Raw genomic sequence first — 56,906 nt, 5'->3', positions numbered from 1 at the left:
TACCCCCCGGGTATGCCCTGTTGGATCGACCTGGGCTCCCCTGACCTGGACGCCGCCACCGCCTTCTACGGAGGGGTGTTCGGCTGGGAGACCCACCCCGACTCCAGCGACGACTACCGGATGATGACCAAGGCCGGCAAGGTGGTCGCCGCCCTGGGGCGGTTGACCGAGGAGGGTGCCCGGTCCGCCTGGATGGTCTACTTCCACACCGACGACGCCGAGGCCACCACGAGCCGGGTCTCCGAGCTGGGTGGGGAGGTGCGTACGCCGCCGGTGGACGGGGGCGAGGCGGGGCGGCTGGCCCAGTTCACCGATCCCCAGGGCGGGCGGTTCGCGGTGTGGCAGGGCACCCGGATGCCGGGCCTGGAGCTGGTGAACGCCCCGGGGTCGATCAACTGGACCGAGTTGATGACCACCGACACGGCCGCTGCCAGCGCGTTCTACACCGCACTGTTGGGACTGGACACCGTGGACACCGCGATGCCGGGTGATTCCTCGATGGTGTACCGGATGATGGGCCCCAAGGGCGCGGTGGAGGACGACATGTTCGGCGGCATGGTGCAGCTGTCGGCCGACGACCTTCCCGAGGGCCGGCCGTACTGGCATCCGGTGTTCTCCACCGAGGACTGCGACGCCACCCTGGCCCGGGTCCGCGAACAGGGTGGCCGGGTCACCATGGGCCCGGAGGACGCCGAGGGCGTGGGCCGGCTGGCGGTCTGCACGGACCGGGCGGGGGCCGAGTTCGTGGTGCTCAGGCCCAGCGAGATGTGAACCGAAGGCCAACCGGCCGGCCGGTACGGCGGGTTGGCGTCCCCGGCGACTCCGGCGCTGCCGGCGGTCACGCGTTCCGGGCCACCGCTTCGGTGGTCCGTCCTGTCACCGCTCGGGGGCGGGGACGGCCGCGCCCGTCCGCAGCTCCTCCTTCAGTGACCGTTGGAAGGCGGTGACCAGGGCCTGTACCAGCGCGGGCTGGATGTACTCGGTCAGTGACCGCATCCGGTCCAGCTCCTCCTCACCGGGTCCGCTGTCCACGAAGGGCTGCCACACCTGCTCGCGGAACAGGCGCTGGAGGTCGCGGGCCAGGGCGCGGGTGTGCTTGAGCACGATCTCCCGGGCGGCCAACGCGGTCTCCAGGGGGATGGGCACCTCCAGCAGCCGCAACCCCAGTTGCAGCATGGAGGAGTTGACCAGGAGGGTGCCGTCCTCCCCGCCCCGGTCGAGTACGCCCATGGCCGCGAGCCGGTCCAGGTCGTGGTCGCTGAGGGGGCGCCCGGCCTGCCGTTCCAGCTTGGACAGCCGGGTCGGCTGCGCGGTCTCCGGTACCCAACTGGCCACCAGCGCCTGGTGCAGCGCCAGGTCCTCGCTGGTGATGTCCTTGGGCAGCTGTTCCAGGTAGCGGTCGATGGCCGACAGCGACAGCCCCTGCCGTTGGAGGGCCTCGATCAGGGAGAGTCGGGCGAGGTGGTCCGGCCCGTAGTGGCCGACCCGGCGAGGGCCGATCAGCGGTGGGGGCAGGAGGCCCTTGGAGGAGTAGAAGCGCAGGGTACGTACGGTGACGCCGGCGCGGGCCGCCAGTTCGTCCACGGTGAGGTACGGGCCCTCGGCCTCCGGCTCGGGGCGCTGGGGTGGGGTCTGCGCCATCGTTGGGGCCTCGCTTCCCTGCTCGCTCGTCACCTGCACCGGTGCACCAGTATCACTGTGACAGCGGTGGGTGCGCCCCGAGGAGTCAGCCGAGGGACATGCCGGTGCGGTAGACGACACCGGCACAGGCGTTGTTCACCACGGTGCTGGCGGCGGCGGGGTCACCGGCGGCGGGGATGTGGGTGACCGAGATGGAGCCACCGGAGTCGTCCTGGGACTCGGGCTGGCCGGTGCCACCGTTGTCCGCCCCGGTGTCGCCGGGGTCGGGGGTGCTGGTGGGGCATCCGCCCTCGTCGGGCACCCAGGCGAACTTGACCACGTAGGACTGTCCGGGGCGCAGGGTCAGCGTGCTGGACGAGCGGGGCAACCCGGCGGCCTCGCTGGAGTCGGACACCCTTATCCGGCTGGCGTCGGCCTGCCCGATGGGGCTGGCGCCCACCTGGCCGGTGCCGTCGACGGTGCAGGACTCGCTGGAGACGTTCACCACCCGGAAGGTGCCGTACACCCGGCCGTTGCCGTCGGGCACGCCGGACTGGCCGGTGCCCTGGCCCAGTTGCTCGCGGCCACAACTGGGGGCCTTGGCGCCGTAGGTGCCGTTGCTGTCGCCGGTGCCGGCGTTGCCGCCCTGGGTGGGGCTGGGCTTGCCGCCGGTGTCGCCGTCCCGGCCGCCGTCGCCCTTGCCGCCGCTGTCGGAGTGCTTCGGTGGTGGGGAGCTGTCGTGGTCGCCCTTGCCGGTCTGGTCGTCGTCCTCCCGGTGGGAGGGGTCGCTGGGCGCGGCGTTGGCGGGGCGGTCGTCGGAGCCGCCGTTCATCACGCCGGCGTGCACCAGGGCCGGTACCGCGGTGCCGCACAGCAGCACGGCCGCGGCGGCGCCCACCAGGGCCTGGCGTTTGCGGGCCCGGCGGGCCGGCACGGCACGGCGTATCTGGGTGAGCGCCTCGGGGGAGGGTTCCAGTCCGCGTACCGAGTCCTGGAACATCCGCCGCAGGTCCAGTTCGGAGGGGGCGGTGTCACTGGTGGCGCTGGCGGCCCGGTCCTGGCGGGGGATGTCCGGCCCGTCGGGGTCGGGTCCGTGCTCCGGGGTCGGTGCGGGGCCGTCGGGGGAGGAGGTGTCGCCGTGCGGGGTCTCGTGCGGCTCGTCCGCCGGCCCCTTGGGGCCGTGACGCTCGTTCATTTGGTTGCCTCCATGGCGACACGGAGCGCGGCGATTCCGCGTGAACCATACGCCTTCACCGAACCGAGGGAGAGACCGAGGGTCTCGGCGACCTGAGCCTCGGTCATGTCCGCGAAGTACCGCAGTACCAGCACCTCGCGCTGGCGCCGTTGCAGGCCGCGCATGGCCCGGATCAACTCGTCGCGTTCCAGCTGCTCGTAGGCGCCCTCCTCGGCGCTGGCCATGTCGGGCATGGGCTTGTTCAGCAGCTTGAGGCCCAGGATGCGGCGGCGCAGCGCGGAGCGGGAGAGGTTGACGACCGTCTGGCGCAGGTAGGCCAGCGTCTTCTCCGGGTCGCGGACGCGTTTGCGGGCGGAGTGCACCCTGATGAACGCCTCCTGGACGACGTCCTCGCAGGAGGCGGTGTCGTCCAGGAGCAGGGCCGCGAGGCCGAGCAGGGAGCGGTAGTGGGCGCGGTAGGTCTCGGTGAGATGGTCGACGGTGGTGCCCGCCACGGGCGCCTCCTCGGTCCCCGCGCGGGACAGGAGGGGTGCCGGTCGGGTCGTCGACCAGGGAGCTATCACGGGCATACCCCCGGCACGCGCGCCGAGCACCGGGGCCCCCAGAATTCCGATTGCCTCTGCCACGCCTGTTGGACACCCGTGGGGGGCGAAGGGTTGTACGAGGGGCGTGAGTTGTCCTCGCCGCCCGGAGGTGTCGGTCCGGTCGACGGACCGTAGGGCACGTACGGCACGTACGGCGTGGTGCCGCCCAGCGAGTGCGCCGAGGACACCGCGGTCGACGGCGTGCTCCATGTCCTCATCAGTACCAGCTTCCTCAGGCCCCAGTCAGTTGCGGCGTCACAGGCCCCCCGGTCATGGAGTGGGAGACGTCACGGCCCCGGGCGCCGGTTCCCGAGTACGAGGGGCGAAATCCTCGGTGAGAGGAGGTGGGGCGGGCAAGCGCGCGGCCCGTTGTGTCCGGCTTCACCCGGGGGAGGGCGGGGTTCCGGTGGCCTCAACGGGCAGACAGCACCGCCCCGTTTCTCCTCGTGGGAGATACGGGGCGGTGTGGGGTGGGGTGGGTCAGCGGCCGGTGCCGCCGTAGACCACGGCCTCGTCGGACTCGCTGTCCAGGCCGAAGGCGGTGTGTACGGCGCGGACCGCCTCGTTGACGTCGTCCTGGCGGGTCACGACCGAGATGCGGATCTCGGAGGTGGAGATCAGCTCGATGTTGACGCCGGCGTCGGAGAGGGCCTCGAAGAAGGTGGCGGTGACTCCGGGGTTGGTCTTCATGCCGGCGCCGACCAGGGAGATCTTGGCGATCTGGTCGTCGTAGCGCATGGAGTCGAAGCCGATGCGGCTCTGCACCTTCTCCAGCGCGGCGACGGCGCGGCGGCCCTCGGACTTGGGGAGGGTGAAGGAGATGTCGGTCAGTCCGGTGGAGGCGGCGGAGACGTTCTGCACCACCATGTCGATGTTGACTTCCTGGTCGGCCACCGCGCGGAAGAGGGTGGCGGCCTCACCGGGCTTGTCCGGCACTCCCACGATCGTCACCTTGGCCTCGGACGTGTCGTGGGCGACCCCCGAGATGATCGCATGTTCCATGCGCTGTTCCCCCTGCGGTTCGTTGCTGACCCAGGTGCCCTGAAGTCCGGAGAAGGACGAGCGTACGTGGATCGGGATGTTGTATCGACGGGCGTACTCGACGCAGCGGTGCAGCAGCACCTTGGAGCCGGAGGCGGCCAGTTCCAGCATGTCCTCGAAGGAGATCCAGTCGATCTTCCTGGCCTTCTTCACGACCCTGGGGTCGGCGGTGAACACGCCGTCGACGTCGGTGTAGATCTCGCAGACGTCGGCGTTCAACGCGGCGGCCAGGGCGACGGCGGTGGTGTCCGAGCCGCCACGGCCGAGGGTGGTGATGTCCTTGCTGTCCTGCGAGACGCCCTGGAAGCCGGCGACGATGGCGATGTTGCCGTCGTCCACGGAGGTCTGGATACGGCCCGGGGTCACGTCGAGGATCCGCGCCTTGTTGTGGGCGGAGTCGGTGATCAGGCCGGCCTGGCTGCCGGTGAACGACTGTGCCTCGTGTCCCAGCGACTTGATCGCCATGGCCAGCAGGGCCATGGAGATCCGCTCTCCGGCGGTCAGCAGCATGTCGAACTCGCGGCCGGAAGCTATCGGAGATACCTCTTTGGCGAGATCGATCAGCTCGTCCGTCGTGTCACCCATCGCCGAGACCACGACAACCACCTGGTTGCCCTTCTTCTTGGCCTCGACGATCCGCTTGGCAACGCGCTTGATGCCCTCGGCATCGGCAACGGATGAGCCGCCGTACTTCTGCACGACAAGGCTCACGTGCGCTCCTCGTAACTTTTGTCTACCGGCCCCACTGTGGTGGGCCGCGCGGTCGGCTCAGTCTAGCGAGCGGAAGCGAATCGCCCCATCTGTACCAGTTGGCGAGACAGTGGCCTTCCGACCCGATCCCACGTCACGGCACGACGGAACACCCTCACCCGCCCGCGACGACACTGCCCGGTTTTGCGGCTCGCACACGGAAACGTAAGGCAGCTCACAGCGGGCCCGCGCACCGGCGGCCACCCGGCGGGCGGCCGGCCGCCCGGCGTCGACTACAGCGCCCGCTCCCATCGTTGACCCACCAACTCCGGCCCGAAATCGCGGTGCCGCTCCTGTTCGACCAGGGCGAATCCCCGGGCCTGGTAGATGCGGCGGGCGGAGCCGAGGACGTCGTTGGTCCACAGCGCGATCCGCGCGGCCCCGGTTTCTCGCGCGAACTCCAGGCAGGTGTCGACCAGCCGGCCGCCCAGTCCGGTGCCGCGCGCCGAGGGGTGCACCAGCAGGAGGCGGAGCTTGGCGGCGGGCGGCTGGACGCCGTCGGGGTCACCGGCCCCCGAGTCCTCGGCCCCGTGGTCTTCGGCCACGCACATCACGCAGCCCACCCGACGGCCGTCGACCTCGGCGATCCAGGCCCGTTCCCGGCCGGGGTCGGGGCACTGGGCGTGGTCGGCCACGATGCGGGCGACCAGGGCCTCGAAGCGGGTGGACCAGCCGTACTCGCGGGCGTACAGCTCTCCGTGGGCCCACACCATCCACCCCAGGTCACCGGGCTGGTCGGCGGGGCGGATCGACGGCCACTCCCGGGGGTGCCCCTGTGCCGGCATCGCGCTCACCTCGCCACTGAAACGACTGTGTCAGTGACCCCATGGTACGGCCCGACGCGGAGAACGGCGAGGGAACCCGAACGGGATGCGGCACCATGCCAGGGCGCACCCGCACGACCGCCGGCCGAAGGCCGACGGCGGCAGCCGAAGGAAGCGGAGCCCCCGCCCATGCCCGAACCGCCCACCTCGCCCCGTAAGGCCGAACTCCTCGACGCCGCCTACCAGTACGCCCTCACCCACGGACTCACCGGCCTCTCCCTGCGCCCCCTGGCCCAGGCCGTCGGCTCCAGCCCCCGGGTGCTGCTGTTCCTGTTCGGCAGCAAGGACGGCCTGGTGCGCGCCCTCCTCACCCGGGCCCGCGCCGAGGAGCTGGACCTGCTGGACGCGGTACGCCGGGAGGAGCCGGCCGACCTGTGCGCGACCGCCCGGCGACTGTGGCAGTGGCTGGCCGCCGCCGAGCACCGGGGGCTGCTCACCCTCTGGGTGGAGGCGTACGCGACCTCGCTGGTCGCACCCGAGGGCCCGTGGGCCGACTTCGCGCGGGAGACGGTCACCGACTGGCTGGACCTGCTGGCCGCGCACCAGCCGGCCACGGTGCGGGGGACCCCGGCCGGAGCGGCCGAGCGGAGCCGGGTGCTGGCCCTGCTGCGGGGCGCCCTGCTGGACCTGCTGGCGACCGGCGACCGGGAGCGGACCACCGCCGCCGTCCACCGGGGCCTGCCGGTCGGCGGCGACGGACACGGCTGACCGGCCCGGCTGGCCCGGCTGGACTGGCGGGACCGGTGGAGCCGACCGGTCACTGGCATGGCCGCGACCGGCCGGTGGGGCGATAGTGGAAACCCGGACTGTCCGAGTCCCGACAAGCGCCCACCCCTTGCCGCTACGCGCGTATCTCGCCTCACATCAGGGGATGGGGGACTCCTCGTGAACCCCACCCCAGTGTTAGCTTTACCCCTAATGTCCGTTTGTCTGTTTCGTCTCCCACCGACGAAACAACGCCTGCCGAGGATGAAGCCCATGACTTCCACCCCAGGAGGAGGGGTCGCCCACATCCAGCGGCCTGCCCTCCCCGGAGGGAAGCCCCAGGCCGAGAGCATCCACCGGATCCTGGGAGCGGAGGACACCGGCGCCCTGCTGCGCGCGGTGCTCCGGGACGGGCTCGCCGGAACGGACATCACCGCCGCCGCCCTCTACCTCAGCGACGACAACGGATGGCTGCGCCAGGCCGCCAGCGAGGGCACCCACCTCGAACTCCTGGACTCCTACCAGGTGATCGCCCCCGACTCGCCCCTCCCCGCCTCGGTCGCCGTCCGCGAACTGCGCACCGTCCACAGCGACGGCGCCGGCCACGGCAGCGTCGAGATCGAGCGGGACGCCCCCGCCGTCGAGTACGTGAGCGTGCCCGCCCACCTCGACGACCAGCGACTGGGCGTCGTCACCTACCACCGCGACCCGGCCGGCCCCCTCGACGAGGACACCGACGGCGTCCTCCGCGCGGTCACCGCCCTGTGCTCGCACCGGCTGGCCTACCTGCTGGCCCGCCACGAGCAACCGGCCGACGCGGGAGCGGGCCAACTCCCCCACACCGTACGGATGTTGGCCCGGCGCGACCGGGCCGCCCGGATGGAGCTGGCGATGGCCGGCACCAACCTGGGCTCCTTCGACTGGGACTTCGACTCCGGCCGCCTGGTCTGGGACGAACAGCTCAGCTGGCTGTTCGGGATTGACCCCGCCCGCTTCGACGAGCGGGTCGCCACCTTCTACACCGCCGTGCACCCGGCCGACCGCGCCGCCCTGGACGAGGCGGTACGCGACAGCCGTACCAGCGGTCGCTTCCACGCCACCTTCCGCATCATGCGCCGCGACAACGGCGAGCTGCGCTGGCTGCGTACCGAGGGCCGGGTGATGTACGACGCCGGCGGCGAGGCACAGGGCATCGTGGGCGTCAGCTACGACCGCACCCAGGAGCACCGGTTCAACCAACGCCGGCAACGGCACCGCGAGTTCGTCCTCCGGGTCACCCGGGGGTTCGCCGCCGCCCAGACCACCCAGGACGTGGTCGACACCATGGCCGAGACCGTACTGCCGGACATGGGCGGCTGGCGGCTGACGCTGTTCGTCCAGCGTCGGCGCGGCCGGGGCATGGACCTGCTGGCCGCCCGGGGGTACGAGCCCGGGCAGGTGCCCCGACTCCACCAGCTCGGCGAACTGTCCGAGACCCTGCCGCTGTTCACCACCATCCGACGGAACGGGCCGGTGTTCATCGAGTCGCGGGAACAGTACGTCCGCTGGTTCCCGGACCCGCTGATGACCCCGCTGGAGGGCGAGAACGCCTGGGTGCTGCTGCCCCTGGACACCGCCGACGGGCTGGTCGGCGCCTGCTCGATGTCGTTCCCCACCCCCCGGCCCTTCTCCCCCGTCGACCGCACCACCTTCCTGGCCATCGCCGGCATACTCGCCCAGGCCCTGGCCCGCGCCCGACTGTTCGACGCCCGCCGGCTCCAGATGACCGAGCTGCAACGGCTGATGCTGCCCCACGGGGTGCCGGAACTCCCCGGGCTGCACCTGTCCGTGCGCTACGTACCCGGCTCCGAGGAACTGGAGGTCGGCGGCGACTGGTATGACGCGCTGCGCCTCGACGACGGCCGCTCCTACGTGGTCATCGGCGACGTACAGGGCCACAACGCGCAGGCCGCCGCCGTCATGGGGCAACTGCGCACCGCCATGCGCGCCCACGCGCGGGAGGGGCAGGACATCGACGGGCTGATGCGCCGGGCCAACCAGGTGCTGTGGGAGCTGGACACCGAGGTCTTCGCCACCTGCTGCATCGTCGAACTGGACCCGGCCCGCGACCGGCTGCGCATGGTAAGGGCCGGACACCCCTACCCCCTGCTCCGTGAACCGGACGGCACCGTACGGGAGTTGCGGGGGCCCGGCGGGGTGCCGCTGGGCTGTTTCCCCGACGACGAGTACCCGGTGCTGCACGACCGACTGCCACCGGGTGCCCTGCTGTTCCTCTACACCGACGGCCTGGTGGAGCGCCCCGACCAGGCCTACGACACCTCGGTCACCGAACTCGTCGACCGCCTCGGCTCCTGGCAACAGGACCCCGAGCGGCACCAGCGGCTGGAACGGCTCTCCGACAGCATCCTGGCCCCCGCCCTGTCACCGCACCAGGAGGACGACATCGCCACCCTGCTGGTGCATCGCCCCGAGGGGTGACCGGTGCCGGGAGCCGGCCTCAGGCCCGGTTCACCTCGGCCAGACGCGCGATCAGGGTGTCGAGGGGCTGGTAGGTCATGCCCAGCAGGGCGATGTGCCGCCAGGCCAGGGTGCCGTCCGGGGCGACGAGGAACACCGAGCGGCGCAGCCCCAGGCCGGGCAGGGCCACCCCGAACTTCCGGGTGACGGTGCGGCCGGTGTCGGCGAGCAGGGGCAGCCGCAGGTCCTGGGACCGGGCGAACCCCTCGTGGCTGTCCACATCCTGTGGGCTGATCCCCCACACCTCGGCGTCCAGCTCGGCGAAGCGCTCCCACCCCGAGGAGTAGGCGCACAGTTGGCGGGTGCAGACGCTGGTGTGGTCCCCCGGGTAGAAGGCCAGCACCAGGCTGCGACCACGCTGGGCGGACAGGGTGTAGTCGGCCCGCTCGAAGGACTCGCCGTTCCAACGGCCGCCGGACAGGGTGAAGTCGGGGACGGGCGCGCCGATCTCGGGGGAGCTGGACACCTGGTTACCTCACTGGGGACGGCGTTGCGGACACGGCCCACCCGCACCTCGCGACCCGGCGGGCCCGGGGAGGGGGGCCGGCACCATCCTCCTCCCCGCCCCTCCGCCCTCCGCCACCCCCTCCGGGTTAGCGGCCCGGAAGGTGACCGATGGGCGGTCGTCGACACCGGGCGGCGGTCGGGCGGCGCGGTCGGGCGGCGCGTCCCCACGGCCTGCGAGCGGGCCCGCCCGCCTGGTTGAGTAACCGGGAGAGGTCACGCAGGATTGCCGTCATGGACCGCCCACTGCTCAACCGCCGCCTGGCCGAGTTCGGCACCACCATCTTCGCCGAGATGTCGGCCCTGGCCCTGCGCACCGGATCGATCAACCTCGGTCAGGGCTTCCCCGACACCGACGGCCCCGAGGAGGTACGCGAGGCCGCGGTGCAGGCACTGCGCGAGGGCAGGGGCAACCAGTACCCGCCGGGGCCCGGCGTCCCCGAACTACGCCGGGCCATCGCCGACCACCAGTCCCGTTTCCACGGGCTGGAGGTCGACCCCGACTCCGAGGTACTGGTCACCGCCGGCGCCACCGAGGCCATCGCCGCCACCCTGCTGGCCCTGGTCGAGCCGGGTGACGAGGTCATCGCCCTGGAGCCGTACTACGACTCGTACGCTGCCTCCATCGCCATGGCCGGCGGCCAGCGCGTACCGGTCACCCTGCGCCCCCACACCGACGACGACGGCACCCGACGGTTCGTGCTCGACCTGGACGAACTCCGCGCGGCCGTCACCGACCGCACCCGGCTGCTGCTGCTCAACAGCCCCCACAACCCGACCGGCACCGTCCTGTCCCGGGACGAGCTGACGGCCATCGCCGAACTCGCCCGCGAGCGCGACCTGTTGGTGGTCACCGACGAGGTCTACGAACACCTGGCCTTCGACGGCACCCACCTGCCCATCGCCTCGCTGCCCGGCATGTGGGAACGCACCGTCACCATCAGCTCGGCCGGCAAGACCTTCGCGTTCACCGGGTGGAAGGTCGGCTGGGTCACCGGCGCCCCCGCGTTGGTGACCGCCGTGCGGTCCGCCAAGCAGTACCTCACCTTCGTCTCGGCCGGCCCCTTCCAGTACGCGGTGGCCGAGGCGCTCGCCCTCCCCGACACGTACTACACCGGGCTGCGGGAGGACCTGCGCGCCAAGCGGGACCTGCTGACCAAGGGCCTGGTGGAAGCCGGGTTCGAGGTCTTCCACTCGGCCGGCACCTACTTCGTCACCGCCGACATCCGCCCCCTGGGCGCCACCGACGGCATCGAGTTCTGCCTCTCCCTGCCCGAACGCTGCGGAGTGGTCGCCGTACCCACCCAGGTCTTCTACGACCACCAGGAAGAGGGCTCCCCCTTCGTTCGCTTCGCCTTCAGCAAGCGCCAGGAGGTCCTGCAACAGGCCGCCGAACGCCTGCGCACCCTGGCCCGGTAGTCCTTCGGGGCCGGGGGCACTCGGCCACTACCGACCGGAGGCGGCGGGCTCCGGGATCAGTCCTCCAGCACCGCCCGGATCACATGGCGGGCGTTGCCGGCCATCGCCGGGTTGCCGTGCCGGTAGTGGGGCAGCGCGATCAGCGCCTGGGAGAGGGTCCGCGCCCGGCCCCGCCTCCAGGTCGCCTCCTCCACGTCGAGCGCCTCCCGGAAGACCTCGCGGCCCTCGGGGGGCAACAGGTTCCAGGCGGGGAACAGGTCGCAGGCCGGGTCGCCCACCCCCAGGCAGCCGAAGTCCAGCACCGCCGACAGCCGGCCGGCGGACACCAGCACATTGCCCGGCATCAGGTCGGCGTGCAGCCACACCGGTGGGCGGTCCCACTCCGGGGCCCGCAACCCGTCCTCCCACACGGCCAGTACGGCCTCGCAGTCGACGCCCTCCTCCGGGATCTCCCGCAACTCCTCCACGGCCGCCCGGGTATCCCGGTCCAGGGCGGTGAGCGGACCGCCACGGTGAGCCGTCGGGGCGTCGGGCAGGGTCAGCGCCCCCATCGCCCGGACGAACCCGGCCAGGTCACGGGCCAGTGCCCGTGGCTGGTCCAGTGCCCCCGCCTCGGGGTGCGCGCCCTCCAGCCACCGGTGCACCGACCACGGCCAGGGGTACTCCCCGCTCGGCCGGCCCTCGCCCAGCACCTCGGGGACGGGCGTGGGCAGTCGGGGCGCGAGGCGCGGCAGCCACCACTGCTCCCGCAGTACGTCGGGCGCCCCGCCCTCCCCCAGGGGCAGCCGTACCACCAGGTCGTCGCCCAGCCGGTACATCGCGTTGACGGTGCCCCCGGAGGGGAACCGTCGCACCGCCAACCCGGCCCATCCGGGGAACTGTTCGGCGACCAGTCGTCGTACGAGGTCCTCGTCCACGAGGGGTGCGGCGTCCTGCTCGGTGGCGGTCATGGCCGACAGTCGACCCCGGCGAAACGGCGGGGTCAAACCCCTATCGCGCTCCGCCACGGGGACGCCGCCCGCACGCCGGCGGGCGTACGGCGGCGGCTCCCACCGCAGGTCTCAGTCGTGTCGGATGCCCAGCGGGGCGGCGATCTCGGCGGCCATCACCGCGCCGGCCTCGGCCTCCAGGGCCTCGTCGTCGTCCTCGGCGTCGCTGTCGGTGTCCAGACCGTCCAGCTCGTGCAGGGGCGTGTCCAGACGTACGTGCGCCACCAACGACTGGAGCGCCCGCAGCGCGGCGCTGGCGGTGGGTCCCCAGTTGGAGAGGTAGGAGAACTGCCACCACCACAGGGCCTCGCTGATCCGCCCCGCGCGGTAGTGGGCCATGCCGTGCCGCAGGTCGGTGATCACGTCCGCCAGGTCGTCCGAGATACGGCAGGCCACCGGCGCCGTACGCGGCACGTAGGGGTCGAACACCTCGGAGTAGACGTCGACCGGGTCCAGCAGGGCCGCCAGTCGCTCCCGCAGCTCGTCCACGTCCGGCTCGGGGCCCACGTCCGGCTCGTACCGCTCGTCCGGCACGATGTCCTCATGCGCGCCCAGTCTGCCGCCGGCCAGCAGCAGTTGGGACACCTCCAGGAGCAGGTACGGCACCGCGCTGCTGGGCTCGTCACCCTTGGCGACCTCGGTCACCGACACGAGGAAGCTCTCGACCTGGTCGCAGATCGAGACAGCGAAGTCGTCGGGACTGTTCTTGATGGTGTTGAGCGTGGCATCAGACATCGAGCAACCTTCTCCCCTCGAAGGCACGCCCCAGCGTGACCTCGTCGGCGTACTCCAGGTCTCCCCCGACGGGGAGACCGCTGGCCAACCGCGTCACCCGCAGGCCCATGGTGGAGACCATGCGGGCCAGGTAGGTGGCCGTGGCCTCCCCCTCCAGGTTGGGGTCGGTGGCCAGGATCAGCTCGGTGACGGAACCGTCAGCGAGCCGGGCGAGCAGTTCCCTGATCCGCAGGTCGTCCGGCCCCACGCCCTCGATGGGGCTGATGGCGCCACCCAGCACGTGGTAACGCCCCCGGAACTCACGGGTGCGCTCGATCGCCACCACGTCCTTGGGTTCCTCGACCACACAGATCACCGCGGGATCGCGACGCGGGTCCAGGCACACCCGGCACCGCTCCTCCTGGGCGACGTTGCCGCACATGGAGCAGAACCGGACCCTCTCCTTGACCTCGGTCAACGCCTGCGCCAGCCGTCGTACGTCGGCCGGCTCCGCCTGGAGCACGTGGAAGGCGATGCGCTGGGCGCTCTTGGGACCGACGCCGGGCAACCTGCCCAGTTCGTCGATGAGGTCCTGAACGACGCCTTCGTACACGGCTTACTTCCCATCCTGGGACCGTCCCCGCGTCCGCGGTGACACTGTCTCGGTTCTGCGTACGGTAGTTGGCTGGCTGTCAGAAGGGGAGGCCCGGCATTCCACCCAACCCCTGGGCCAGCGGGCCCAGCTTCTCCTGCTGCAGCTCCTGCGCGGCGTTGTTGGCGTCGCGCACGGCGGCCAGCACCAGGTCAGCCAGGGTCTCGGTGTCCTCCGGGTCGACGGCCTTGGGGTCGATCACCAGACCCTTCAACTCACCGGATCCGTTGACCGTGGCCTTCACCAGTCCACCACCGGCCGACCCCTCCACCGGGGTCTCCGCCAGCTCCTGCTGGGCCGCGGCGAGGTCCTGCTGCATCTTCTGGGCCTGCTGCAACAGCTGCTGCATGTCGGGCTGACCGCCACCGAGGTTCACGGGCCACTCCTGGCTTGTCGACGTCTTGGACGGGCGTTGTGCTGTCTCCCGCACCCGAACTCCGGCGGGGTCCGGCTCGGCCGGCTCCCGCCCCCGGTTCGGCTACTCGACTGAGCCTACGTGCTGACCGCCTGGGTCGCCCTCCCCCGCGAGTGCGAGATCCGCCCCTCCCACAGGCGTAGGCGCCCCTCCCCCCGAAGAGCGTCGTTCGGGTCCCCCTGGCGAGGGTCGTCAGGACCGGACCATCGAGAGGCTCGCGCACCGTGCCACCACGGCACACGGCACGGGGGCGCCCCGGAGCGGCTCCACCCTGAGTCCGGCTTTCACGGGTGGGTCGGGTGGGCGGGGGGTCGGCTGAGGCGGCGGGACGAGCAGGGGCGAGCGTGGGGTTGAGGTTCACGCTGCCTCGAAAGCGGGAGAACGGGCCGGGTCGCTCCGGGAGTCGTCCACGTACCCCGGGGCGAGCCGAGGGGAACCTCGGGCGCAGGGCCGCCCCGAGCCCGCCGTTTCGAGCCCCTTCCGGGACCGGCACAGCGGCCCGGCCGTCACTCGTGGTGGAACTCCTCGATCACGGTGCCGCCCAGCTCGCGGATGATCAACTCGTGGCCCGCCAGGGCGGAATCCTCCAGGTCCGGGTCGTCCTCCGCCGGCTGGTCGTCCTCCCAGGGCGTCGGCGCCGGCTCCGTCTGCTGCCGCGCCTCCGGCACCGAGGGGCCGGCCGCCTGGGCGGTGGCCAGGGCCTGCCGGGCAGCCGCCGAACCACCCGAACCCCGCTCGGGCGAGGGCTCCCCGCCCCCGCTCTGGGTGGACGGTTCCGAACGGGCCGGGGGCGGGGCGGCCCCGCCGAAGCCGGAGGAGGGCGACGGTGCGGTGGGCGCTCCGCCTCCCCCGGGCGGTGGCCCCGAACCGGGGTCCACGATGGCCTCCACCTGCCACTGGACCTGGAGGGAGGAGCTGAGGGCCTCCTTCAGCACGTCGTCGCTACCACTGTTGACGAAGCTGTCCCGGGCCCCCACGGTGCTGAAGCCCAGTTGCAGGGTGGTGCCGTCGAAGCCCACCACCTGGGCGTTCTGGCTGAGCAGGATCCAGGAGAAACGTCGCCGGCCCTTGACCGCGTCCAGGATCCTCGGCCACATCTGCCGCACCTGGTGCGCGTCGCCCTGCCGCACCGTGCCCGCCGGCTGGGTCGCCGGAGGCGGGGTGGCCGGCGCGGGCTGGGCGGACGGGGGCCGGGGCTCGGTCTGGGGTGCGTGGGGGGCGCCCTCGGAAGGTCGCGCGCCCCCACCGGTCGTCTCCCCCCGCGACCCCGGCCAGGCCCCGGGCCTACGCGCCGGAGCCCCGGTGGAGCCCTCCGCCGAGCCGGCCCCCGAAGCACCCTCGCCCGTGGCGGGCGGGCCACCCGGAGGCGCGGCCCCCGGCCAGGCACCAGGACGGCGCCCCTGCCCCGACGTGGCCCCCTCCTGCGCGGGACCCGCTCCCCCCGACGGGGGAGCACCGCCCGGTACGGACTGGGGCGGGGCCCCACCGGCCTCGGGCTGAGCCGGCTCGGGACCGCTGTCGTAGGGCGGAGGCCCTGGCTCCGCCGCGCTCTCCTCGGGCGGAGGCACCGGGTCGCCCCGCTCGGGCTGGGCCTCGGGGGGATACGCCTCGGACGGCTGCGCCGGTGCACCACCCCGGGCTCCCCCGGCCAGGGCGGCCCGCGCGGCGGCCGGCCCCCCGCCGGGGGGCACCGACTCCTGCGGAGCGGTGGCGGGGTCGGCGGAAGGCGGGGGGCCTCCGGTGGGCACGGCGGCCGGCGGGGGCGCACTGGCGGGGGGTGCCCCCTGGGCGCCGGCGAAGGACGCGGCCTGCCCGGCGACGCCCCGCTCCAGTCGGTCCAGCCTGGCCTGGACGGCCCGCTCGTCGCCGTACGCGGCCGGCAACAGCACCCTCGCGCAGATCAGTTCCAGTTGCAGCCGGGGGGAGGTGGCGCCGCGCATCTCCGTCAGCCCCTGGTTGACCAGGTCGGCCGCGCGGCTCAGCTCGGCCGGGCCCATGGCCGTGGCCTGGCGCTGCATTCCCTCCACCACGTCGGCGGGGGCGTCGATCAGCCCCTTCTCCCGCGCCTCGGGCACGGCGGCCAGGATCACCAGGTCGCGCAGCCGCTCCAGCAGGTCGATGACGAACCGGCGGGGGTCGTGGCCCCCCTCGATCACCTGGTCCACCACCTCGAAGGCCGCCGCGCCGTCGCCGGCCGCGAAGGCGTCCACCACCGCGTCCAGCAACGCCCCATCGGTGTACCCCAGCAACGAGGTGGCCATGGCGTAGCTCACGCCACCCTCGTCCGCGCCGGCCAGCAACTGGTCCATCACCGACATCGAGTCCCGCACCGAACCCGCGCCGGCCCGTACCACCAGCGGCAACACCGCGTCGTCCACGGTGACCGACTCCCGCTCGCACACCTCGCGGAGGTAGTCGCGGAGCGTTCCCGGCGGCACCAGCCGGAACGGATAGTGGTGGGTACGGGAACGGATCGTCCCGATCACCTTCTCCGGCTCGGTGGTCGCGAAGATGAACTTCAGGTGCTCGGGCGGCTCCTCGACCACCTTCAACAGGGCGTTGAAGCCCGCCGAGGTGACCATGTGCGCCTCGTCGATGATGTAGATCTTGTACCGGCTGGAGGCGGGGCCGAAGAAGGCCTTCTCCCGCAACTCCCGCGCGTCGTCCACGCCTCCGTGCGAGGCCGCGTCGATCTCGATCACGTCGAGGGACCCCGGCCCGTTGCGGGCCAGGTCCGTGCAGGACATGCACTCCCCGCAGGGCGAAGGGGTCGGCCCCTGCTCGCAGTTGAGGCAGCGCGCCAGGATCCGGGCGCTGGTCGTCTTGCCGCACCCACGCGGCCCGCTGAAGAGGTACGCGTGGTTGACCCGGTTGTTCCGCAGCGCCTGCTGCAGGGGATCGGTCACGTGCTCCTGCCCGATGACCTCAGCGAAGGTCTCGGGTCGGTACCGGCGATACAAGGCGAGGGACGACACGGGTACGACGATATCGGCCTCCACCGACAACCCGCCCCAAGCACGGCAACGCCCCCCACGCACCCGCCAGAGCCAACCTACCCTTGCTGCCTTCCGGCCCTGGGGGAGTTCAGTCAGATAGCGCCGCGTGAGGGGCTGGGCCAAACCCTACCCGATGCCCCGACCGGGATACGAGTTCGCGAGCACCACCCGAAGTCTTGTATGGTCTGCGGCGGAGGATTCGCCTAGAGGCCTAGGGCGCACGCTTGGAAAGCGTGTTGGGGGCAACCCCTCACGAGTTCGAATCTCGTATCCTCCGCCATTGCCTTCACCGGGCAATACGTCGAAGGGCCCCACCTCACAGTGGGGCCCTTCGACGTTGTCCTCAGCCCTCGTTGTCCTGGTTTTTGTCCACAGCGGGTGTTTCCGGGGCCCCCAGATCGCATCAGCGATCTTCCGGGCGACGTCCTTGAGCATGGCGTCCGGTACGTGGAGGTACCGCGCCCGCATGCTTGCGGAGGTGCCCCGTTCCCACCCCATGATTTGATCAATGACGCGGTCGGGGACACCGAGCAGCATGAGCACGGTGGCAGCTGTGTGCCGGGCGTCGTGCAGCCGAGCGTTCCTAACCCCCGCCTCTTCCAGCAGTCGCTTCCAGTCGTGGTAGTCCGTGTTCGGGCTTAGTGGGCCACCCAGCGGCTTGGTGAAGACGTAGTCCGAATCGGTCCACAGGTCGCCGGCCGTCTTGCGCTCGCGCTCTTGCGTCTCGGCATGTGCACGGAGCATGGCGACCAGCGGGCCCGGCAGGGGCGCGGCGCGTCGACCCGCTCGGGACTTGGTGTTCTTGGTCTCGCGCCGGACCTGCACCTTGCCTGGGCAGTACCCCGCCTTCCGGCCGCACGGTGAGGCTTCCGGGCACCCGTGCTCGTACCGGGGTCGCAGACGGTTCCGGCGCAGTTTCAGGTACTCGTTGCCCAGGTCAACGTCAGACCAGCGCAGTCCGAGCGTCTCGCCCTGCCGCAGTCCGAGCGCCAGCGCCAGCATCCAACGGGCGCTCCGGGACCTGGAAGATGAGGGCCTCGTTGTATCCCGGAAGGGCAGCGGCGTGTACGTCCGCAACCGCACCGAGCGGCCGGCTGGTCTCCGCCCGTACGTGGAGCAGGCATTTGCCAGTACGAACGTCTCGATTGACTTCGCCGGGTTCTCCAGCGAGACCCTGCACAGCGCTCTTCAGGAGCCCATCGACAAGATCCGCGTCGGCCGGCTAACCCCGTCGAGCATCAACATCCGCATCCTGGTGCCGGACATGTCGGTGCCCCACGCCGCGCCCGTGCGACGCGAGGACGGGGCGGACGACCCGCGCCTACGCCGTCGGATGCACGACATGATGGTCAGCTTCACTCGAAGCATCACCAACTCCATCCACGAACTAAGCGTTCTCGGGCTGGCGGCGGAGACCAACGTGAGCGTGCGGGTCCACAGCGGGACGCAGCTCTTCAAGCTGTATGTGATCAACCAGGAAGACGCATTCTTCGGGTACTACCCCATCCGCCCCAACAAGGTGGTCGCAGAAGGGGAGGTCATCGAGATCTACGACCTCGTGGGGGCGGATGCCACGCTGTTCCACTACTCCGTGAACGAGGGGGAATCGTCGAGTGGGGCTCAGCAGGTCGAGCAGGCTCTCATGTGGTTCGACAACGTTTGGAACACCATCGGAAGGGACCTTGACCCTGATGGGAAGTAGCACGCTCGCCGAGATCGCCACAGCCACCAGCGGAGTCCTGTTCGACTTCGACGGGCCGATCTGCGACGTGTTCGCGGGTCGGCCCGCCCCCGGTGTCGCGCGGGAACTCTCGGAGGTCGCGGCCCGGCACGACGCGACGCTTGGCGGTAAGGCGGGTGGTATCGATGACCCAATGGAGATCCTGCGCCTTGCCACGCAGGGCGGCGAGCCAGTCATCCGGGCAATCGAAGAATCACTGACCAAAGCCGAAGTGTCAGCCGTCAAGGTCGCGGGGCCGCCCATCCCCGGCGCGGTCGCTGCTCTGGAAGCGGCGTACTCATCTGGGCGAAAGGTCGCCGTGGTCAGCAACAATTCCACAGCTTGCGTGCGGGCGTTCCTGATGCTGCACGGCCTTCGCCCCCTGGTGCACGAGGTCATCGGACGCGCCGCCTACAGGCCGGACCTGATGAAGCCCGACCCACACTCATTGCTGCTCGCCGCCACACGACTTCGCGTGCACCCCCATCACTGCACACTCATCGGGGACTCGGTGACAGACGTCGAAGCCGCTCGCGCTGCTGGCGCGATGTCCATCGACTTCGCCAACAAGTCACACAAGGACCTTGCCCTGGCTGAGGCAGGGGCCGATGCAGTGGCCACCAACATGACCGCTGTGGCCGACGCTCTGACATCAAGCCCCAGGTAGCAATCCGGGTACGGCCTGATCTGTCGTGTAACCAGTCCGGACTCCGGAGCGTCTAGCCCACGGGGCGGCGGGGCAATGTCCATATGCGCCGCGGCCACCTCCATGGAGGAGCCGTGCTGGAGAAAACGAGGCCGCTCCCGCTATGCCGTTCCTCCGCCATGCGGGCGTTAGCCCGAGCACTGCGCTGGCGCGCCTTGTCCATACTTCGGGTCAAGACGTTCGTCTGGAAAACGCTCGGCGTGACGTTACGTGGGTGCAGAGTCTGGGCGGACAGGTCACGTAGCCAGTGGGCTCCGTCGCTGTCACGAAAGGCGACAGCGACAGGTTCGGGGCCGAGAGGATCTGCCGAGGGGAGCACATGGGCTCCGACGCATTCACCGGGGCGGAGTACGCGTTGCACGAGATGCGTGGGGCCGAACTCTACGGTGACACCTGACCAGGTGAGGACGACGAGGTCGTAGACGGGCCGTGCGGCGTTGTTCTGGACGTGAATGTTGTCGTGCAAGATCGCCAAACTGTCTGAGTCGCCCCCCTGCAAGGGGATCTCCCAGCAGGACAAGGCGGCAGCGTCCGCCCGCTCTGCCTTGCGATGATCGCGCCAGATGATGCCGACAGTGGCGCTGAGGGCACCGGTAGTGCCGACAGCGCTGATCCAGGTTGGGACATTGCCCCAGTCGACAACGTTCATGGCATCGATCCTGGCGGGATGCCAGTCCTCCTGAAGTGGACTTGAGGAGATTCTGAGCTAAGGGGCATCGCGCGCTCGGGCCGGCCAGACGCGGAACGCCGGCCCTCTGATAACTGAGCCCTAGACCTCCTGGGGGCCAGGAGCCGTTTCCGTGGAGACGCAATTATGCATCTGATGTTCATTCATGAACTGACTCCCTTGATCCGTCATCCATGAGAAGATATTTAGGAAATTCGGCCTACCCAAATCTGCGCCAGCCTTGGATGCCCACGTCTGCAGGACGGCAGAGATGAAGCCGCGAAGCTGGATCATAAAACCCATAGGGTGATCACCGATCTCACCCATAGGCATCTGCAGAGTAACTTCCCTGACCAGTCGGAACATTATTTCGTACCGAGTCAAGAAATCAGGATGCGTCTCCCCCTCACCCCGGGAGATCCAACTCTCCGATACGTGCGCCAATGCCACTAGAGCGAGCATGGAGCCGCCGACGGCTCGATAGGTGCGGGGCCGAGATGCAGTTTCTGTGAACACTCCAGACAGCAGAAGGAAGGCCCCGACGTCAGCTTCCACCTCATCTTTTTGATCCTCGTTCAGATCATCAAGAAGTTCTTGAATGCCGATTCGCTGCAACCATCCTTCGACGGTTTTTCTGGCAGTTCGCGAGTGACGGAATGAAGAATCCGTATGCCCAAGCATATGGTGACAGAATTCATGAGCAACCACGAATTCTTCGACTGCAGCCACTAAGTTGAAGTAGTCACTTTTACTCCTACGATGAGGCAAGTCAATCTGAAGAGCGTGAGTGGGGCGCACGTGGCGTTCGGCCGCCCACCTTTGAAGAGACTGGTCAGTCACATCGATGGGCTCGAAGGCAGAACGCTCGATCTCCTCCAAAATCATCATGGTGACATCCGTGTCGTCATCGCAAAAATCCACCTCCTTCCCCGCAGTGAGGATGGAGTCGCAGAAATGACTGAAGAGTGTTGTATAGATCATAGCGGCCATGGTAAAGCCGTAGTTCAGCTCGATAATTCCAGCGCTTCTAAACGAAGACGCCTCTGCGTTTGCCTCCCCCTTGAAAGCTCGTGCCACAAAGATGTTGCGCATAGTCGCCTTCCATTCAACTGGGGCGAGCTCGATCAAAGCTTTCGTGACATCATTAAGTTCCGGACAGTTAGAGTGTTCCGGATTCCACTTCAGGAATTCAGCATATTTTCCATCTCTTACGAGCTCCTGCCGCTCCGCCTGCTCGAATAACGTCTTCCAGAAATTCTCTTCTGGCCTACCACAGTCGACGTAGAACTGGCGACGGGATTCATCAAGCTTCCACATTTGCCCCCCTCTGGTCACCTTGCACCCCTTACAGGATGACGCAAGCAAGATGCGATTGTCAGCCATATTTCATACTGAGTGCGGGAGCTTTTGTGCCAACGTGCGGCATCGCGGGAGGTCGAACGGGCGGCAGCAGATCCACGGGGCGGTAGCCGTCCAGCCGGAACAGGGATGATCGCGAAAGCCCGGTTGGTACTCGGGGCGGGCACTTACGAGTCGACTTCGCGCGTAGAACCGGTCACGGCTTCGCCTTCATCGTGGGCAACCACAAGGGGGCGGAGCTCGTCGGCTTGGTCCCTCGCGTCTGAGCAGAGGCCTCAGTGTTCTGAGCCGCTCGTTGTGCTGGTCTTTGTCCAGTGCACTGGCGGACGCCACCGTTCACCGCCGTACGCGCACCCCATCGGACCTGCCCCGTGAACCCCCACGGACGCCCCTGAACGGCCATGCGGACAGTTGGAAAGCGTGTTGGGGGCAACCCCTCACCAGTTCGAATCTCGTATCCTCCGCCCAGCCTTCACCGGGCTGTCACGTAGGGCCCCACCGCCAAGGCGGTGGGGCCCTACGTCGCGTAATACTTCCGCGAGCTTTCGCGCGATGCCCTTGAGCATGACCGGTCGTACAGACACCTGGCCCGCATCCGCACGGAGGTGCCCGGCCCTCGGTCGACAATCCACTCGCTTCCAGGTCGACGTCAGAACACCGCAGCCCCAACCCGTCGTCCGGTGGACCGGGGCGCACCAGCACGAGCGTTTAACAGGCCTTGTCGGGGAACTGGTTCACCTCGGTCAGGAGGAGGCCCTGCACCTCTTCGACGGGACAGGACTCGGCCTCGTCTACCGGTTCCTCGATGCGGGGGCGACTTGGGCCAGCCACTGTGTGGCAAGGCCAGTTGGCGGCTCACGGGGTGGGGCCCGAGGAGGTATCGCGGTTGAGTACGGGGGGCACCGGTACCAGAATGCGGGCTGATCTTGGCCCGCCGCCTGGCCTCGTTCCGGGACAGTGGGGAACCCCGACCCCGCGCACCCCACGGGTCACGCACCGGAAGGACGCAGCAGATGATCGCAGCGGAGCACACCATCCGCATCGCACGCCCCTCACTGGACCTGGAGGCCGCGGAACGCTTCTACACCGGGGGCGTCGGCCTGAGCGTGCTCTTCCGGGCATCGGGCCGACCGGAACAGGGCGAGCACGACCTGTTGATGGTGGGCCCACCGGGTGGCGGGTGGCACCTGGAGCTGACCCGGGGTACCGGAGAGCGGGTGGCCCCCTCTCCCACCCCGGACGACCTGCTGGTGATCTACCTGGGCGTACCGGTGGACCAGGAACGGGTGGCCCGGGCGGTGGAGTACGGGGGCAGGGTCGTCCCCTCGCACAACCCGTACTGGGACCAGGGCGGGGTCACCCTGGCCGACCCCGACGGGTACCGCCTGGTCCTCACCGAACGCCGCTGGGGCCCCAACACCCCGCTGTCCGAAGCGAGTTGACGTCCCCTGGGGGCGACCGGCCCCCAGCCTCCCGGTCGCTGGTCGGCCGGTACGGGGACGTTGCCCGAGCAGCGACCAGGCGCCCCTCTGCGGGGTGGGCGCACCAGCTCCCCTGCGGGTGGCTGACCGGGGGCCCGGCGGAGTACCGCGCCGGGAGGTCCCCGCCACCCGAGGTGACCGTGCGCGCACCGCGCCTGGCCCCTGCCGCGCACAGCCCCGACCCGACCCCGACCCGGGGGCACCCACCCGCTGGAGGAGGACGCCAGAGGGGAGCCCGGTCCCCCAGGGGCAGAGGACCAGACACGGGGGAGGCACAGGGAGTGCCGCCCCGCCAGCGAACAGGGCACGGGAAGGGAACCCCCGCGCAGCGGGGACGAGGTAGCGGCCTCAAGGGACCCCAGCCCTGGGCAACGGACAGGGCGGTGAGGCAGCCCCCGGCAACGGAAGAAGCCGACGGGCCGCCCAGCCCACGTAACCGGAGCACGGGGCGGCCCCGGCCCCGGCCCGAACTCGCTCCCCGGCCCCGACCTCGCCCCGACCAGGGACGGGAGTCCCCTCCCTCGGAGGCGGGTGCCGGGGACACCGTGTCCTGGGGGGTGGCCCAGCGCCAGGCCGCCTCCCCCGTACGTGGATGTCGGGGTGGCCGGAGGGCCCTGTTCCCGGAGGTCGGCGGAAGGGGCCCCTCAGGTCACGGATACCCCGTACCCTCGACAACTCGACCGTGGGGTGCTCGTGTTGCCCGGTGTGCGCCGGCGCGCGGACACCGCCACGGCCGGCCCGCGCCCGGGCTCCGGCGCCTGCTGGTGCGCGCCCTCCCGGAGCGGGGCAAGGTGGGACGGGTGGCGGTTGACCGTCCAGCGCCCACCGTCCGACCGAGGTGACCCCACCCGTGACAGAAGGGAGCCGCGCTGATGAGCGGCACGGCCGCAGGCGCCCATGAGGGCAACACCGAGTACGGCAGGAAGAAGTTCAAGCGCTCCAGGAGCCACTTCACCGACCGCATCACCCAGGACGGTCAGGACGGCTGGCCGGTGGAGGCGGACCGTTACCGGCTGGTGGTCAGCCGGGCCTGTCCGTGGGCGAGCCGGGCTCTGATCTCCCGCCGGCTGCTCGGTCTGGAGGGCGCGATCTCCCTGGGGGTCGTGGACCCGATCCAGGACGACCGCAGCTGGCGCTTCACCCTGGACCCGGACGACCGTGACCCGGTGTTGGGCATCCGCTTCCTGCACGAGGCGTACGACAAGCGGGAGACCGGCTACCCGGGCGGGGTCAGTGTCCCCGCCATCGTGGACATCCCGACCGGCAAGCTGGTCACCAACGACTTCCAGCAGATAACCCTCGACCTCGCCGAGGAGTGGCGCCCGCTGCACCGTGAAGGCGCCCCCGACCTCTACCCGGAGCCGCTCCGGGACGAGATGGACGAGTTGATGGAGGGGATCTTCCAGGACATCAACAACGGCGTCTACCGCTCCGGCTTCGCCACCCACCAGTACGACCACGAGCAGGCCTACGAGGACGTGTTCCGTCGCCTCGACGAGCTGTCGGCCCGGCTGGCCGACCGTCGGTACCTGATGGGGGACACCATCACCGAGGCCGACATCCGCCTGTTCGTGACCCTGGTGCGCTTCGACCCGGTCTACCACGGCCACTTCAAGTGCAACCGCAACAAGATCGCCGAGGACCCGGTGCTGTGGGCGTACGTCCGCGACCTGTACCAGACCCCGGGGTTCGGTGACACGGTCGACTTCGACCACATCAAGCGGCACTACTACGAGGTCCACACCGGCATCAACCCCACCCAGGTGGTGCCCGCCGGGCCCGACCTGTCCGGCTGGCTCACCCCGCACGGCCGTGAGGCCCTGGGCGGACGCCCCTTCGGCGACGGCACCCCGCCCCCGCCCGCGCCCCCGGGCGAGGCCAACGAGATCCCCCAGCGCTGACAGCCCCGGCGCCCTGAGCCAACCCCCGGGTGGGGACGGCGGTTCGACCGTCGTCCCCACCCGGGGTCACACGCTCCAGGAGGGGCCGGGATCGGTACGTCTTCCCGGTCGCGGCCCACCTGGGGCCCGACACCGTACTCAGTGGGTCGCCCACGGCACGCCGGAGTCCTCGGCCGTCTCCGCGCGGGGGACCCGGCCCGAGTGCGGTGCCCGGCCGTTCGGCCCGCTCGTGGCTCCCTTGGCGCCGGGCACCCGCCTCCCCAGGGCGACCAGCCGGTCCCGTAGCAGCCTGGAGAGTTCCTCCCGTTCCGGCTGGGTGAGCGCCGCCAGCATCCCGGCGACCTGGTCCTCCCAGTTGGGCTCCCCGCGTAGCAGTTCACCGTGGGAGACGGACCAGTCGAGGACCTGGCTCACCTGCTCCGGGTGACGCACCAGCCACATCGCGGCCAGTGAGGCCGGGCCGTCCCGCAGGGCGCGGAGGCAGAACGTGTAGTCCTCGCGGCGGTTGGCGGTCCAGGAGTACGGCGGGCCGCTCTCCCCCGACGGACCGAGTCGGAGTTCGGTCTCCGCTTCCAGTCCCCGTACGTCGGTCACCCGGTAGACGAGCCCCGGGCCCTCCAACTCCAGCCGCCCGTCGAGTTCTTCGGTCACCTCCCAGATCCGCAGGGGTCGGCCTTGGCTGGCGCGGTCCTGGTCCAGCCCCCGGAGCCGCCGATCGATGTCCGCCCGTACGGACTGGGTTCCGAAGGCGCAGCCGGAGCGCACCACACGTACCGGGTCACCCACCCACCACAGGTAGTGGATCTCCAGTGACTCGGTCCCCGCGGCGGTGGGCAACGCGACGTTGCGCGTTCCCGATCGCTCGCCGAGGTCGACGTGGTAGGCGGACTGGTAACGGTGGAACAGGCGGGGCTTGGGGTCCGGCCGCTCCAGGCCTCCGTAGCCGTCCGTGTCGGGTAGTGCCTTGAGGTCGCGGGGCTCGCTCCGACCCGCACCACACAGGTAGTGGGTGCCCATCTGGTCCCGGAGTACCAGGGCGCGGTCCCGGCGCCCCGACCACCGGTGCCGCACCAGCTCCCGCCAGGGCGAGTGGGGTGCCAGCCTGTAGAGGGGTTCTTCGTGGATGGAGTGGATGGGGTGGATGGAGTGGTGTGCGTTCACGTCGTCCTCCCGTCAGCGGCGGTGTGGGTGCGGGGGAAGTCGGAGGGCACCGGCTGGCCGTTCCTCCAGGCGTCGAGCACGGCCTCCGCGATGTGACGGCCGGAGAGTACGGCCGCTTCCCGGCGGTCGATCTCGTGGAAGAGGCCCAGTTCGCCCGGCCCGATGTCCCGCGCCAGAGCCGTCAACAGCACTTCCACCGCGCGGTGTTGACGGTCACTCCAGGCGCCGCTGTGGCACCAGTACAACAGGCAGCGGGTGGTGTCCTCAGCGGTCGCCTCCTCGTTCAGGCACCGGTGCACCAGGGCCACGATGGTCTGGGCGTACTCACCGTCGTCCACCAGCTGCTCCTGGAACCAGGTGCCGTTCACCAGCAGGCGCGGCATCGTCCTCAGGGCCAGCGCGGTCTGCCGGCCCTCCTCGACGATCCACTCGGTGGCCTGGGCGAAGACCACGGCCTGGGCCCCGGACGCGAACAGGCGGGTCAGCGCGTCCCTGACGGCCCGTTGCACCGGGCCGAACTCGTCGTCGTCCCTGCGGACGAGGTGTCGCAGCAGTCCCGTCGCCCACTCGGGGCGGGCCTGACCGAACTCGGTCCCGCAGGTGAGGGCGACGGTGGAGCGCACATGCACGTTCGAGCTGTAACTCCAGTTACGCAGGCGGTACTTGACCTCACTGGCGAGCACCGGGTCCTCGGCGGCCACCCCGAGGGCGAAAGCGGCGAGAGACCGGCTGCCGGCCTTCTCCGAGTGCGCCAGGTGGCGGATGTGCTTCAGGGCCTGCCGACCTCCGCCCCAGCCGGCCGCCATGCCCATCACCCGGCCCACCGGCTCCGCCAGGCCGTACCGGGTGTCCACGCGGTCCAGCCATTCGGTGAGCAGCCCGGAGAGCTGCCCGTACTGCCGCCAGACGTGCCGCAGCACCGCCTCGGCCTTGCGGTGCCGGGTGAAGCGGACCGGTTCGGTGGTGTAGTCGAAGGAGGCCGCGCTCCGCACCTCCGTCTCGCCGGAATAGGCCCGCACACGGTGCAGCAGGTCGTCCAGGGAACGGCGGAAGACGAACCGGGGGTTGGGGAGCTGTTCCTGTCCGGTGCAGGCCTGCCCCTCCGGCGGCGGCAGCAGGTGGTCCAGGCGTCCGTCCGCCAGAGCCAGCAGCCGGTCGGCCTCCTCCCTGACGATCCGGTGGTCGAAGCCCTCGAACACGCACAGGGCCAACAGAAAGGCCAGGGCGTCGGGGTCCTCGCGCAGCTTGCTGATCAGGCTGGGAGCCTCGCTCTCCGCCAGGAAGCTGAGTTGGTCCCGCAGGTCGGTGCCCTGGGCGCTGCCGTCCCCACGCACCAGGGCGTCCACCAACTCGGCGACCTCCGCGGGTGCCAGCTCGGGCACCAGCAGTTCGTCCAGCAACCCTGGATCCAGCGAGGACAGCAGCCGCTCGCGTTCCTCCTCGTCCGGGACCCTGTCCATCAGACGCGCCTCGAAGATCCGCTTCGGGGGCGGGGGTTGGCAGCGGATCGGGCTGATGTGGAGTTCCCGTTCCCACTCCCGGAGGAGTTCGGGGTCGTCCGGCAGCAGCACCAGCATCCTGGCCCCGGCCCCCTCGAGAAGCTTCCGCAGGGTGCCCACCAGTCCCGGGTGGGGAGCCTGTCTGAGCAGCCGGCCATCCATCAGGTACCCGCGGATGTCGGAGTCCGACGGCTTCCAGGAGGCGAGGTCGTTGTCGCTGTCCACCGCGCTCAGGGCCAGGCTGCCGCCGCTGTGTCGGTACAGCAGGTTGAGGGCGGCGGTACGTCGCCCGCTCCCCGGCTCCCCCGCGAGGAACAGGATCCGCCCGTCCAGCACCCGCAGGGCCTCGGCGAACCAGTCGGGCTCGGCGAACCCACGCCGTGCCCCGAGGATCTCGTCGGCGGGGATGGGGCCCTCCCGGGCCTGCACCCTCCGGCCGGCGTCGCCTTCCCGTCCCGTGTGGTGCGCGGCCCGCTGGCCGCCGTAGAGGACGCCGCCGGCGTTGACGTTCCCTCCCTGCGCGTTGATCACCACCCTGGTGATCAACCTGTCGAATCCGTCGTCCTCCTCCCACTCCTCGGGGTCCGGCTCCGGGGAGTTCGGGCCCTTGTCCTCCGGGGCGGGCCCGGCCTGTTCGTCCCTCGGCTCCCCCCGTACGTCGTTCTCGGCGTCACCGGACTCCGGTTGCCGCCCGGACGTGCTCATGACCGCCCCACGTTCTTGTCGCCCCGGACGTTGTCGCCCTGGGTGCCGTGGACGGTGCCGGCCTTGTTGCCGGCCACGTAGTCCCCGCCGCCGTCCACGGTGTGCACGCTCTGCCCTCCGTGGACGGTGCCGAGGTTGAGGTTGCTCCCGTCGCCACTGACCGTGGTCACCGAGGACCTTCGGCCGCCGCGCTCCGAGGGCTCGGGGGCCGGGTCCTCCGAGGAACGGCCGCGTTCCTGGTCGTCCACCACCTGGTCGCCGATGACGCGGCGGTCGTAGAGGTTGCCGGAGGGCGTGGGCACGTAGAGCCAGGCCCGCTGGGCGAAGGTCTTGCCCTCGACGGTCGCCGGGACCTCGATGAAGTGGTCCATGTGGCGGCCGGTGTAGCCACTGACCACCGCGTCCTGGAAGCAGCGGTCGGAGAGGATCGCCGCGACCTGGGTGACGTTCTGGCTGGAGGCGGCCAGCATGGCCTTGACCGGGCGGGAGTCGAGCAGCCGGTGGGTGTCGTTCCGGGGGGTGCCGTTTCCGTCGGACTCCCGGCCGGAGTCCGGGAGCGGGCCGACGTGCAGGCTGACCCGCAGGCGGATGGGGCGCACCCCGAGGGAGTGGACGTTGTACTCGACCAGGACCTCCTGGAGGACCCTCAACCAGGGGTGGATGATGAAGGGCAGCACGGCGGGCTCGAATCCGAAGACGTAGCCGTCTCCGGTGGAGTTGGGAAACCGCCGCCCCTCCCAGACGTCGGGGAGTTCCGCGCGTTCCAGGGAGGCTCGCAGCAGTTCGGGGATGGCCTCGCTGATGGAGCCGTGCTCGATCGCCTGGTGTCCGGTGAAGTCCTTGGCGTCGACGGCCACCAGGCCTCGGTAGGGCGGGAGTTCACGGCTCTCGACGTTGGGCAGCACGCGCGGGGTGTGTGCGGGTGCCGGGGAGTCGTACGGGTGGGAGGACATCGCGATCCCTTCGGAGACGGGGCCCGCCGTACCCCCGGGAGGGGGCGGGGGCAGCGTCGTTCGGGTCGCGGGAGGTCGCGTTCCGCGACGACGTACATCGCCGTGACCGGCGGCGTCGTCGGAACGCGCACGGATTCCCGTCGACCCCCACGGCACTGCCCGGGGCGGGTGGTGTGACCCCTTGAGGCTCGCGAACCGCTGCGGGGTTCTCCGCTCCGCCAGTGCGGAACTCCGGTGACCCGGATCACATCGCCGTGGGGGGCGTGGCTCAGCCGAAGCGTCCGACGAAGCGGCCCAGGGCGGCCCGGTCCGCCACCACGACGCTGCGGCGGCTGTGCCGCACGCCCAGGGACTCCAGTTCCCGAAGGTGTTTGGACACCGTGTTGCGGCTCGCTCGCAGGTACTCGGCCAACTCCTCCCGGGTGAGCGCGAGTTCGACCGGTTGCTGTGGGCCGCTCGTCGCCGTCGGGGAGAGGTCCAGGACGCGCAGCAGCAGGGTGGCCAGCCGGACCATGCATTCGCCCTCCTGTGCCTGAGCGGACTCCCTGACCCGGGTGAGCGCGTGACGCGTCAGCACCGGGTACAGGTCGTGCGCCTCCACGAACCGTCCGAAGGCGTCCTTGTCGACGACCCCGAGTTCGCAGGCGAGGACCGTCTCCACACTGGCCAGTCGCCCCCCTCCGTCCAACACGGCCATCTCCCCCAGGACTTCTCCCGGGCCCCGGAAGGCCAGGATCTTCCGCACCCCGTCTCGCTCGGTGCGCACCACCTTGGTGAGCCCCCGTAACACCACGAGCACATGGGTGCCGGGGGCGCCCTGTTGGAGGACGGTCTCCCCGGAGCCGTGGAGCCTCCGGTAGGAGCACCGCACCAGTTCGTCCCAGACCTCCCGGCCGGCCAGGTCCCTGAGTGTGCGGCTGGGCCAGAGCGTGTCCCTGCCGTCGCTGTCCGTGTCCGCCATGGCGTCGACTCTAGGGAGCGAGTGGCCGGTCCGTGGTCACTCGTGAGGACTCGCCGCCCGGACCGGGAGTCCACCGGTCGGGTGCGCTGTCGGATGTCGGCGGCCCGGAGGTACCGAAGGGCCGGCCGCCGCTCACACGCTCCAGGAGGGGCCGGAGTTGAGGGTCTCGACGTCCATGTCGGTGGTGCGGCGCATGGCGCCCCGGAGGCCGGTGAGTTCGTCGGCGGTGAGGACGTCCTCGATCCGGGCGAAGCCGTCCGGGGCGCGGTCGGCGACCGTGTCGAGGAGGCGGTCCACCGGCATGTCACGGCAGGCGGCGGCGATGGCGTTGACCGGCTTGAGCCGGGCGTGCTCGTACGCGCGCAGCCCCTCCTCGGGGTGGTCGCGGTGGTGGGCGAGGTGCCAGGTGAGTACCCGGGCGTCGAGGATGGCCTGGGAGCCTCCGTTGGAGCCGACCGGGAGCATGGGGTGGGCGGCGTCGCCGAGCAGGGTGACCCGGTGTTCGCCCCAGGAGTCGAGGGGGTCGCGGTCGACCATCGGGTACTCCAGGATGCCGGGGGCGTCCCGGAGCAGCCGGCCGATGTCGAGGCCCTGGATGCGCCAGTCCTCGTAGTGGGGCAGTACGTCGGACAGCCGGCCGGCCCGCGACCAGTCGGCGTCCGACAGCGGGCCGGGCTCCGACACCCGTACCTCGGCGACCCAGTTGACCTGCCCATCCCCCACCGGGTACACCACCGCGCGGGCCGGGCGGTAGCTGCCGGCGATCACCATGGTGTGGCCGTCCAAGGGGGCCGGGGCGCGGGTGACGCCGCGCCACATACGGATACCGTTCCAGCGGGGCGCGCCCTCGCCGGGGTGGAGCTGTCGCCGTACGGCGGAGTGCAGTCCGTCGGCGCCGAGGAGCACCGAGGCCCGCAGTTCCTCGGGGGCGTCGGAGTTCGCGCGGTCCCGCAGGGTCACGGCCACCCCGTCGTCGAGGTGGCGGTAGCTCTCCAGGGCCAGGCCGGTACGTATCGCCCCGGGGCCCAGTCTCTCCCGTACCGCTTCCAGCAGGAGTTCCTGGAGGGCGCCCCGGTGGACCGAGAGCTGGGGCCAGCGGTAGCCGGCGTCCCGGCCCCGGGGGTGTTCGGCGACGGGGTTGCCGTGCCGGTCGGTGAGGCGCAGTCGACGGGGTTCGGCGGAGACGGCGGCCAGCCGCTCGCCCAGCCCGAGTTCGGTCAACTCCCTTACCGCGTGCGGCTGGAGGTTGATGCCGGCGCCCAGGGGCAGCAGCCGGCGGGAACCGTCCACCACCCGTACCCCCTCGCCCATCCCGGCCGCGTGCAGGCTGAGCGCGGCGCTGAGCCCCGCGATGCCCGCCCCGACGATCAGCGTTCCGACCTGTTCGCTGCCCACCCTGGTCCCCTCGGTCTGCTCACTGGCGTTGGGCGGACACGGTAGCGACCCGGGGCGGCGGGGGGTACCGGTCGGCGTGGGTGGGGTACCGCTTCCCGGGTGCGCCGGCCCGGTACCGAATCGGCCTCAACTCCCCTGCTCCACAAGGCGGCAGACGTATAGTCAGCTCACCCGCCGCATCCTGGTTACGGCGGCTATGTCACCAAGGGCACCGGTCAGCCCCACATGACCAGAGCGTCCTGCCCCGGAGGGGAGAAGGCTCATGCGTGTGATGACCAAGGGCGGCAACGTCGACCTGGCCCAACTCAGCGAGGACACCGGCTCGGTGATCGTCAGCCTCGGCTGGAGCAGCCCCGACGGCAACGGTGACGCGGACGTGTCCGTGCTGCTGCTGGACGAGGACGGCCGGGTGCGCGGTGACGCGGACTTCTACTTCTACAACCACCCCACCGCCCCGGACGGCAGCGTGCAACTGCTGGGCAAGGCGCCCACCGACAACGGCAGCGAGGACCGCATCAGCCTGGAACTGGTGGCGATGCCCCCGCAGGTGCGGCGGATCGTGGTGGCCGCCAGCCGGTACGGCGGGGACCGGTTCGGTGACCTGCACGACCTGTGGCTGCGGCTGGACGACGGGGCGGGCGAGGCCCTGCTGCGCTTCGCCGTCACCGACGCCTCGGTGGAGACCGCGTTCATCTTCGGCGAGCTGTACCGGAGGGGTGAGCGCTGGAAGTTCCGTGCCGTCGGGCAGGGTTACGAGTCCGGGCTGGCGGGGCTGGCCACCGACTTCGGCATCGAGGTGGACGACGAGGGGGACACCCCGGCCGAGGCCATGACCGACGTCCCGGCGCCCGACGTCCCGGCCGGCTCCCGGACCGAGGGCGCGTCCCACGCCGTGTCCGACTCGGCCCGTGACCTGGGGGTGACCATCCCCTCCCCCGCCCCTCTGTCCGGCACCTCCCCCGCGACCGCGCTCGCCACCGCCCCGTCCGTACCGGTGCCCGCCCCGGCAGGCGAACCCGCACCGGTCACGGCGGCCACGGAACCGCCCACCGCGCCCCGACGGCGCCCACGGACCGTCAAGAGGAAGGTCACCGTTCCCCGGAGCCCCGTACGGTCACTGGCCGAGAACGAGGCCTGGCGCTCCTCCTGCCTCTTCCCGGTACCCCACCTCAAGACCGACCGGGACCGGGAGGCCCGCGCCACCTCGGTACTGCTCGCGGTGATGGCCCAGGTACCGGAACTGGGCCGCCGGCTCACGGCCGGGTTCGGGGCGCCGGCCGGGCGGATGCAGACCTTCACCGAGGTGTCGCTGCCGCACGGGGACAGCCCCCGACGGCCGGACGGGGTGATCCGGGTGGAGCGGGCCGGGAAGCTGTGGACCGCCCTGGTGGAGACCAAGACCAACGGCAACGCCCTGCGTCCCGAACAGGTCCAGGACTACGTGGACATCGCCACCCGTCGCGGCTACGAGGCCGTGATCACCCTGTCCAACGACGTGGTGCTGGACGGGCGGCCCCCGGTGGAGGTGAAGACCGACGGCCGGCGTCGGCACAAGGTCGCCCTGCGGCACCTGTCCTGGGCGGAGGTCGCCCACCAGGCGCAGATGCTGATCCGCCACGAGGGGGTGGGCAACGCCGCGCACGCCTGGCTGCTCGACGAGCTGCTGCGGTACCTGCGGCACGAGAACTCCGGCTGCCACGGCTTCCAGAACATGGGCCCGGCCTGGGTACCGGTCAGGGACGGCATCGACGCCGAGACCCTCAGCGAGGGGGACCCCCGGGCGGTCCAGGTGGTGGAGAACTGGGAGCGGCTGGTCCGACAGATCTGTCTACGGGTGGGCGGCGAACTCGGCCAGAAGGTACTGCCGGTCCAGCGGGTCCGGCGCAGCACCGACCCGGACGTGCGGCGGGCGACCCTGGCGGACCTGCTGTGCCAGGAGGGGCGGCTGTTCGCGGAACTGCGCATGGACGGGTTCGGCAGCGTACTGGCGATCACCGCCGACCTGCGGACCGGCAAGCTCCGTACCTCGGTGGACGTGCCCGCTCCCGTCGGCGGCTACCCGCTCAGCTCCGCCAAGCGGCTGGTCCGCTCCCTGGCCGAGGCGCCCGCCGACCTGCACGTGGAGACCCTGTTGGAGGGCCGCAACGGGCCCCGGGGCACCCTGGAGCGGCTGCGCCCCGAGCCGGCGAACCTCCTCCCGCCGGACGGCTCCAACCCCACCGGGTTCCGGCTGTCGCTGTTCAAGGGCATGGGGGCGGCGCGGGGCAACAGCGAGTCCGGGTTCATCCGCAGCGTGGACGGGGCGGTGGACCGGTTCTGCGGCAGCGTGATCGCGCACCTGCCACCGGCCGAGCCCCGCCGCCGCGCCACCTCCCGGCCGGTCGCCGGCTGACCACCCCGGGCCCGTACCCCTGGCGTACGGCGGACGGTGGAGGTCCCGGGTCAGGCCGCGGTACGGGCCAGGGCCCGGGGCTGACCGTCGACCGGGGGCACGGAGGGCCGGGCCTGCCGTGGCCCGGCCAGGGGGTGCACCCCGCCGAGGTGGGACGTGGTGGCGCGGGCCAACTCGGCCTGGGTGAGCGCCAGCAGCCCGACCAGGCGCAGCCCCAGGGCGTCCGCCACGGCGGCCAGCACCTCGGAGGAGGCCTCCTTGCGGCCACGTTCCAGTTCGGAGAGGTAGGGCACGGACACCCGGGCCCTCTCGGCGACGTCCCGCAACCGGAGGCCACGGGCCACCCGCTCCCGCCGCAGTACCCGGCCGACCAGGTCACGCCACAGGGGTTCCTCCGGCGGCTCGGCCCGGGAACGCAGGGGCACCACGGACGCGGGTCGCTGCTGCTGGTGGGTCATCTCCCCAGCGTAGGGGCGCGGTTGGGCCGGGGAAGGGGTGAGCGCTCTGCCCTCAGCGAATCGGGGCTTCGACGGGTCGGAGCCTTCGGCGAATCGGCGTCCTGGGTACGGCGGGAACCCCGGGGCATCGGGACATCGGGAGCCTCAGCGGGTCCGGTTCCCCGGGGCCCCGGGGAACCGGCCGTGCGGCGGGAACCCCGGGGTCGGCGGGTACGGGCCGCCGCCCCGGTTTCCGGGTCCCAGCCGCCCCGGTTTCCGGGTCCCAGGAGCGCTCCCGGCCTCCGGGTTCCCTCCGCCCCTCGGTCAGACGACGCCGACCACGGTGACCGTGACCCGGTCCGGAGTGGTGCGGTCCCCCCGTCCGGCGACCGTCCCCTGGACGGCGGCCCGGATCCGGCGGGTCACGTCCAGGGCGCGGTACCCCCGGCGGAGGACCACGTGCAGTTCGACGGCGTACCCCCGCGTGCCGCGCCGTACCCGTACCCCCGAGCCGGGCGTACGGGCGCGGTTGCGCAGCAGGTCGGCGATACCGGGCTGGAGGAACGCCACCCCGGGCTGCTCCAGTACGGCCCGGGTGACGGCCTCGATCAGGGCGTCGTCCCGCGTCTCAGCGGCCATGTCCGTCCTCCCCCTCCGTGGGGCGCGGGTCGAGCACCTCGGTGACGGCCACGTCCACGGCCCGCACCGCCATGCCCAACTCCCGTTCGGCCACGTCGAGTACGCACTGCCGGACCAGCCCGGCGGTGTCCCGCACGCTGCGTTCCAGGGTGACGGCGACCTCCATCCGCACCCGTACCGGGCCGCGCGAACGCCGGCCCCCCGCACCCTCGGCCTCACGGATGCGGCAGCTACCGGCGCTGACCCCGGGCAGGGCGTCGGCGGCGGCGCGGAACACCTTGGCCGCCGCGGCCTCCACCATCCAGGAGTCCTCGTCCGGCGCGCCCAGGGGCAGGGTGCGGCCCGGGCGCAGTTCCAGTCGCACCGCCTCCATCACCCGCTGGGTCAACTGCCCGGTGTCCCTGGGCTGTTGGTCGGAACGGTGGTTCTCCTCCCACCGCGCCTGCCGTACGACCTCGCCCAGTTGCCGCAGTCCGTCCAGGGCCGAGGAACAGTGCGGGCACTCGCGGGAGTGGTCGTCCAGGGTGCCGTTCTCCCAGTCCCGCCAGAGCTGTTCGAGGTCCCGGCCGCAGGCCAGCCGCTCGGCCGTGTCCGTGGGGGTCTCCTCCGGGGGGTTGGGGTTCATCGCCATGCCACCATCGCCTCCGTCAGGTAGCGCCGGGCGCGGAACACCCGTCCACGTACCGCCTCCTGCCTGATGCCCACCAGGCGGGCGATGCTCTCGTAGTCCAGGCCGTCCAGTTCCCGCAGCACCCAGCACACCCGCTGTTCCGGGGAGAGCCCGGCCATGGCCTCCGACAGGGCCTTCATCGCCTCGTGGGACTCGGCGGCCCGGGCAGGTGAGACCTGGTGTTCGGGGGCCGCCGGCTCGGGTACCGCGTCCAGGCTGGTCGCCGGCCTGCGGGCGCGCAGTACGTTGAGGCAGCGGTTGGTGACGATGCGGTACATCCAGGTGCCGAACGCCGCGTCCCCCCGGAAGTCCGGCAACCGCCGCCACGCCTGTACGAACGAGTCCTGCACCGCGTCCTCGGCCTCCGATCCGTCACCCAGCAACCGGCTGGCGAGCCCCAGCAACGCGGGGCCGTGCCGGCGCACCAGTACGGCGAACGCGTCCTCGTCGCCCTCCGTGGCCCGGGTGGTCAGCGTCTCGTCAGGGTGACGGGCCTGCCGGTCCACCTCGCTGTGGTCCCCCGCCACTCCCGTACTCCTCTCCTCGCTCCGCCCTTATCGGACACGTCCCGGGCACCCGGCGTTACGCGGTGGGCTCACCGTAGTGCCGAAACAGGGACGAACCGGGTTCCACCGGGAGTTCGGAATGGCGCACCCCCGGGCGGGGGCACCCCCAGGGGGAGGCGCGGTAGTCGCCCATGTCCGAGGGGTACGCCGAGCCTCGGGGGCGACCGCACGTGCCGGAGTCAGTCCGGGCCCGGGCCCTACGAGGCCCTGCGTGGTGGTGCGACGGGTCCGGGCGACCGGTCTGGGCCCGGGCGGGGAGGGGCTGGACCCGCTGGACCCGCCGGGTGTTCTGGGTGGCGCCCCGGGCCCGGGCTTCTCGGGTGGTGCGCCGGGTCCTGTCTGGGCACCGCCTCAGCCGGGTGGGGTGTGGGCGGGGGCGGCGGCTGCGGGTTCCCGGGCGGGTTCAGTGCGGGGGCTCCCGCTGGTGGATCGGCCGGGAGAGGTCGGCGGCACCACGAGCGAGGTTCAGGTGGCGTGGGCGGCCCAAGGCGAAAGGGCACCACCACGAGCGGGGCAGGTCAGGGGCGGGGTGGCTGCCGGGGGCACGCCAGCCCGGACGGGCCGGCACCCCACACGTGGGGCTCGGGTCGAAGTGGGCGGCCCCCACCGGTGGATCAACCGGCGGGGGCGGGCGCCGCACGTGGGGTCAGCGCACGTCGAGGACCAGCTTGCCGGCCACCCGCCGTTCGTCCAGCTCGGCCAGGGCACCGGCGGCGTCCCGTAGCGGGCGGGCGCCGGCCAGCAGGGGGTCGAGGTCGCCCTTCTCCAACAGAGGGGTCAACTGGTCCCACTGCTCCCGCAGATAGCCGGGGCGCTGGAGCCAGAAGCCGCCCCAGCCCACGCCGACCACGTCGATGTTGTTCAGCAACAGTCGGTTGACCTTCACCGTGGGGATGTCGCCGGCGGTGAAGCCGATCACCAGGAGCCGCCCCTCGGGGGCGAGCGAGCGCAGCGAGTCGGTGAAACGGTCCCCACCCACCGGATCCACCACCAGGTCGACGCCCCTGCCTCCGGTGAGTTCCCGGACGGCGTCCCTGAAGCCCTCGGCCAGCACCACCTCGTGGGCCCCCGCCTCCCTGGCGGTCTCCCGCTTGGCCTCGGCGGACACCACGGCGATCACCCGTGCCCCCAGCGCCCGGGCGAGCTGGACCGCCGCGGTCCCCACTCCACCCGCCGCGCCGTGCACCAGTACCGTCTCCCCCGAGGTCATCCGGCCCCGGCGAACGAGGGCGAAGTGCACGGTCAGGCAGTTCATCGGCAGCCCCGCCCCGGCCGTGTAGGAGACCCGGTCCGGTAGCGGGAACACGGCCTGGGGGTCGACCGCGACCAGTTCCGCGAAGCCCCCGAATCCGGGGAAGGCGGCGACCCGGTCCCCGACGGCCAGCCCGCTGCCCTCCGGGGCGACGCGCACCACCCCGGCCACCTCGGAACCGGGAACGAACGGGAGTTCCGGCTTGATCTGATACCGGCCACGGGTGAGCAGCAGGTCGGGGAAGGTGACACCGGCGGCGTGCACCTCGATCAGCGCCTGCCCCGGCCCGGCCGAGGGGTCGGGCACCTCGCCGTACTCCAACGCCTCGGGGCCGTCGAGTCGGGTCACCTGGACTGCGCGCATGGCTCTCCTCGGTAGGGACGGGTTCCGAGGCTAGGCCGCTACTGAGCAACGCTCAACAGCACGCGGGCACGGGTGACCGCCGTCACCTCCACGACCACCACCGACCCGCCAGCCACATGCCGAGGGTGGCCACCCCCTGGAAGCCCGAGCCGAGTACGGGGTACGGAAAGAGACGGAGTGCGGTGCCCGCCCCCGTGGGGCAGGCCACCCCGCGCTGCGACAGGGGCTACGGGTGCGGGTCGGCCCACCACTCGGGGCACGCGCCCCCGACAGGAACACGAACCGTAGGTACGCGGGTTCACGCCGGGCGTACGGCCCCACCCCGACAGGGCACCCCGCGTACGCCCGCACCCGGGGTACGGGTGCGAGCCGGCCAGCGCACCGACGGCGCCGAGGACCCGTCGGTGACGGCCACCAACCAGGTCCGGCCACGGGTGGTGCGGGCACCCGTGGAGGCAGCGCCCACTGGTGACGGCCCCTGTGCACGCGCCGCGCGGCCCGGTACCCGTTCACGCGCCAAGGGGGTACGGGCGGCACCCACCCAGGAGGCTCCGCGTCGGGGCGGCGCACGTCGCACCCGGTGGCCGGGTACGTCAGGACGCCCCGGCCGGGGTACGGCCGTCCCGGACAGGGGCCCCGGAGAGGGGCCGCCCACACAGTCCGCCCAGACAGGAGGCGCGAGCACCCCGACCCGTAGAAGGCCCGGTTGCCGTGACCTCTGAACGAGGACGAGGGCGGGGGCGGGGGCGGGGGCGACGTCGACAGCGCCCGACCGGAGGGAGGCGAGCACCCCGGCCCACGGGGCAGGCCCACCCCGGACACCCGCCCACGAGCCGGGGTCAGCCGGGGTCAGCCGGGGTCAGCCGGGGTCAGCCGTCGAGCACCAGGGTGTTCTGCCCGGCGGTCAGCAGCCAGCGGCCGTCCTCCTTGGACATGACGTACAGCGGGGACCCCTCCTGGCCGGTGTACTCCCCGCTGGCGCGGGAGAACTCCCGCTGCCGTACCTTCACCGCCGCCACGTCCGGCCGGATGAACAGCACATGCGCCACCTCGTAGGTGGCGGCCACCTCCCTGGTGGCCCCGGGCAGCACCCGGGCGGTGAACTCCTCGACCTCCGCCCTCCCCGTCAGCCGCCTGCCGTGCGCGGTGGTCCACACCGCGTCCGGGTGGAACAGTCCGACGAACTCGTCCACCCGCTCGTTCTGTTGGGAGCGCTGCACCGTGGCGACCACCTCCCTGATGGCCGCCAGCTCCTCTTCCTGGTACGGGATGCCCCGTGCGTTGTCGTCCATGGACGGCATCCTCATACCTCAAGTGCACTTGACCTCAACCCCCCACTCCACTCCCAACGTTCCCCCGGGCGTCCCGGGCAGCGGGGCCCGTAGCCGTATGGGTGACGGGCCCTCACCCTGCGTACGATTCCTCCAGCGCGACGAACGTGGGCGAGACAGGGGGAGAGACGCGTGGCAGAACCACCAGCCGCCGGAGAGCCGGGGGTGTCGTACACGGCCGCCGACGGCCGAAGTGCCGAACCGGGGAGCACGGGAACGGAGTTCGCCTACTTCGACGGCGACGACATCGGCGCCCCGCTGGAACTCGCCCTGTTGGAGGACGACCCGGGGAAGGCCACCCGCTACAGCAACCTGGTCAGCACCGCGATGAACCAACTGGCCGCCGAACTGTCGAGCCACAACGGCGTACGGGTCCTCTTCAGCGGAGGGGACGACATGTTCGCCAGCTGGCCGAACGGAGCGGTGGACCCCGGGGAGATGACGAAGCTCCAGGTCCGGTTCAGCGCGGTGTGCGGCAGGACCATCAGTGTGGGAGTCGGCGCTACGCCCTCCGAGGCGCTGGGAAACCTGCGCAGGGCGAAGCTTCGTGGAAAAGCCCGCACCGTCACCGCGAGCGAGGCCCGCGAGTGTTAGGGGGAGTCGGGGAGGCCCCGGAGCGCCACATCTACCTCCTGGTCACCTCCCACCTGCCGGACCCGTACATCAACGTGCTCACCTACCTGTTCGACAGCGGCACCAGGGCCGCCTCGATCAACCTCGTCAAGATCCGTCAGAACGGCGGCGGTGACAGCGCGCGGATGGACGAGGAGATCCACCTCATCCACACCAGCATCGTGGAGCGCCTGCGTGACCTGGCCAGCGGCAAGTACCCGCGCACGGTGGACGGGTCGGTGCGCTACCACGAGATCGGCGCGGAGGCGGCCGAGACCTACGAGAAGTGTCTGAACTGGCTGCTGCGAACCGAGACCAGGATCATCACCGTCGACAGGGGCGAACTGGACGGGGAACTCCGCTCCTTCATCGCCACCGGCGGCGCCCTGTTCGACGTGACGACCCTGAAGAAGGACCTCCTGGTCGACGTGACCGCACTTCTCCTCTCCCAGGGCTGCGGGGAGTTCTACTACTTCGACCTCGGCAAGGCACCGGAGCACTTCGACGACCGGGAGCTGTACCACTCCCTGGAGGGTTTCCGGGACTACCGGATGATGTCGTCGAGCGAGCATGTGAAGACCGCGATGGCCAGAATGGTGGCGCGCTCGCTCACCCACCGAAGACTGCTCGTCTACAGCCTCCTGGTGTTCGCCCTCGTCTGCGTGGCCCAGTTCTTCTTCACCGACACCTGGGTCGTGAACGTGGTGGCCAGCATCGCCACGGCCGCCAGCATCGTCAGTGTGCTGTTCCTGCTGAGCCGCGACACTTGACCCCATCCCGCAACCGGCCCACCGAGGTTCATCGAGACCGTCCCGTTACCCGCCCCAGCCCAACCATTCGGGACGCTCGGAGGTCGCACTCCGTGCGGACCCTGATCGGGACCGCCCCGCTCCATGTGACCAGGGAGCGAAACGAACTTGAGAGGCAGCGGTATGCGCGGACGGATACTGGCCATCGCGGTGGCCACGACAGCGGTCACCGGGATCGCCCTGGCGGGCACCACCTCGTTCGCCTCGCCGGGCAAGAACGACAAGCCCGCGGCGAAGGCTGACAGCAAGCCCGCCGACCTGGACGGCGACGGGTTCAACGACCTCGCCACCGGCGCACCCGAGGCGACCGTGAAGGGCTTCAGCAAGGCCGGCTACGTTGCCGTGACCTTCGGCTCGGAAAAGGGCATCTCGACCAAGCGGCACCAGGCGATCGACCAGTCCAGCCCCGGTGTTCCCGGTACGCCCGAGGCCGGTGACCGGTTCGGCTCGGCCGTCGCCACCGGCGACCTCAACGGCGACGGGTACGCCGACCTGGTGATCTCGGCCGAGGGCGAGGCCATCGGTGACGTCAAGAAGGCCGGTTCGGTGACCATCGTCTTCGGCTCCGCCAAGGGGCTGACCGACAAGGCGATCGCCTTCCACTCGCCCAACCCGAGCACCTACCAGGAGTTCGGCAAGCAGTTGGCGGTCGGCGACTTCGACAACGACGGCATCCAGGACCTGGCCACCACCGAGCGGACCAAGGTGGTCGTGGTCAAGGGCAGCAAGAACCTCAGCTCCACGCCCACCCCCAAGCTGAAGTACCTCGACCCGACCGGTGGGGGCGTCGACCTCAACGCGATCGCGGCGGGCGACGTCAACGGCGACGGGTTCACCGACCTGGTGACCACCGCCAGCCAGGACGACCCCGCCGACGAGGGCACCCTCGCGGTGATCGGCGGCTCCAAGAGCGGGCTGTCCAAGCAGCTGGGCAAGTCCACCGGGCTCCCCTTCGCCGGGTACGACCCGGTGGTCGGGGACATCAACGGCGACGGCAAGGACGACGTCCTGGTCGACACCGGTTTCAGCGACGGCCCGGACGGCTGGAAGCTGCGCACCTTCCCCGGCTCCGCCGACGGCCTGGACGTGGACGGCGCCGTGGAGTGGAAGGGCAAGGAACAGGCGGGCGAGGCCCGCGAGTTGGCGGACGTCAACGGCGACGGGTTCGCCGACCTGGTGGTCAGCGACACCTCGGCCGTGGACAGCGACGGCTACCAGAACGCGGGCGCCCTGCACGTCCTGCGCGGCAGCAAGGACTGGCTCACCGAGACCGGTGCCCAGACGGTGTCGCTGGACACCGAGGGCGTGGCCGGAGTGGCCGAGGGCAGCGACCAGTTCGGCAGCTCCCTCTCCCCGGCCGACTACAACGGTGACGGGATCACCGACCTGATGGTCGGCGCCGCGGGCAAGTGGATCGGCAGCGGCGCGGTCAGCACCCTGTACGGGAGCGACAGCGGCCTGACCGGGAAGGGGTCCATCATCTACGGCCCCGACTCCCTCGACCTGCCGTACACCAAGGCCCGTTTCGGCCACTCCCTCTCCACCCCGCCGGCCGGCTGACCCCACCGCTCCACCCGAGGGGGCGCCCGCCACACGGCGGGCGCCCCCTCGTCGTTCCGCCTTTGCCGTTCCGCGCCCGCTACTCGCCTGGGCGGTTGAGGAGGGGGGTGGCGTGGGTCTGGGTCCGGGTGATGCGGGCCCGGGTGGCGTGGTCCCGGGGGAGGGGTTCCCAGCAGGGGCCGTCGGTGGTGCGCCAGCGGCGGGCGACCTCGTCGGGGCGCTCCTCGGTGAGGAGGGCGGCGGCCTGGGCGGCGGCGCCGAGGGCGACCACCTCCTGGGCGCGGGGTACCTGTACCGGGCGGCCGGACAGGCGGCGGATGGTCTCCCGCCAGGCGGTGCCCTGGGCGCCGCCGCCGATCAGCAGCAGGGGGGCGGTGGCGTCCGGGGGTACCGAGCCGCTGGCGAGCACCTCGTCCAGGGCGTCCAGCAGGGAGTGGGCGGCACCATCGTAGGCGGCCTGGAGGAGCTGGCCGGGGGTGGTGTCGTGCCGTAGTCCGTGGATGAGGCCGGAGGCGTAGGGGAGGTTGGGGGTGCGTTCGCCGTCCAGGTACGGGAGTACCACCGCCTCCCCGTCGGGCTCCACCTCCTCCCGGTCGATCCCCAGCAGGGTCGCCAACCGGTCGACGGCCAGGGTGCAGTTGAGGGTGCAGGACAGCGGCAGCCAGTCGCCGAGAGCGTCGGCGAAGCCGGCGACCACGCCGGACGGATCGCCGGGCCGGGAGCGGCTGACCGCGTAGACGGTGCCGGAGGTGCCCAGGCTGAGTACGGGTTGTCCGGGGCGCAGGCCCAGGCCCAGGGCGGCGGCCATGTTGTCGCCGGTGCCGGCGCCCACCGGGATGCCGTCCGGCAGGGGGCTGTCGCGCACCACCTTGCCGGCGCTCTCCAGGGGGGACAGGACCCGGGGGAGCAGTCGGGGGTCCAACTCCAGGTGTTCCAGGACCTGTTGGTCGTATCCGTCGGCGCCCCACCAGCCGGTGCCGGAGGCGTCGCCCCGGTCGGTGGTGGCCTCGCCGGTGAGGCGTTCGGTGAGGTAGTCGTGGGGCAGCCGTACGCCGGTGATCCGGCGGAGGGCGGAGGGTTCGCGTTCCCTCAGCCACTGCCACTTGGAGGCGGTGAAGGCGGCGGTAGGCACGCTGCCGACCCGGTCGGCCCACCAGTGGGCGCCGAAGTGCTCCACCATCCGGGCGGCCTGGGGCGCGGAGCGTACGTCGTTCCACAGCAGCGCGGGGCGTACCGGCTGGCCCTGGGCGTCGAGGGTGACCAGTCCGTGCTGTTGTCCGGCGACGGAGACGGCCTCGGCGCGGTGGGCGTGCCCGGTACGGGCGACGGCCTCGGTGAAGGCACCCCACCACTGTTCGGGGTCGGTCTCGCGGGCGTTGCCCTGACTGACCGTGTGGTAGGCGCGCCCGGTGCCCAGGACGTCGCCGCTGTCGATGTCCACGGCCAGGGCCTTGGTGCCCTGGGTGGAGCTGTCCACGCCGATCACCACACGTGACTCAGCCATCTGTCTCCCACCTCACTGGGCCGTCTCCCCCTGGTGGGGGACGGCCGGATCGTCCCCGAGACTGTCGTTCCCGTTCGCCCGGAGGCAACACGACGCGGTGAAAGGGGAGGCACCTCACTTCCGTCCGGGCGGTGTGCCGGTCCCGGCCCGCGTGCCCGTACGGGCCGTCGCCTCCCCGCCCGGCCACCCGAGAGGACGGGTGGGCGGCCCCGGTGGGGCGGGACGGGAGGCCCGCCCCACCGGGGCCCGTACGAGGGGGCTGGCCCACCGTCGACCGGGCGTACCCCGGTCGGCTCCCCCCTCGGGTCGGGGCCTCCCCCTCGCGGCAGCGGCACGGTCCGGGGGCCGCCGGGTGTACGGCGCCCACCGGGCCGGCCGGTACGGACGTGGTGGGGCCCGGTGCCGGGGCCAGCGCTGAGCCTGTGCCGACCCGCGCTGGGGTCACCCGGCCCCGGGGGCGTACCCCGTCGGGGTGCGGTCCGCCTCGGGCTGGTGCCTCAGGGGTCGGGCGGCACATCCCGTGGCACCCGTCCTTCCGTACCCATGGCGTTCTCCCTCCGGTGTCCGGGTCGGGTGGTCGTGCCGGTCAGGGCACCACCACGATCTTGCGGCCCTGGCCGGCGGCGAACTTCTCCAGCGCCTGGGGGTACTCCTCCAGTGGCAGCCGGTCGCTGATGAACACGTCGGGGTCGATGACCCCGGAGGCGAAGAGTTCCGCCGCCCGCTCGTAGCTGTGCAGCACGGCCATGGAGCCGGTGATGGTGATCTCCTGGTTGTAGATCTTGTACGGCTCGATGGTCGCGGTGGTCGCGTAGTCGGAGACCCCGAACTGGAGGAAGGTGCCGGCCTTGGCGACCCGGTTCAGCCCGTCCTGGATGGCGGCAGCGTTGCCGGTGGCGTCGATCACCAGCTCCCACCCTCGTGGCCGGTCCAGTTCGTCGGCGTTCAACGCCGTGGCGCTGCACCCGAGTTGGCGGGCGGTGGCCAGCCGGTCCTCGTTGAGGTCGATCATGTCGACGCTGGCGGCGCCGGTGCGCTTGGCCAGCTCCAGCATCATCAGGCCCATGGTGCCGGAGCCGTAGATCAGGACGTGGGCGCCCATCCTGGTGTTCAGTACGTCGTAGCCGCGTACCGCGCAGGACAGCGGCTCGACCAGGGCAGCGTCCTGGACCCGTACGTGGTCGGGCAGCCGGACGCAGTTGGCGACCGGGGCGACCGCGTACTGCGCGGCACCGCCCGGATTGGTCACACCGATGGCGCCCCAGCGTTCGCACATGTTGTTGTGGCCCAGCCGGCAGTAGTGGCACTCGTAGCAGTACAACGAGGGGTCCACGGCCACCCGGTCGCCCACCGCGACCTCGGTGACCCCGCTCCCGACGCCGACCACCTCGCCGGCGAACTCGTGGCCGGGGACGATGGGCAGGGTGGGGGCGAACTCGCCCTGGAGGATGTGCAGATCGGTGCCGCACAGTCCGCAGGCGGCGACCTCGACGACCACCTCGCGGGCCCCGGGGGTGGGGTCGGGAACGGTTTCCACGGTCGCCTTGCCGACGGACTCGATGACGGCTGCCTTCACTTGACGGCTCCTAGTGACAGGCCCTGGACCAGCTTGTCCTGGGCGGCGAACCCGGCCGCGAGAACCGGCAGGGAGATGACGAAGGAAGCGGCGCACACCTTGGCCAGGAACAGCCCCTGACTGGTGATGAAGGTTGTCAGGTAGACCGGTGCCGTGTGGGCGACCACGCTGGTGAGCACCCGTGCGAACAGCATCTCGTTCCAACTGAAGATGAAGCAGATCAGCGCGGTCGCGGCCACTCCGGGTCCGGCGATGGGGGCGATGACCCGCGTCAGGATGGTGGGCAGCTTCGCCCCGTCCATCTGGGCGGCCTCGATCAGCGCCACCGGGACCTCGGCCAGGAAGGACTGGAGCATCCACACCGCGATGGGCAGGTTCATCGAGGTGTAGAGGATGACCAGCAGCCAGATGTTGTCCAGGAACTGGGTGTTCTTGGCGAACAGGTAGATCGGCAGCAGGCCGGCCACCAGCGGCAGCATCTTGGTGGACAGGAAGAAGAACAGCACGTCCCGCCACTTGTGCACCGGCTTGATGGACAGCGCGAAGGCCGCCGGGATCGCCAACAGCAGGACCAGCAGGGTGGAGAACACCGAGGCGCCGAGGGAGTTCAGCAGCGGCGGCCAGGGGCCGTTGCTCCAGGAGGCTCCGAAGACCTCGCGGTAGCTGTCCAGGGTCAACGGGGCGGTCAGGGAGGGCGGGTTGGTGGCCGCGTCGGGTTCGGAGTGGAAGGAGGTGAACACCATCCAGACGACCGGCAGCACGAACATCAGGCCGACCAGCCAGGCCAGTACGCCCAGACTCAGGACGCGGCGGCTCCTCCTCACGGTCGGGTTCCCGACGGATCCGCGCGTGGTGGTGGTTGCGGCGCTCATCGGCTGGTCTCCTCACTGAACAGGGACGAGACCACCCGCAGGGCGAAGGTCGCGATGATGATGGAGCCGATCACGACCAGCACCCCGGCCGCGGAGGCCAGTCCGTATTCGTGGGCCTGGTAGAAGGTCTGGTAGATGCTGTACGGGAGGTTGGCGGTGCCCAGTCCTCCCTGGGTGAGGGTGTAGACGGCGTCGAAGTGCTGGACGATGTAGATGGAGCCCAGCAGCGCCCCCAGCTCCAGGTAGCGGCGCAGGTGAGGCAGCGTCAGGTAACGGAAGATCTGCCAGGCGCTGGCGCCGTCCAGCCGGGCGGCCTCGATCATCTCGGTGGGCCGGGACTGGAGGCCGGCCAGCAGGATCAGCATCATGAACGGGGTCCACTGCCACACCAGTGAGGCCTCGACGGCCATCAACGGCATGTCGGAGATCCAGTTGGGCTGGATGGGGTCGTCGATGCCGACCCAGCCGGCCACCGCGTTGATCAACCCGTTGAACAGGCCGTACTCCGGGTTGAACAGCACGTGCTTCCACAGCAGCGCGGCGGCCACCGGAACGATCAGGAACGGGGCGATCAGCATGGTGCGCACCGCGCCGCGTCCCTTGAACTTACGGTCCATCAGCAGGGCCAACGCCAGGCCCAGCACCAGGCTGACCAGCACCACGGAGACGGTGAGCACGATGGTGGTGATCACCGAGTCCCGCAGGTCGGGGTCGGACAGCACCGACGAGTAGTTGCCCAGTCCGGTGAACTCCCGGGCGTCGGGATAGAGGGAGTTCCAGTCGAACAGCGAGATGATCAGGGTGGCCACGAACGGCAGCTGGGTCACCACGATCAGGAAGATCAGTGCCGGCAGCAGCGGCGCCCGGGTCGCCCAGGCCTTGACCCGGTTCGCGCGGGCCCGGTCCGGTGCGCTGTGCCGCGCGGGGGCGGGGGGAGCTTGAATGGCGGTCATCGGTCCTCGTACTCCTTCCCCACCTTCGCGGCCAGTTCCTGTGACTTCTTCAGTGCCGCGTCCACCGACTGCTTGCCGGCGATGGCGGCGCTGATCTCGCGCGAGACCTTGGTGCCCAGGTCCTGGAACTCGGGGATGCCGACGAACTGGATGCCGGGTGCCGGGCGCTTCTGCAGGCCGGGGTTACGGGGGTTGGTCTGGGCGATGGAGTCCCGGGTGACCGCGTAGAAGGCGGAGGCCTCCTTGCGGTAGTCGGGGTTGGTGTACGTGGACTTCCGCTTGCCGGCGGGGACGTTGGACCAGCCGCGTTCCCGGCCGGCCAGTTCCTCGTACTCCTTGCTGGAGGCCCAGGAGATGAACTTCCAGGCGCTGTCGGTGTTGCGGGACGCCTTCTGCATCGCCCAGGCCCAGGTGTAGAGCCAGCCGGAGGCCTTGGTGCGCTCGACCGGGGCGGGTACGTAGCCGATCTTGCCCTTGACCGGGGAGTTGCCGGCCTCCAGGGAGCCGGCACCGGCGGTGGCGTCGTACCACATGGCGCTCTTGCCCTGCGTCATGTTGTTGAGGCACTCGGCGTACCCGGCCTGGGAGGCGCCGGCCTCACCGTGTTCGCGCACCAGGTCGACGTAGAACTTGGTGGCCCTGGTGAACTCCGGGTCGGTCAGCCTGGCCTTCCAGTTCTTGTCGAACCAGGTGCCGCCGAAGGTGTTGACCATGCTGGTGAGCGGGGCGGTCAGCTCGCCCCAGCCGGGCAGCCCGCGCAGACAGATGCCCTTCATGCCCTTCTGCGCGCCGTCGGCCTGGGCGGCCAGTTTGGCGACCTGCTTCCAGGTGGGCTTCTTCGGCATGGTGAGGTTCTTCTTCTCGAAGACGTCCTTGCGGTACATCAGGAAGGAGGACTCCCCGTAGAACGGCTGGCCGTAGAGCTTGCCGTCCTCGGCGGTCAGCGACTCGCGCATGGGGCGCAGGATGTCGCTCTGCTGGAAGCCCCGGTCCTTCCTGACGTAGTCGTCCAGCTCGTGGAGCCAGCCGTTCTTGGCGTAGATGGGCGTCTCGTAGTTGCTGATGGTGGCCACGTCGTACTGGCCGGCCTGGTTGGAGAAGTCCTGACTGATCTTGTCGCGGACGTCGTTCTCCGGCAGGGTCGTGAAGTTGACCTTGATCCCGGTCTTGCGGGTGAAGTGTTTGGCGGTGAGCTTCTGCAGGTCGGCCATCTGTGGGTTGTTCACCATGAGCACGTTCAGATCGCCGTCGGAGGAGCCGATCTCGCCTGCGCCGGCGCACGACGCGAGGAGGGTACTCGCGACGCCCATGGCGATCATGGTCCGCGCGGCGCGGCTCGGGCTGCGCATCCTGACCTCCGGGTTGGTGGAATGAGGGGTGGACGTATGGGGTTACACGTGCTTTTTCGGGCGGTACGCGCCGCACGGGTCCCGTGAACGGGGAGGCGGGCGCCCTTTCTCTCCTTCTCAGGTCCTCCTCAGGCCCTCAGCACCTGGGGCCCCAGAAGGGTGTAGCGGTGTGCCTCGGCGACCGGCAGCCCCGTACAGGTGACGATCGCCTCGAAGTCGGAGACCTCTGCGAAGCGGCAGAAGCTGACCGCGCCGAACTTGGTGTGCAGCCCGACGAAGATCCGTCGCCGCGAGGAGTGCATCGCCTGGCTCTTGACCTCGCTGACCGCGGCGTCGGGGGTGGTGAGCCCGCGGTCCCTGGAGATGCCGTTGGCGCCGATGAACGCCAGATCGATCACGAAGCCCGACAGCATCCTGGTCGCCCACTGGTCGACGGTGGCCATGGTGCCGCCACGCACCCGGCCGCCCAGCAGCAGCACCGAGCAGTTGTCCCTACGGGCCAGCACCCCGGCCACCGCCAGGGAGGCGGTCACCACGGTGAGCTGGCGGTCGGCCGGCAGGGCCTCGGCGATCAGCTGGGGGGTGAAGCCCTCGTCGATGAACACGGTCTCCGCGTCGCCCAGCAGCCCCACCGCCGCGGCGGCGATCCGCCGCTTCTCGGGGACGTTCATGGTGGTACGGAAGGCGAGGGTGGTCTCGAACCCGGCGCTCTCCACCGGATAGGCGCCCCCGTGGGTGCGCCTGACCAGTCCGTGGTCCTCCAGGACCCTCAGGTCCCGACGGATGGTCTCCTTGGCGACCTCCAGATCGAAGGCCAGCTGCGCCACGTCGGCGGAGCCCGCACGTCGCGCGATGGCGACGATCTCGCGCTGCCGCTCCTCGGCGTTCACCCAGGCCCACCTCCCTTCCGTCCTCGCGGTGCCGGACGATGCCCGTTCGGGCTCTGTGAGGAGTTGTACAGGGGGCGCTCTGGTCTGACCAGGTTGGCCCCGAGAGGTTTCACGCCCGCTTATGCCCGCACTCGGAGAAGTGGAATTCCGTGACCACCTGGTTCTTCACCGGAAACTTGACTGGCCGGTACTGCCCGTGGCCGGGTGAATCGCGCCCGTTTTCCGCCCGTACGGCGATCTTGCGACTGCCCGGACCCACACCCGACCCCGGAAGGCCTCGTTCCTCCCGGCCGCCCCACCCGCCCCACGGCGAGGCGCCAACTCCGCGTGCCGGGGCCACAGTTGGGCCGCCCCCCGTCAGCGGTCTTCCCTCAGCCGGCCGGAACGGCATGTTCCCCCACCGCATATCCGGGCGCCCGAGTGTGGGGTTCCGCCACATGGGGCGGGCGCTCCCCTGTTCCTACCGTGAGCCCGACCGAACCCCCCGTCCCCTGTCCGAAGGTGATCACTCATGGCCGGTCCCCTGACCAACGATGCTCGGCCGGGCCCCCTGAAACGCGTCGTGGCCGCCAGCCTCATCGGCACCACCATCGAGTGGTACGACTTCTTCCTCTACGGGGCCGCCGCCGCGCTGGTGTTCAACAAGCTGTTCTTCCCCGACAGCGACCCCCTGGTGGGCACCCTGCTGTCCTTCCTCACCTACGCGGTGGGCTTCGCCGCCCGCCCCGTCGGCGCCCTGGTCTTCGGCCACTACGGCGACCGGCTGGGCCGTAAGAAACTGCTGGTCGTCTCCCTGATGATGATGGGCGGCGCCACCTTCGCCATCGGGCTGCTCCCCACCCACGCCACGGTCGGCTCGATGGCCCCGGTGCTGCTGACCGCCCTGCGGCTGGTCCAGGGCTTCGCCCTCGGCGGCGAGTGGGGCGGCGCCGTCCTGCTGGTGTCCGAACACGGGGACGCCCGACGGCGGGGCTTCTGGGCCTCCTGGCCGCAGACCGGCGCACCGGCCGGGCAACTGCTGGCCACCGGGGTGCTGGCCACACTGACCGCGCTGCTCTCCGACGCCGCCTTCGACTCCTGGGGCTGGCGGGTGCCCTTCCTGCTGTCCGGGTTGCTGGTGATCCTCGGCCTGTGGATACGGATGTCGGTGGACGAGTCCCCGGTCTTCCGGCAGGCGCTGCGGCAGGCCGAGGCGCGGCGGGCCGAAAACGCCCAGAACGCTGAGAACACCGAGAACGCCGAGAACACAGCGGAGCGCCAGCCGCTGCTGGCGGTGCTGCGCGACCACTGGCGCGACGTGCTGGTGGCCATGGGCGCCCGGATGGCCGAGAACATCAGCTACTACGTGATCACCGCGTTCATCCTGGTGTACGTCACCGACCACCTGGAGATGGGCCAACAGACCGCTCTGAACGCGGTGTTGATCGCCTCGGCGGTGCACTTCGGCACCATCCCGCTGTGGGGCGCCCTGTCCGACCGGGTCGGCCGACGGCCGGTCTACCTGGTGGGCGCGGTGGGCATCGCGCTGTGGATGTTCCCCTTCTTCTCCCTGCTGAACACCCGCAGCTTCCCGGCCATGGTGCTGGCGGTGATCGTCGGCCTGGTGCTGCACGGCGCGATGTATGCCCCGCAGGCGGCGTTCTTCGCGGAACTGTTCGCGACCCGGATGCGCTACTCCGGCGCCTCCATCGGCGCCCAGTTCTCCTCGGTGGCCGCCGGCGCCCCCGCGCCGATGATCGCCACCGCCCTGCTGGCCGACTTCGACAGCTCGGTGCCGATCTCCCTCTACGTGATCGCCTCCGCCGTACTGACGGTCATCGCCCTGGCCTGCGCGAGGGAGACCCGCCACCGGGACCTCACCCGCGTCGGGGAGGACGCGGACCAGGTACCGGAGGACGACTCCGTCCGGCTCTCCAAGGACACCGACGCCCGCATCCCGGACCGGGTCCCCGAGGCACCCGAACGGTAACCCCCGCCCCCACCCCGACCGCCCGGGTCCCGGCACCAACCGCCGTACGGACCCGGGCGGTTCGCCGTCCGGCTCCGGTACGGGGCCCTGGCCCCCGGGGGCCCCGGGGGCCAGTACGGGGCGCGGTGGGCACCCCCCGGCGGGGGCGGCCCCAGGGGTCGCCTCGTACCAGGCGGGGCCACCTCCGCCCGACCGCACCAGGGACAACGGCACCAGGCCCGCAACGGGCACAGTCCGGGCGGGTGCCCGGGCAGACCGGGCAACCCAACGGGCAGACCGGACAGCCACCCTCAGCGCCCGGGGGGCCACCGCGCACCCCCCGATGGGGCACCCCCTCGGCACCCCGGGCCACGACCACGTACCTCGTCGGGCGCCCCTGGGTGCTCGGCCCCGGGCGACGGCACCGGGACCACCATGGGGCGGGCACCGGAAGTGGACGGGACCTGGCCCACACCGGGGCCCACACCAGACCGTCGACCCCCGACGGACACCGGAAATGAGCGAGCCCGGCCCACACCGGGGCCCACACCGGACTGACTCGGGGCCCACACCAGACCGCCGACCCCCGGGCGGACACCGGAAGTGAGCCAGCCTGGCCCACACCGGGGCCCACACCGGACTGACTCGGGGCCCACACCGGGCTGACTCGGGGCCCACACCGGGCTGACTCGGGGCCTACACCGGGGCCCACACCAGACCGCCGGCGCCCAGACCGGCGCCGCAAGTGAGTCAGCCCGACCGACAACGGGGCCCACACTGGGCTGACTCGGGGCCCACACCGGGGCCTACACCGGGCTGACCCGGGGCCTACGTCGGGGCCCACACCGGACTGACCCGGAGCCGACACCGGAGCCCACACCAGGCCGCTGCCCCCCCCCCGACGGACACCGGAAGCGGGTCGGAGTCGGGTGCGGGGGCGGACGTGGGTCAGTCCTCTTGCCCCACCGCCCCGGACAGCCGGTGCAGTTGGAGGGCGAGCTGCACCTCCAGGGCGCGGTGCGGGGACTGCCAGTCGTCGCCCAGCAGTCGGGTCACCCGGTCCAGCCGCTGGGCCACGGTGTTGACGTGCACGTGGAGCAGGTCCTTGGCCCGGGCGGGGCTCTGGGCGCTGGCGAAGTAGGCGTCCAGCGTGTCCACCAGTTCGGTGCCCCGGCTGGCGTCGTAGTCCAGTACCGGCCCGATGGCCCGCCGTACGAAGGAGGCGATGTTGCGGCCGTCGCCGGCGTCGGTGAGCAGCATCCCCAGGAACCCCAGGTCCTCGGTGGCCGCGCCCTCGCCGGCTCGGCCCAGCAGCCGTAGCGCCTCCGCGCAGCGCCGTGCCTCGGCGTACCCGGCGGCGACCTGCCCGGCGGGGCCACGCAGGCAGTCGGCCAGGGCGGAGGCCCCGACGGTCACCGGGGTGTGCACCGCCCCGCCCAGTTGGGCGGCCGTCAGCCGGGCCACCTCGGCGGCGGTCTGCCCCTCCTCCAGGGGCAGCAGCACCACCGTGCCGCCGTCCCGGGCGGCGGCCAGTCCCCCACTGGTGGCGGCCAGGTGGGAGGCGGCCGACCACAGCCGCTGTCGGGCGGAGAAGTCCTCGGCGCCCCCGGGGGAGTCCAGCCGCGCGGCCAGTACCACCTGGGGGCTGTCCAGACGCGCGCCCACCCTGCGGGCCCGGTCCCGCAGCAGTTCCGGGTCCCGGGCGTCCAGCAGGTCGTCCAGCAGCTCGCCCCGTACCCGCTTCTCCGCCTCGCTGGCCGAACGTCGGGCCAGTTGCAGCAGGGAGGTCACCATGGCGGCCCGCTCCAGGGTGCGCTGGTCGACCTGGGCGAGCCGGGGGTGGCCGCGCAGGATGAGGGCGCCGAGCAGTTCGCCGCCGGCCGAGACGGCGGCCACCCAGGTGCCGTCCCCGACGGCCACCGCGCTGCCCTGCCGCAGGGACTCCCCCACCGCCTCGCCGACCGGCCCGGCCAGCTGGTCCGGTTCCTGGAAGGTGACGGCGGCGCCCAGCACCTCGGCCAGCGCCTGGGCGACCTCGGGCACCCCGCCGCCGCGCAGCACCAGTTCGGTCAGCCGGTCGTGGACGGCGGCGGCGCGTTCGCTGGTGCGGTTGGCCTCCTCCAGTTCGGCGACCGCGCTGCGGGTCTCGGCGATCAGCCGGGCGGTGTCGATGGCCACGGCGGCGTGGGCGGCGAAGGAGGACAGCAGGGCGATCTGTTCCCGCTCGAAGACCCGGGGCCGTCGGTCGGCCGCGTAGATCACGCCGATGACCTGTTCGCCCATCCGCAGCGGTACGCCCAGGATGGCGACCAGCCCCTCCTCGCCCACCCCGGCGTCGATGGAGTGGGTGTGCTGGAAGCGGGCGTCGTGCGGGTAGTCGTCGGTGGCGTACGGGCGGGCGGTCTGGGCGACGAGCCCGCCCAGCCCCTCGCCCATGCCGAGCCGCAGCTGTTGGAAGCGGGCGGAGACCGACCCCTCGGTGACCCTCATGTAGGTGTCGCCGCGTTCGGGGTCGGTGAGGGTCAGATAGGCGACCTCGCTGCTCAGCAGGGAGCGGGCGCGCTGCACGATGGCCCGCAGCACCTCGTCCAGGTCCCGGAGCTGGGCCAGGTCCTGGGCCGTCTCGATCAGCGCGGTCAGCTCCGCCTCCCGGCGGCGGCGCCCCTCCAGTTCGGCGCGCAGGCGCAGGGCGTGCCGGCGTTCGGGGCCGGGTGGCCCCTCGTACGCCTCGGCGGGCGCGCCCCGTGCCAGCAGTTGGAGGTAGTGGGCGGCGGAATGCGGCTCGGACATGGGGTCAGTGTGCCGTCCACCCCCCGTCGAGGGGCAGGGAGGTTCCGGTGATCGCCCCGGCCGGCCCGGTGCACAGGTAGGCGACGGCCTCGGCCACCTCCTCGGGCTCCACCAGGCGTTTCAGGGCGGAGTCGGCCAGCATCACCTCGGACACCACCCGGTCCTCGGGGATGCCGTGCACCCGGGACTGGTCGGCGATCTGCCGCTCCACCAGGGGGGTGCGGACGTAGGCGGGGCAGACGCAGTTGGCGGTGACCCCGTGGGCGGCGCCTTCCAGGGCGGTGGTCTTGGACAGGCCCTCCAGCCCGTGTTTGGCGGCCACGTAGGCGGCCTTGTAGGCGGAGGCGCGGAGCCCGTGGACGGAGGAGATGTTGACGACCCGGCCCCATCCTCGCTGGTACATGCCGGGTAGGGCGCCCCGGATGAGCCGGAACGGGGCCTCCAGCATCACGGTGAGGATGGTGTGGAAGGCGTCGGTGGGGAACTCCTGGAGCGGGCGGACCACCTGGAGGCCGGCGTTGTTGACCAGGACGTCGCAGCCCTCGGCGACCCGCTCGGCCCCGTCCAGGTCGGTCAGGTCCAGGGTCACCGCCTCCAGCCGGGCGTCGGCGGGGGCGCCGGAGACCAGCTTCTCCAGCCCCTCGGTGTCCCGGTCGACGGCCCGTACCGTGGCGCCGCTCGCCGCCAGGCGGAGCGCGCAGGCCCGGCCGATGCCGCTGGCCGCACCGGTCACCAGGGCGGTACGGCCCGCCAGGTCCAGGGTCACGGAGTGTGGTGTCATGACCGCAGGCTAGGCAGCTGGGGGCCGGTGCCCGATGTGGCCCGCACCCATAGTTGGCGGTCGGCCGGTGTGGCCCGGACCCCGGGGCGGGGCGGTGCCGGTACGGCGCCCCCCTGAGGGCGGTACGCCAGACCGCCGGCAGGCCGCTTCACAGGTCGGTTGACCCGGTGGTTCACCGGTCGGTCCACGGGGTGGTTCACCGGGCGGTTCACACGGCCTCCCGTTCCGCGCTGACGGCGTCGGCGATCTCCCGTGCCGCCCGGGGGGAGAGCAGTACGTCGTAGTGGTTGGTGTCGTCGATCCGGCGGTGCGCGATCCGGTCGGGGTCCAGCTCGGCGGCGGCGATCCGGTCCGCGTCGTACAGGGCCTGGGGCTCGTCCAGCAGTCCGCGTTCCGCCCACAGCAGGGTGCCGCGCACCCCGGGCTGGTGGACGGCGGCGAGCGTCTCGGGGTCGCCCAGCACCATGGCGCCGTCGGCCCGTACCGCGTCCAGCACACAACTGCTGACCATCTCGCCGGGCGGCCCGATCAGGTCGCGGTCCACGTAGGACTGGACGTCGGGGCCCCAGTGCCGGACCAGGGCGGGGTGCTGTCGGAAGAAGTCGCGGTAGGCCTCGGGGTCGGGGAAGGTCATCGACAGCCGGCGCATCGCCGGGCCGAGCACCGCCTGGAGCACCTCGTCCAGGTCGGCGCCCTCGGGCGGCGGGAACCCCACCCCGCCGTCCACCAGCACCACCCGGGGGAACCGTTCGGGGTGCCGGGAGGCGGCCAGGGCGGCGATGAAGGCGCCCATGGAGTGCCCCACCAGCACGGCCCGGGGGGCGTCCAGGTGGTCCAGCAGGGCGAGGGTGTCCTCGACGTGGGCGCCCAGACCGTACGGCCCGGGCAGTTGGCTGCGGCCCCGGCCCCTGAGGTCGGGGGCGTACAGCGGGGCACCGAGCGGGTGGCAGGCCAGCGCGTCGAAGGCCCGGCCGTTGGCGGCGATGCCGTGCAGGGCGATCACCGGGGTCCCCTCGCCCAACGGCCAGTGGTGCACGGCGAGTTGGCCGCCGCGTACCGGGACGGTGAACTCGGTGGGTTGGACGGTGTCGGTCATGCGGCACTCCCTGGGCGCGCTCGGATACGGAGACCTGCGGGCAGCCGTTCGCCGAGGGTGGTGAGCCCGCCGGGGGCGACGAACACCGCCAGGACGAACAGGGCGCCGAGTACCAGCATGGGCTCACCGCCCAGTCCCCAGCCGGCGAGACGTTGGTCGAGGTAGGTGAACAGCACCCCGCCCAGGACCGGCCCCCACCGGGTGCCGGCCCCGCCCAGGACGACCATCACCAGCAGGGTGAGGGTGAACTCGGGGGTGCTGGAGTGCGGGGTGGCCCCGGCGGTGACCAGCAGGTGGACGCTGCCGCCGAGCAGGGCCAGGGCGGAGGCGAGGACGAAGGCGCCCAGCTTGTAGCGGTAGGTGTCGTAGCCCAGCACCCCGACCCGCTGTTCGTTGTCCCGTACCGCCTGCCACACCCGGCCCACCGGGCGGGTGGTCGCGGTCCACACCACGGCCGCCACCAGCACCAGGTAGGCGAGGGCCAGCCAGTAGACGTGCACGGTGTTGCGCACCCCGAGGAACAGCTCCGGCACCCCCTCGGTGTACAGCGGCAGGCCCTCCTCGCCCCCGGTCAGCCCGCCGGGGTTGCGGCCGATCCAGATGGCGCCGGCCTGGGCGAAGGCCAGGGTCACCATGGCGAAGCCGATGCCGCCGAAGGCCAGGGTGCGCAGCGAGATGGCGCCCAGCACCACCGCGGCGACGGTGCCCAGGGCCAGGGTGGCCAGGGCGGCCGGCAGCAGCCCGAGTCCCCACTCGGACATGGCCAGTTGGGTGCCGTAGGCGCCCCCGGCCACGTAGAGGGCGTGGCCGAAGGACAGCAGCCCGGTACGGCCGAACATCAGGTCGTAGCCGAGGGCCAGCCCGGCGAACACCATGCACAGGGCGATCAGTTGCAGCGACCCGGGGCTGCCCAGCGGCCCGTCGAACAGCACCGGGATGTTCACCGCCGAGTAGGGCAGTACCACCAGGACCAGGACCACCAGGGCGGGCGTCAGCCAGCGCGGCCAGCGGGGCCGCCGGGTGCCCGACGTGGGGGAGGCGGCCGGTTCGGTGCTCGGGGTGGTGGTCTGGGTCATGGCTTCC

At 71.4% G+C, this 56,906-nt stretch carries 47 protein-coding genes, 1 tRNA gene, 1 other RNA gene and 1 pseudogene (2 of these 50 running past the window's edge); 14 read left to right on the top strand and 36 right to left on the bottom strand.

The window, feature by feature from the left end; translation table 11 throughout:
- Positions 1–771, top strand: partial view of a VOC family protein gene (locus ABZT14_RS12800; RefSeq protein ID WP_356300472.1) — the 3' portion only. The gene continues 15 nt to the left of window position 1, outside the view; 771 of the gene's 786 nt are visible here — the last part of the coding sequence; its start codon lies off the left edge, out of view; the stop codon is at positions 769–771.
- Positions 772–876: 105 nt separating this feature from the next.
- Here the strand turns inward: ABZT14_RS12800 and ABZT14_RS12795 are convergent, their stop codons facing one another.
- From ABZT14_RS12795 to ABZT14_RS12775, 5 genes are all read right to left on the bottom strand, one after another.
- Positions 877–1,641: a MerR family transcriptional regulator gene (locus ABZT14_RS12795; RefSeq protein ID WP_356300469.1), complete on the bottom strand. Its 765-nt coding sequence runs from the start codon at positions 1,639–1,641 to the stop codon at positions 877–879.
- A gap of 85 nt (positions 1,642–1,726) precedes the next feature.
- Complete coding sequence (locus ABZT14_RS12790) at positions 1,727–2,815, bottom strand: hypothetical protein (RefSeq protein ID WP_356300466.1); 1,089 nt, start codon at positions 2,813–2,815, stop codon at positions 1,727–1,729.
- Positions 2,812–3,384, bottom strand: coding sequence for a SigE family RNA polymerase sigma factor (locus ABZT14_RS12785; protein ID WP_356300462.1), 573 nt, complete (start codon positions 3,382–3,384; stop codon positions 2,812–2,814). The genes ABZT14_RS12790 and ABZT14_RS12785 overlap by 4 nt, the downstream gene beginning before the upstream one ends.
- 495 nt (positions 3,385–3,879) lie before the next feature.
- Positions 3,880–5,151: an aspartate kinase gene (locus ABZT14_RS12780; protein ID WP_356300459.1), complete on the bottom strand. Its 1,272-nt coding sequence runs from the start codon at positions 5,149–5,151 to the stop codon at positions 3,880–3,882.
- A 272-nt stretch (positions 5,152–5,423) separates the two neighbouring features.
- Positions 5,424–5,975, bottom strand: a complete 552-nt coding sequence (locus tag ABZT14_RS12775; protein WP_356301225.1) for a GNAT family N-acetyltransferase — start codon at positions 5,973–5,975, stop codon at positions 5,424–5,426.
- Positions 5,976–6,143: 168 nt separating this feature from the next.
- Between ABZT14_RS12775 and ABZT14_RS12770 the strand changes: the two genes are divergently transcribed.
- Both ABZT14_RS12770 and ABZT14_RS12765 read left to right on the top strand, forming a co-directional pair.
- Positions 6,144–6,722, top strand: a complete 579-nt coding sequence (locus ABZT14_RS12770; protein WP_356300456.1) for a TetR/AcrR family transcriptional regulator — start codon at positions 6,144–6,146, stop codon at positions 6,720–6,722.
- A gap of 270 nt (positions 6,723–6,992) precedes the next feature.
- Positions 6,993–9,197, top strand: a complete 2,205-nt coding sequence (locus ABZT14_RS12765; RefSeq protein WP_356300453.1) for a SpoIIE family protein phosphatase — start codon at positions 6,993–6,995, stop codon at positions 9,195–9,197.
- 19 nt (positions 9,198–9,216) lie between these two features.
- Here ABZT14_RS12765 and ABZT14_RS12760 read toward each other — a convergent pair whose 3' ends face one another.
- On the bottom strand, positions 9,217–9,702 hold the full coding sequence (locus ABZT14_RS12760; RefSeq protein WP_356300450.1) for a peroxiredoxin: 486 nt from the start codon (positions 9,700–9,702) through the stop codon (positions 9,217–9,219).
- Between the two features lie 272 nt (positions 9,703–9,974).
- Here ABZT14_RS12760 and ABZT14_RS12755 point away from each other — a divergent pair, with 272 nt between their 5' ends.
- The gene (locus ABZT14_RS12755) at positions 9,975–11,159 is read left to right on the top strand and encodes a pyridoxal phosphate-dependent aminotransferase (protein ID WP_356300447.1); all 1,185 of its coding nucleotides are present in this window, start codon (positions 9,975–9,977) and stop codon (positions 11,157–11,159) included.
- 56 nt (positions 11,160–11,215) lie between these two features.
- On the opposite strand, the gene ABZT14_RS12750 is transcribed toward ABZT14_RS12755, so the two are convergent.
- From ABZT14_RS12750 to ffs, 6 genes are all read right to left on the bottom strand, one after another.
- Complete coding sequence (locus ABZT14_RS12750; protein ID WP_356300444.1) at positions 11,216–12,109, bottom strand: aminoglycoside phosphotransferase family protein; 894 nt, start codon at positions 12,107–12,109, stop codon at positions 11,216–11,218.
- 111 nt (positions 12,110–12,220) lie between these two features.
- Positions 12,221–12,883, bottom strand: coding sequence for a DUF5063 domain-containing protein (locus tag ABZT14_RS12745; RefSeq protein ID WP_356300442.1), 663 nt, complete (start codon positions 12,881–12,883; stop codon positions 12,221–12,223).
- A complete protein-coding gene (gene recR / locus ABZT14_RS12740; protein WP_356300439.1) occupies positions 12,876–13,475 on the bottom strand; it encodes a recombination mediator RecR in 600 nt (199 codons plus the stop codon). Before recR ends, ABZT14_RS12745 begins: the two co-directional genes overlap by 8 nt.
- 79 nt (positions 13,476–13,554) lie before the next feature.
- Positions 13,555–13,863 carry a YbaB/EbfC family nucleoid-associated protein gene (locus ABZT14_RS12735; protein ID WP_356301222.1) on the bottom strand — a complete coding sequence of 103 codons (309 nt, stop codon included), beginning with the start codon at positions 13,861–13,863 and terminating at the stop codon, positions 13,555–13,557.
- A 572-nt stretch (positions 13,864–14,435) separates the two neighbouring features.
- Positions 14,436–16,904: a DNA polymerase III subunit gamma and tau gene (locus tag ABZT14_RS12730; protein WP_356300436.1), complete on the bottom strand. Its 2,469-nt coding sequence runs from the start codon at positions 16,902–16,904 to the stop codon at positions 14,436–14,438.
- Positions 16,905–16,948: 44 nt separating this feature from the next.
- Positions 16,949–17,043: signal recognition particle sRNA small type (gene ffs / locus ABZT14_RS12725), an RNA gene on the bottom strand.
- 74 nt (positions 17,044–17,117) lie between these two features.
- Between ffs and ABZT14_RS12720 the strand changes: the two genes are divergently transcribed.
- A tRNA-Ser gene (locus tag ABZT14_RS12720) sits at positions 17,118–17,205 on the top strand.
- A 63-nt stretch (positions 17,206–17,268) separates the two neighbouring features.
- Here the strand turns inward: ABZT14_RS12720 and ABZT14_RS12715 are convergent.
- Positions 17,269–17,939: pseudogene (locus ABZT14_RS12715) on the bottom strand (site-specific integrase); the annotation flags it as partial.
- Positions 17,940–17,988: 49 nt separating this feature from the next.
- On the opposite strand from ABZT14_RS12715, the gene ABZT14_RS12710 reads away from it, so the two are divergent.
- Both ABZT14_RS12710 and ABZT14_RS12705 read left to right on the top strand, forming a co-directional pair.
- A complete protein-coding gene (locus ABZT14_RS12710) occupies positions 17,989–18,627 on the top strand; it encodes a GntR family transcriptional regulator (RefSeq protein ID WP_356300433.1) in 639 nt (212 codons plus the stop codon).
- Positions 18,617–19,312 (top strand): HAD family hydrolase, encoded by a 696-nt coding sequence (locus ABZT14_RS12705; protein WP_356300431.1) that lies wholly within the window; start codon positions 18,617–18,619, stop codon positions 19,310–19,312. Before ABZT14_RS12710 ends, ABZT14_RS12705 begins: the two co-directional genes overlap by 11 nt.
- An 808-nt stretch (positions 19,313–20,120) precedes the next feature.
- On the opposite strand, the gene ABZT14_RS12700 is transcribed toward ABZT14_RS12705, so the two are convergent.
- The gene (locus ABZT14_RS12700; RefSeq protein WP_356300429.1) at positions 20,121–21,335 is read right to left on the bottom strand and encodes a hypothetical protein; all 1,215 of its coding nucleotides are present in this window, start codon (positions 21,333–21,335) and stop codon (positions 20,121–20,123) included.
- A 1,055-nt stretch (positions 21,336–22,390) separates the two neighbouring features.
- Here ABZT14_RS12700 and ABZT14_RS12695 point away from each other — a divergent pair.
- Entirely contained in the window at positions 22,391–22,819 is a 429-nt protein-coding gene (locus ABZT14_RS12695) for a VOC family protein (protein WP_356300426.1), read from the top strand.
- Positions 22,820–23,730: 911 nt separating this feature from the next.
- Positions 23,731–24,759, top strand: a complete 1,029-nt coding sequence (locus ABZT14_RS12690; RefSeq protein WP_356300423.1) for a glutathione S-transferase C-terminal domain-containing protein — start codon at positions 23,731–23,733, stop codon at positions 24,757–24,759.
- Positions 24,760–24,897: 138 nt separating this feature from the next.
- Here ABZT14_RS12690 and ABZT14_RS12685 read toward each other — a convergent pair whose 3' ends face one another.
- From ABZT14_RS12685 to ABZT14_RS12665, 5 genes are all read right to left on the bottom strand, one after another.
- Positions 24,898–25,920: a hypothetical protein gene (locus tag ABZT14_RS12685; RefSeq protein ID WP_356300420.1), complete on the bottom strand. Its 1,023-nt coding sequence runs from the start codon at positions 25,918–25,920 to the stop codon at positions 24,898–24,900.
- A complete protein-coding gene (locus ABZT14_RS12680) occupies positions 25,917–28,124 on the bottom strand; it encodes a hypothetical protein (protein WP_356300417.1) in 2,208 nt (735 codons plus the stop codon). Before ABZT14_RS12680 ends, ABZT14_RS12685 begins: the two co-directional genes overlap by 4 nt.
- Positions 28,121–29,077, bottom strand: coding sequence for a hypothetical protein (locus tag ABZT14_RS12675; RefSeq protein WP_356300414.1), 957 nt, complete (start codon positions 29,075–29,077; stop codon positions 28,121–28,123). The genes ABZT14_RS12680 and ABZT14_RS12675 overlap by 4 nt, the downstream gene beginning before the upstream one ends.
- Positions 29,078–29,345: 268 nt before the next feature.
- The gene (locus tag ABZT14_RS12670; RefSeq protein ID WP_356300411.1) at positions 29,346–30,038 is read right to left on the bottom strand and encodes a Crp/Fnr family transcriptional regulator; all 693 of its coding nucleotides are present in this window, start codon (positions 30,036–30,038) and stop codon (positions 29,346–29,348) included.
- Positions 30,039–30,170: 132 nt separating this feature from the next.
- Positions 30,171–31,433, bottom strand: a complete 1,263-nt coding sequence (locus ABZT14_RS12665; protein WP_356300408.1) for a flavin-dependent oxidoreductase — start codon at positions 31,431–31,433, stop codon at positions 30,171–30,173.
- 262 nt (positions 31,434–31,695) lie between these two features.
- Between ABZT14_RS12665 and ABZT14_RS12660 the strand changes: the two genes are divergently transcribed.
- Positions 31,696–33,825 carry a TerD family protein gene (locus ABZT14_RS12660; RefSeq protein ID WP_356300405.1) on the top strand — a complete coding sequence of 710 codons (2,130 nt, stop codon included), beginning with the start codon at positions 31,696–31,698 and terminating at the stop codon, positions 33,823–33,825.
- Between the two features lie 50 nt (positions 33,826–33,875).
- Here ABZT14_RS12660 and ABZT14_RS12655 read toward each other — a convergent pair whose 3' ends face one another.
- From ABZT14_RS12655 to ABZT14_RS12630, 6 genes are all read right to left on the bottom strand, one after another.
- Positions 33,876–34,283 (bottom strand): helix-turn-helix transcriptional regulator, encoded by a 408-nt coding sequence (locus ABZT14_RS12655; RefSeq protein WP_356300402.1) that lies wholly within the window; start codon positions 34,281–34,283, stop codon positions 33,876–33,878.
- Between the two features lie 303 nt (positions 34,284–34,586).
- Positions 34,587–34,901 (bottom strand): Asp23/Gls24 family envelope stress response protein, encoded by a 315-nt coding sequence (locus tag ABZT14_RS12650; protein WP_356300400.1) that lies wholly within the window; start codon positions 34,899–34,901, stop codon positions 34,587–34,589.
- Positions 34,891–35,526, bottom strand: coding sequence for a hypothetical protein (locus tag ABZT14_RS12645; protein WP_356300397.1), 636 nt, complete (start codon positions 35,524–35,526; stop codon positions 34,891–34,893). Before ABZT14_RS12645 ends, ABZT14_RS12650 begins: the two co-directional genes overlap by 11 nt.
- Positions 35,523–36,077 (bottom strand): sigma-70 family RNA polymerase sigma factor, encoded by a 555-nt coding sequence (locus ABZT14_RS12640; protein ID WP_356301219.1) that lies wholly within the window; start codon positions 36,075–36,077, stop codon positions 35,523–35,525. The genes ABZT14_RS12645 and ABZT14_RS12640 overlap by 4 nt, the downstream gene beginning before the upstream one ends.
- A 706-nt stretch (positions 36,078–36,783) precedes the next feature.
- The gene (locus tag ABZT14_RS12635; protein WP_356300394.1) at positions 36,784–37,752 is read right to left on the bottom strand and encodes an NADPH:quinone oxidoreductase family protein; all 969 of its coding nucleotides are present in this window, start codon (positions 37,750–37,752) and stop codon (positions 36,784–36,786) included.
- Between the two features lie 869 nt (positions 37,753–38,621).
- Positions 38,622–39,044 (bottom strand): SgcJ/EcaC family oxidoreductase, encoded by a 423-nt coding sequence (locus ABZT14_RS12630; protein WP_356300391.1) that lies wholly within the window; start codon positions 39,042–39,044, stop codon positions 38,622–38,624.
- A gap of 171 nt (positions 39,045–39,215) precedes the next feature.
- Here ABZT14_RS12630 and ABZT14_RS12625 point away from each other — a divergent pair, with 171 nt between their 5' ends.
- The 3 genes from ABZT14_RS12625 (at position 39,216) to ABZT14_RS12615 (ending at position 42,064) form a co-directional block, all read left to right on the top strand.
- The gene (locus ABZT14_RS12625) at positions 39,216–39,677 is read left to right on the top strand and encodes a mCpol domain-containing protein (RefSeq protein ID WP_356300388.1); all 462 of its coding nucleotides are present in this window, start codon (positions 39,216–39,218) and stop codon (positions 39,675–39,677) included.
- Positions 39,671–40,465, top strand: a complete 795-nt coding sequence (locus tag ABZT14_RS12620; RefSeq protein WP_356300385.1) for a hypothetical protein — start codon at positions 39,671–39,673, stop codon at positions 40,463–40,465. Before ABZT14_RS12625 ends, ABZT14_RS12620 begins: the two co-directional genes overlap by 7 nt.
- Positions 40,466–40,612: 147 nt before the next feature.
- On the top strand, positions 40,613–42,064 hold the full coding sequence (locus ABZT14_RS12615; protein WP_356300382.1) for an FG-GAP-like repeat-containing protein: 1,452 nt from the start codon (positions 40,613–40,615) through the stop codon (positions 42,062–42,064).
- A 79-nt stretch (positions 42,065–42,143) separates the two neighbouring features.
- Here the strand turns inward: ABZT14_RS12615 and xylB are convergent, their stop codons facing one another.
- The 6 genes from xylB to ABZT14_RS12585 all read right to left on the bottom strand — a co-directional run bounded on the left by xylB (position 42,144) and on the right by ABZT14_RS12585 (position 49,208).
- Positions 42,144–43,568 carry a xylulokinase gene (gene xylB / locus ABZT14_RS12610; protein ID WP_356300379.1) on the bottom strand — a complete coding sequence of 475 codons (1,425 nt, stop codon included), beginning with the start codon at positions 43,566–43,568 and terminating at the stop codon, positions 42,144–42,146.
- A 586-nt stretch (positions 43,569–44,154) separates the two neighbouring features.
- Positions 44,155–45,144, bottom strand: a complete 990-nt coding sequence (locus ABZT14_RS12605; protein ID WP_356300376.1) for a zinc-dependent alcohol dehydrogenase family protein — start codon at positions 45,142–45,144, stop codon at positions 44,155–44,157.
- Positions 45,141–46,016, bottom strand: a complete 876-nt coding sequence (locus tag ABZT14_RS12600) for a carbohydrate ABC transporter permease (protein ID WP_356300373.1) — start codon at positions 46,014–46,016, stop codon at positions 45,141–45,143. Before ABZT14_RS12600 ends, ABZT14_RS12605 begins: the two co-directional genes overlap by 4 nt.
- Entirely contained in the window at positions 46,013–46,969 is a 957-nt protein-coding gene (locus tag ABZT14_RS12595) for a sugar ABC transporter permease (protein WP_356300370.1), read from the bottom strand. Before ABZT14_RS12595 ends, ABZT14_RS12600 begins: the two co-directional genes overlap by 4 nt.
- Entirely contained in the window at positions 46,966–48,318 is a 1,353-nt protein-coding gene (locus tag ABZT14_RS12590) for a sugar ABC transporter substrate-binding protein (protein WP_356300368.1), read from the bottom strand. Before ABZT14_RS12590 ends, ABZT14_RS12595 begins: the two co-directional genes overlap by 4 nt.
- Before the next feature lie 128 nt (positions 48,319–48,446).
- On the bottom strand, positions 48,447–49,208 hold the full coding sequence (locus tag ABZT14_RS12585; RefSeq protein WP_356300365.1) for a DeoR/GlpR family DNA-binding transcription regulator: 762 nt from the start codon (positions 49,206–49,208) through the stop codon (positions 48,447–48,449).
- Between the two features lie 511 nt (positions 49,209–49,719).
- Between ABZT14_RS12585 and ABZT14_RS12580 the strand changes: the two genes are divergently transcribed.
- The gene (locus ABZT14_RS12580) at positions 49,720–51,177 is read left to right on the top strand and encodes an MFS transporter (RefSeq protein WP_356300362.1); all 1,458 of its coding nucleotides are present in this window, start codon (positions 49,720–49,722) and stop codon (positions 51,175–51,177) included.
- Positions 51,178–52,104: 927 nt separating this feature from the next.
- On the opposite strand, the gene ABZT14_RS12575 is transcribed toward ABZT14_RS12580, so the two are convergent.
- From ABZT14_RS12575 to ABZT14_RS12555, 5 genes are all read right to left on the bottom strand, one after another.
- The gene (locus ABZT14_RS12575) at positions 52,105–53,946 is read right to left on the bottom strand and encodes a GAF domain-containing protein (protein ID WP_356300359.1); all 1,842 of its coding nucleotides are present in this window, start codon (positions 53,944–53,946) and stop codon (positions 52,105–52,107) included.
- A gap of 4 nt (positions 53,947–53,950) precedes the next feature.
- Positions 53,951–54,727 (bottom strand): 3-hydroxybutyrate dehydrogenase, encoded by a 777-nt coding sequence (locus ABZT14_RS12570; RefSeq protein ID WP_356300355.1) that lies wholly within the window; start codon positions 54,725–54,727, stop codon positions 53,951–53,953.
- Positions 54,728–54,935: 208 nt separating this feature from the next.
- A complete protein-coding gene (locus tag ABZT14_RS12565) occupies positions 54,936–55,823 on the bottom strand; it encodes an alpha/beta fold hydrolase (RefSeq protein WP_356300352.1) in 888 nt (295 codons plus the stop codon).
- The gene (locus ABZT14_RS12560) at positions 55,820–56,899 is read right to left on the bottom strand and encodes a branched-chain amino acid ABC transporter permease (protein WP_356300349.1); all 1,080 of its coding nucleotides are present in this window, start codon (positions 56,897–56,899) and stop codon (positions 55,820–55,822) included. Before ABZT14_RS12560 ends, ABZT14_RS12565 begins: the two co-directional genes overlap by 4 nt.
- Positions 56,896–56,906 carry the 3' end of a branched-chain amino acid ABC transporter permease gene (locus tag ABZT14_RS12555; RefSeq protein ID WP_356300347.1) on the bottom strand. Its footprint extends 916 nt past the window's final position, so 11 of the gene's 927 nt are visible here — the last part of the coding sequence; its start codon lies beyond the right edge, outside the window; it ends in the stop codon at positions 56,896–56,898. Before ABZT14_RS12555 ends, ABZT14_RS12560 begins: the two co-directional genes overlap by 4 nt.

It is taken from the genome of Streptomyces sp. NPDC005438 (assembly GCF_040606315.1).
GTDB lineage: Bacteria > Actinomycetota > Actinomycetes > Streptomycetales > Streptomycetaceae > Streptomyces.
Note: the sequence above shows the minus strand (reverse complement) of the source record. Positions and strands in the feature narration are given on the sequence as shown.

Excerpts from the sequence above, each read along its gene's own strand:
- ABZT14_RS12600 (WP_356300373.1), bottom strand. The coding sequence starts at position 46,016 with ATGAGCGCCGCAACCACCACCACGCGCGGATCCGTCGGGAACCCGACC.
- xylB (WP_356300379.1), bottom strand. The coding sequence starts at position 43,568 with ATGGCTGAGTCACGTGTGGTGATCGGCGTGGACAGCTCCACCCAGGGC.
- ABZT14_RS12655 (WP_356300402.1), bottom strand. The coding sequence starts at position 34,283 with ATGACCCACCAGCAGCAGCGACCCGCGTCCGTGGTGCCCCTGCGTTCC.
- ABZT14_RS12630 (WP_356300391.1), bottom strand. The coding sequence starts at position 39,044 with ATGGACGACAACGCACGGGGCATCCCGTACCAGGAAGAGGAGCTGGCG.
- ABZT14_RS12705 (WP_356300431.1), top strand. The coding sequence starts at position 18,617 with ATGGGAAGTAGCACGCTCGCCGAGATCGCCACAGCCACCAGCGGAGTC.
- ABZT14_RS12675 (WP_356300414.1), bottom strand. The coding sequence starts at position 29,077 with ATGTCCTCCCACCCGTACGACTCCCCGGCACCCGCACACACCCCGCGC.
- ABZT14_RS12660 (WP_356300405.1), top strand. The coding sequence starts at position 31,696 with ATGCGTGTGATGACCAAGGGCGGCAACGTCGACCTGGCCCAACTCAGC.
- ABZT14_RS12595 (WP_356300370.1), bottom strand. The coding sequence starts at position 46,969 with ATGACCGCCATTCAAGCTCCCCCCGCCCCCGCGCGGCACAGCGCACCG.
- ABZT14_RS12785 (WP_356300462.1), bottom strand. The coding sequence starts at position 3,384 with ATGCCCGTGATAGCTCCCTGGTCGACGACCCGACCGGCACCCCTCCTG.
- ABZT14_RS12650 (WP_356300400.1), bottom strand. The coding sequence starts at position 34,901 with ATGGCCGCTGAGACGCGGGACGACGCCCTGATCGAGGCCGTCACCCGG.
- ABZT14_RS12680 (WP_356300417.1), bottom strand. The coding sequence starts at position 28,124 with ATGAGCACGTCCGGGCGGCAACCGGAGTCCGGTGACGCCGAGAACGAC.
- ABZT14_RS12565 (WP_356300352.1), bottom strand. The coding sequence starts at position 55,823 with ATGACCGACACCGTCCAACCCACCGAGTTCACCGTCCCGGTACGCGGC.
- ABZT14_RS12670 (WP_356300411.1), bottom strand. The coding sequence starts at position 30,038 with ATGGCGGACACGGACAGCGACGGCAGGGACACGCTCTGGCCCAGCCGC.
- ABZT14_RS12575 (WP_356300359.1), bottom strand. The coding sequence starts at position 53,946 with ATGTCCGAGCCGCATTCCGCCGCCCACTACCTCCAACTGCTGGCACGG.
- ABZT14_RS12790 (WP_356300466.1), bottom strand. The coding sequence starts at position 2,815 with ATGAACGAGCGTCACGGCCCCAAGGGGCCGGCGGACGAGCCGCACGAG.
- ABZT14_RS12770 (WP_356300456.1), top strand. The coding sequence starts at position 6,144 with ATGCCCGAACCGCCCACCTCGCCCCGTAAGGCCGAACTCCTCGACGCC.
- ABZT14_RS12690 (WP_356300423.1), top strand. The coding sequence starts at position 23,731 with ATGAGCGGCACGGCCGCAGGCGCCCATGAGGGCAACACCGAGTACGGC.
- ABZT14_RS12635 (WP_356300394.1), bottom strand. The coding sequence starts at position 37,752 with ATGCGCGCAGTCCAGGTGACCCGACTCGACGGCCCCGAGGCGTTGGAG.
- ABZT14_RS12745 (WP_356300442.1), bottom strand. The coding sequence starts at position 12,883 with ATGTCTGATGCCACGCTCAACACCATCAAGAACAGTCCCGACGACTTC.
- ABZT14_RS12645 (WP_356300397.1), bottom strand. The coding sequence starts at position 35,526 with ATGAACCCCAACCCCCCGGAGGAGACCCCCACGGACACGGCCGAGCGG.
- ABZT14_RS12750 (WP_356300444.1), bottom strand. The coding sequence starts at position 12,109 with ATGACCGCCACCGAGCAGGACGCCGCACCCCTCGTGGACGAGGACCTC.
- ABZT14_RS12580 (WP_356300362.1), top strand. The coding sequence starts at position 49,720 with ATGGCCGGTCCCCTGACCAACGATGCTCGGCCGGGCCCCCTGAAACGC.
- ABZT14_RS12570 (WP_356300355.1), bottom strand. The coding sequence starts at position 54,727 with ATGACACCACACTCCGTGACCCTGGACCTGGCGGGCCGTACCGCCCTG.
- ABZT14_RS12695 (WP_356300426.1), top strand. The coding sequence starts at position 22,391 with ATGATCGCAGCGGAGCACACCATCCGCATCGCACGCCCCTCACTGGAC.
- ABZT14_RS12590 (WP_356300368.1), bottom strand. The coding sequence starts at position 48,318 with ATGCGCAGCCCGAGCCGCGCCGCGCGGACCATGATCGCCATGGGCGTC.
- ABZT14_RS12775 (WP_356301225.1), bottom strand. The coding sequence starts at position 5,975 with ATGCCGGCACAGGGGCACCCCCGGGAGTGGCCGTCGATCCGCCCCGCC.
- ABZT14_RS12755 (WP_356300447.1), top strand. The coding sequence starts at position 9,975 with ATGGACCGCCCACTGCTCAACCGCCGCCTGGCCGAGTTCGGCACCACC.
- ABZT14_RS12765 (WP_356300453.1), top strand. The coding sequence starts at position 6,993 with ATGACTTCCACCCCAGGAGGAGGGGTCGCCCACATCCAGCGGCCTGCC.
- ABZT14_RS12560 (WP_356300349.1), bottom strand. The coding sequence starts at position 56,899 with ATGACCCAGACCACCACCCCGAGCACCGAACCGGCCGCCTCCCCCACG.
- ABZT14_RS12795 (WP_356300469.1), bottom strand. The coding sequence starts at position 1,641 with ATGGCGCAGACCCCACCCCAGCGCCCCGAGCCGGAGGCCGAGGGCCCG.
- ABZT14_RS12700 (WP_356300429.1), bottom strand. The coding sequence starts at position 21,335 with ATGTGGAAGCTTGATGAATCCCGTCGCCAGTTCTACGTCGACTGTGGT.
- ABZT14_RS12735 (WP_356301222.1), bottom strand. The coding sequence starts at position 13,863 with ATGCAGCAGCTGTTGCAGCAGGCCCAGAAGATGCAGCAGGACCTCGCC.